Annotated in this window: 52 protein-coding genes, 1 tRNA gene, 1 other RNA gene and 1 riboswitch (2 of these 55 running past the window's edge); of the genes, 12 read left to right on the plus strand and 42 right to left on the minus strand. The window is 47.4% G+C overall.

What is annotated here, in order from left to right:
- Together PFJ30894_RS00820 and PFJ30894_RS00825 are read left to right on the plus strand one after the other, a co-directional pair.
- Positions 1–798: the end of a sensor domain-containing phosphodiesterase gene (locus tag PFJ30894_RS00820; protein ID WP_125668786.1), read on the plus strand. 1,338 nt of this gene lie to the left of the window's left edge; only the last 798 of its 2,136 coding nucleotides appear in the window; its start codon lies beyond the left edge, outside the window; its stop codon occupies positions 796–798.
- 73 nt (positions 799–871) lie between these two features.
- Positions 872–1,657, plus strand: a complete 786-nt coding sequence (locus PFJ30894_RS00825; RefSeq protein ID WP_046431264.1) for a 4Fe-4S binding protein — start codon at positions 872–874, stop codon at positions 1,655–1,657.
- Positions 1,658–1,703: 46 nt separating this feature from the next.
- Here PFJ30894_RS00825 and PFJ30894_RS00830 read toward each other — a convergent pair whose 3' ends face one another.
- From PFJ30894_RS00830 to PFJ30894_RS00900, 15 genes are all read right to left on the minus strand, one after another.
- On the minus strand, positions 1,704–2,306 hold the full coding sequence (locus PFJ30894_RS00830; RefSeq protein WP_021719025.1) for a lysine exporter LysO family protein: 603 nt from the start codon (positions 2,304–2,306) through the stop codon (positions 1,704–1,706).
- Positions 2,306–2,602 carry a LysO family transporter gene (locus tag PFJ30894_RS00835; protein ID WP_021719026.1) on the minus strand — a complete coding sequence of 99 codons (297 nt, stop codon included), beginning with the start codon at positions 2,600–2,602 and terminating at the stop codon, positions 2,306–2,308. The genes PFJ30894_RS00830 and PFJ30894_RS00835 overlap by 1 nt, the downstream gene beginning before the upstream one ends.
- Positions 2,603–2,669: 67 nt before the next feature.
- The gene (locus PFJ30894_RS00840; protein WP_021719027.1) at positions 2,670–4,280 is read right to left on the minus strand and encodes a DAK2 domain-containing protein; all 1,611 of its coding nucleotides are present in this window, start codon (positions 4,278–4,280) and stop codon (positions 2,670–2,672) included.
- Positions 4,281–4,299: 19 nt separating this feature from the next.
- Positions 4,300–5,157 (minus strand): DegV family protein, encoded by an 858-nt coding sequence (locus tag PFJ30894_RS00845; RefSeq protein ID WP_167456993.1) that lies wholly within the window; start codon positions 5,155–5,157, stop codon positions 4,300–4,302.
- Positions 5,158–5,567: 410 nt separating this feature from the next.
- A complete protein-coding gene (locus tag PFJ30894_RS00850) occupies positions 5,568–7,016 on the minus strand; it encodes an LCP family protein (RefSeq protein ID WP_021719029.1) in 1,449 nt (482 codons plus the stop codon).
- Between the two features lie 26 nt (positions 7,017–7,042).
- Complete coding sequence (locus PFJ30894_RS00855) at positions 7,043–7,696, minus strand: NUDIX hydrolase (RefSeq protein WP_021719030.1); 654 nt, start codon at positions 7,694–7,696, stop codon at positions 7,043–7,045.
- Between the two features lie 129 nt (positions 7,697–7,825).
- The gene (locus PFJ30894_RS00860) at positions 7,826–9,037 is read right to left on the minus strand and encodes a dicarboxylate/amino acid:cation symporter (protein WP_172602481.1); all 1,212 of its coding nucleotides are present in this window, start codon (positions 9,035–9,037) and stop codon (positions 7,826–7,828) included.
- A 192-nt stretch (positions 9,038–9,229) separates the two neighbouring features.
- Entirely contained in the window at positions 9,230–10,048 is an 819-nt protein-coding gene (gene thiD, locus PFJ30894_RS00865) for a bifunctional hydroxymethylpyrimidine kinase/phosphomethylpyrimidine kinase (protein ID WP_125668789.1), read from the minus strand.
- 22 nt (positions 10,049–10,070) lie between these two features.
- The gene (locus PFJ30894_RS00870) at positions 10,071–10,406 is read right to left on the minus strand and encodes a pro-sigmaK processing inhibitor BofA family protein (protein ID WP_021719033.1); all 336 of its coding nucleotides are present in this window, start codon (positions 10,404–10,406) and stop codon (positions 10,071–10,073) included.
- A gap of 18 nt (positions 10,407–10,424) precedes the next feature.
- Complete coding sequence (gene recR / locus PFJ30894_RS00875) at positions 10,425–11,024, minus strand: recombination mediator RecR (RefSeq protein ID WP_125668790.1); 600 nt, start codon at positions 11,022–11,024, stop codon at positions 10,425–10,427.
- Between the two features lie 2 nt (positions 11,025–11,026).
- On the minus strand, positions 11,027–11,353 hold the full coding sequence (locus PFJ30894_RS00880; RefSeq protein ID WP_021719035.1) for a YbaB/EbfC family nucleoid-associated protein: 327 nt from the start codon (positions 11,351–11,353) through the stop codon (positions 11,027–11,029).
- A gap of 43 nt (positions 11,354–11,396) precedes the next feature.
- Entirely contained in the window at positions 11,397–13,130 is a 1,734-nt protein-coding gene (gene dnaX, locus PFJ30894_RS00885) for a DNA polymerase III subunit gamma/tau (protein WP_113077478.1), read from the minus strand.
- Between the two features lie 189 nt (positions 13,131–13,319).
- Positions 13,320–13,419: signal recognition particle sRNA small type (gene ffs, locus PFJ30894_RS00890), an RNA gene on the minus strand.
- Between the two features lie 55 nt (positions 13,420–13,474).
- Positions 13,475–13,564 (minus strand) — tRNA-Ser (locus tag PFJ30894_RS00895).
- 152 nt (positions 13,565–13,716) lie between these two features.
- Positions 13,717–14,577, minus strand: coding sequence for a universal stress protein (locus PFJ30894_RS00900; RefSeq protein WP_125668791.1), 861 nt, complete (start codon positions 14,575–14,577; stop codon positions 13,717–13,719).
- A gap of 190 nt (positions 14,578–14,767) precedes the next feature.
- Here PFJ30894_RS00900 and PFJ30894_RS00905 point away from each other — a divergent pair, with 190 nt between their 5' ends.
- Complete coding sequence (locus PFJ30894_RS00905; RefSeq protein ID WP_125668792.1) at positions 14,768–15,796, plus strand: magnesium transporter CorA family protein; 1,029 nt, start codon at positions 14,768–14,770, stop codon at positions 15,794–15,796.
- Positions 15,797–15,870: 74 nt separating this feature from the next.
- Here PFJ30894_RS00905 and PFJ30894_RS00910 read toward each other — a convergent pair whose 3' ends face one another.
- The 5 genes from PFJ30894_RS00910 to PFJ30894_RS00930 form a co-directional block, all read right to left on the minus strand.
- Positions 15,871–17,268, minus strand: a complete 1,398-nt coding sequence (locus tag PFJ30894_RS00910) for an FAD-binding oxidoreductase (RefSeq protein WP_125668793.1) — start codon at positions 17,266–17,268, stop codon at positions 15,871–15,873.
- A gap of 78 nt (positions 17,269–17,346) precedes the next feature.
- The gene (locus PFJ30894_RS00915; RefSeq protein ID WP_125668794.1) at positions 17,347–18,747 is read right to left on the minus strand and encodes an FAD-binding oxidoreductase; all 1,401 of its coding nucleotides are present in this window, start codon (positions 18,745–18,747) and stop codon (positions 17,347–17,349) included.
- Complete coding sequence (locus PFJ30894_RS00920; protein ID WP_113077482.1) at positions 18,744–19,538, minus strand: EFR1 family ferrodoxin; 795 nt, start codon at positions 19,536–19,538, stop codon at positions 18,744–18,746. Before PFJ30894_RS00920 ends, PFJ30894_RS00915 begins: the two co-directional genes overlap by 4 nt.
- Before the next feature lie 218 nt (positions 19,539–19,756).
- Positions 19,757–20,275, minus strand: coding sequence for a hypothetical protein (locus PFJ30894_RS00925; RefSeq protein ID WP_125668795.1), 519 nt, complete (start codon positions 20,273–20,275; stop codon positions 19,757–19,759).
- A gap of 138 nt (positions 20,276–20,413) precedes the next feature.
- Positions 20,414–21,676 carry an OmpP1/FadL family transporter gene (locus PFJ30894_RS00930; RefSeq protein ID WP_167456994.1) on the minus strand — a complete coding sequence of 421 codons (1,263 nt, stop codon included), beginning with the start codon at positions 21,674–21,676 and terminating at the stop codon, positions 20,414–20,416.
- 189 nt (positions 21,677–21,865) lie between these two features.
- Between PFJ30894_RS00930 and PFJ30894_RS00935 the strand changes: the two genes are divergently transcribed.
- Both PFJ30894_RS00935 and PFJ30894_RS00940 read left to right on the plus strand, forming a co-directional pair.
- Positions 21,866–22,336 carry a MarR family winged helix-turn-helix transcriptional regulator gene (locus tag PFJ30894_RS00935; RefSeq protein WP_021719045.1) on the plus strand — a complete coding sequence of 157 codons (471 nt, stop codon included), beginning with the start codon at positions 21,866–21,868 and terminating at the stop codon, positions 22,334–22,336.
- A complete protein-coding gene (locus PFJ30894_RS00940; RefSeq protein WP_197714959.1) occupies positions 22,333–22,830 on the plus strand; it encodes a GNAT family N-acetyltransferase in 498 nt (165 codons plus the stop codon). The genes PFJ30894_RS00935 and PFJ30894_RS00940 overlap by 4 nt, the downstream gene beginning before the upstream one ends.
- Positions 22,831–22,867: 37 nt before the next feature.
- On the opposite strand, the gene queC is transcribed toward PFJ30894_RS00940, so the two are convergent.
- The 11 genes from queC to PFJ30894_RS00995 form a co-directional block, all read right to left on the minus strand.
- The gene (queC, locus tag PFJ30894_RS00945; RefSeq protein ID WP_021719047.1) at positions 22,868–23,545 is read right to left on the minus strand and encodes a 7-cyano-7-deazaguanine synthase QueC; all 678 of its coding nucleotides are present in this window, start codon (positions 23,543–23,545) and stop codon (positions 22,868–22,870) included.
- Between the two features lie 13 nt (positions 23,546–23,558).
- On the minus strand, positions 23,559–24,296 hold the full coding sequence (locus PFJ30894_RS00950) for a hypothetical protein (RefSeq protein WP_125668797.1): 738 nt from the start codon (positions 24,294–24,296) through the stop codon (positions 23,559–23,561).
- A 168-nt stretch (positions 24,297–24,464) separates the two neighbouring features.
- Complete coding sequence (gene alr, locus PFJ30894_RS00955; RefSeq protein WP_021719049.1) at positions 24,465–25,589, minus strand: alanine racemase; 1,125 nt, start codon at positions 25,587–25,589, stop codon at positions 24,465–24,467.
- A gap of 164 nt (positions 25,590–25,753) precedes the next feature.
- On the minus strand, positions 25,754–25,915 hold the full coding sequence (locus PFJ30894_RS00960) for a FeoB-associated Cys-rich membrane protein (RefSeq protein ID WP_021719050.1): 162 nt from the start codon (positions 25,913–25,915) through the stop codon (positions 25,754–25,756).
- Between the two features lie 219 nt (positions 25,916–26,134).
- The gene (locus PFJ30894_RS00965; RefSeq protein ID WP_125668798.1) at positions 26,135–26,791 is read right to left on the minus strand and encodes a YczE/YyaS/YitT family protein; all 657 of its coding nucleotides are present in this window, start codon (positions 26,789–26,791) and stop codon (positions 26,135–26,137) included.
- 256 nt (positions 26,792–27,047) lie between these two features.
- A complete protein-coding gene (locus tag PFJ30894_RS00970) occupies positions 27,048–32,018 on the minus strand; it encodes an autotransporter domain-containing protein (RefSeq protein ID WP_125668799.1) in 4,971 nt (1,656 codons plus the stop codon).
- Positions 32,019–32,135: 117 nt separating this feature from the next.
- Positions 32,136–32,221, minus strand: a riboswitch (cyclic di-GMP riboswitch).
- 175 nt (positions 32,222–32,396) lie between these two features.
- Positions 32,397–32,705: a DUF898 family protein gene (locus PFJ30894_RS00975; RefSeq protein ID WP_021719053.1), complete on the minus strand. Its 309-nt coding sequence runs from the start codon at positions 32,703–32,705 to the stop codon at positions 32,397–32,399.
- Positions 32,706–32,744: 39 nt separating this feature from the next.
- Positions 32,745–34,187: an Asp-tRNA(Asn)/Glu-tRNA(Gln) amidotransferase subunit GatB gene (gene gatB / locus PFJ30894_RS00980; RefSeq protein ID WP_021719056.1), complete on the minus strand. Its 1,443-nt coding sequence runs from the start codon at positions 34,185–34,187 to the stop codon at positions 32,745–32,747.
- The gene (gatA, locus tag PFJ30894_RS00985; RefSeq protein WP_125668800.1) at positions 34,187–35,653 is read right to left on the minus strand and encodes an Asp-tRNA(Asn)/Glu-tRNA(Gln) amidotransferase subunit GatA; all 1,467 of its coding nucleotides are present in this window, start codon (positions 35,651–35,653) and stop codon (positions 34,187–34,189) included. The genes gatB and gatA overlap by 1 nt, the downstream gene beginning before the upstream one ends.
- A 17-nt stretch (positions 35,654–35,670) precedes the next feature.
- Positions 35,671–35,958 (minus strand): Asp-tRNA(Asn)/Glu-tRNA(Gln) amidotransferase subunit GatC, encoded by a 288-nt coding sequence (gatC, locus tag PFJ30894_RS00990; RefSeq protein ID WP_021719058.1) that lies wholly within the window; start codon positions 35,956–35,958, stop codon positions 35,671–35,673.
- A 165-nt stretch (positions 35,959–36,123) separates the two neighbouring features.
- Positions 36,124–36,699, minus strand: a complete 576-nt coding sequence (locus tag PFJ30894_RS00995; protein WP_113077490.1) for a hypothetical protein — start codon at positions 36,697–36,699, stop codon at positions 36,124–36,126.
- A gap of 174 nt (positions 36,700–36,873) precedes the next feature.
- On the opposite strand from PFJ30894_RS00995, the gene PFJ30894_RS01000 reads away from it, so the two are divergent.
- Complete coding sequence (locus PFJ30894_RS01000; protein ID WP_113077491.1) at positions 36,874–37,377, plus strand: flavin reductase family protein; 504 nt, start codon at positions 36,874–36,876, stop codon at positions 37,375–37,377.
- Between the two features lie 74 nt (positions 37,378–37,451).
- On the opposite strand, the gene ligA is transcribed toward PFJ30894_RS01000, so the two are convergent.
- The 5 genes from ligA to PFJ30894_RS01025 all read right to left on the minus strand — a co-directional run bounded on the left by ligA (position 37,452) and on the right by PFJ30894_RS01025 (position 47,011).
- Positions 37,452–39,512, minus strand: coding sequence for an NAD-dependent DNA ligase LigA (ligA, locus tag PFJ30894_RS01005; protein ID WP_197714961.1), 2,061 nt, complete (start codon positions 39,510–39,512; stop codon positions 37,452–37,454).
- A gap of 140 nt (positions 39,513–39,652) precedes the next feature.
- A complete protein-coding gene (gene pcrA, locus PFJ30894_RS01010; protein WP_125668802.1) occupies positions 39,653–41,881 on the minus strand; it encodes a DNA helicase PcrA in 2,229 nt (742 codons plus the stop codon).
- 154 nt (positions 41,882–42,035) lie between these two features.
- Entirely contained in the window at positions 42,036–42,422 is a 387-nt protein-coding gene (mutT, locus tag PFJ30894_RS01015; RefSeq protein ID WP_113077494.1) for an 8-oxo-dGTP diphosphatase MutT, read from the minus strand.
- Positions 42,419–44,374: a DUF2075 domain-containing protein gene (locus PFJ30894_RS01020; protein ID WP_125668803.1), complete on the minus strand. Its 1,956-nt coding sequence runs from the start codon at positions 44,372–44,374 to the stop codon at positions 42,419–42,421. The genes mutT and PFJ30894_RS01020 overlap by 4 nt, the downstream gene beginning before the upstream one ends.
- A gap of 147 nt (positions 44,375–44,521) precedes the next feature.
- Positions 44,522–47,011, minus strand: a complete 2,490-nt coding sequence (locus PFJ30894_RS01025; protein WP_125668804.1) for a helix-turn-helix transcriptional regulator — start codon at positions 47,009–47,011, stop codon at positions 44,522–44,524.
- A 436-nt stretch (positions 47,012–47,447) separates the two neighbouring features.
- Between PFJ30894_RS01025 and PFJ30894_RS01030 the strand changes: the two genes are divergently transcribed.
- The 3 genes from PFJ30894_RS01030 (at position 47,448) to PFJ30894_RS01040 (ending at position 49,114) form a co-directional block, all read left to right on the plus strand.
- Positions 47,448–47,660, plus strand: coding sequence for a cold-shock protein (locus tag PFJ30894_RS01030; RefSeq protein ID WP_021719065.1), 213 nt, complete (start codon positions 47,448–47,450; stop codon positions 47,658–47,660).
- Positions 47,661–47,857: 197 nt separating this feature from the next.
- Entirely contained in the window at positions 47,858–48,649 is a 792-nt protein-coding gene (locus PFJ30894_RS01035; protein ID WP_125668805.1) for a tRNA lysidine(34) synthetase, read from the plus strand.
- A 93-nt stretch (positions 48,650–48,742) separates the two neighbouring features.
- Entirely contained in the window at positions 48,743–49,114 is a 372-nt protein-coding gene (locus PFJ30894_RS01040) for a DUF805 domain-containing protein (protein WP_113077498.1), read from the plus strand.
- Between the two features lie 45 nt (positions 49,115–49,159).
- On the opposite strand, the gene PFJ30894_RS01045 is transcribed toward PFJ30894_RS01040, so the two are convergent.
- From PFJ30894_RS01045 to PFJ30894_RS01060, 4 genes are read right to left on the minus strand one after another with little or no spacing between them, the layout of a single operon-like run.
- A complete protein-coding gene (locus tag PFJ30894_RS01045; protein ID WP_197714962.1) occupies positions 49,160–49,315 on the minus strand; it encodes a YvrJ family protein in 156 nt (51 codons plus the stop codon).
- Between the two features lies 1 nt (position 49,316).
- Positions 49,317–49,529: a DUF2922 domain-containing protein gene (locus PFJ30894_RS01050; RefSeq protein ID WP_021719070.1), complete on the minus strand. Its 213-nt coding sequence runs from the start codon at positions 49,527–49,529 to the stop codon at positions 49,317–49,319.
- Positions 49,530–49,579: 50 nt separating this feature from the next.
- Positions 49,580–49,801, minus strand: a complete 222-nt coding sequence (locus tag PFJ30894_RS01055; RefSeq protein ID WP_113077499.1) for a DUF1659 domain-containing protein — start codon at positions 49,799–49,801, stop codon at positions 49,580–49,582.
- A 5-nt stretch (positions 49,802–49,806) separates the two neighbouring features.
- Positions 49,807–50,436 carry a peptidoglycan recognition protein family protein gene (locus PFJ30894_RS01060; protein ID WP_197714963.1) on the minus strand — a complete coding sequence of 210 codons (630 nt, stop codon included), beginning with the start codon at positions 50,434–50,436 and terminating at the stop codon, positions 49,807–49,809.
- Between the two features lie 296 nt (positions 50,437–50,732).
- Between PFJ30894_RS01060 and PFJ30894_RS01065 the strand changes: the two genes are divergently transcribed.
- Positions 50,733–53,558, plus strand: coding sequence for an ATP-binding protein (locus PFJ30894_RS01065; protein ID WP_125668806.1), 2,826 nt, complete (start codon positions 50,733–50,735; stop codon positions 53,556–53,558).
- A 56-nt stretch (positions 53,559–53,614) separates the two neighbouring features.
- Here the strand turns inward: PFJ30894_RS01065 and PFJ30894_RS01070 are convergent, their stop codons facing one another.
- Entirely contained in the window at positions 53,615–54,475 is an 861-nt protein-coding gene (locus PFJ30894_RS01070) for a methionyl aminopeptidase (protein ID WP_046430300.1), read from the minus strand.
- 259 nt (positions 54,476–54,734) lie between these two features.
- Between PFJ30894_RS01070 and PFJ30894_RS01075 the strand changes: the two genes are divergently transcribed.
- Both PFJ30894_RS01075 and PFJ30894_RS01080 read left to right on the plus strand, forming a co-directional pair.
- Positions 54,735–55,391: a DedA family protein gene (locus tag PFJ30894_RS01075; protein WP_021719075.1), complete on the plus strand. Its 657-nt coding sequence runs from the start codon at positions 54,735–54,737 to the stop codon at positions 55,389–55,391.
- 15 nt (positions 55,392–55,406) lie between these two features.
- Positions 55,407–56,441 carry a threonine aldolase family protein gene (locus PFJ30894_RS01080; RefSeq protein ID WP_125668807.1) on the plus strand — a complete coding sequence of 345 codons (1,035 nt, stop codon included), beginning with the start codon at positions 55,407–55,409 and terminating at the stop codon, positions 56,439–56,441.
- Positions 56,442–56,494: 53 nt separating this feature from the next.
- Here PFJ30894_RS01080 and PFJ30894_RS01085 read toward each other — a convergent pair whose 3' ends face one another.
- Positions 56,495–57,671, minus strand: partial view of a diguanylate cyclase gene (locus PFJ30894_RS01085; protein ID WP_021719077.1) — the 3' portion only. Its footprint extends 953 nt past the window's final position; the window shows 1,177 of its 2,130 coding nt (coding positions 954–2,130); its start codon lies beyond the right edge, outside the window; it ends in the stop codon at positions 56,495–56,497.

Consider the following 57,671-nt stretch of genomic DNA (forward strand, 5'->3'; position numbering starts at 1 on the left):
TATCGGCATAATTTAGATGATATCCTCAATCTGGCCAATTACAGCGCTCTGCAGGAAGCACTGACAGCCGGACAGTTCTGCATTTATTTCCAGCCTAAAATTTCTTTGGATACCGAGGAATTTATCGGTTCTGAAGCTTTGATCCGTTATATAAATCAGGCCGGAGAAATCATTGCCCCCAATAATTTTATTCCGATCCTGGAAGAAGCAAGACTGATAAAAATGCTGGATCTTTATGTTTTTGAAGAAGTCTGTAAGCAGATCAATATCTGGAAAGAAAGAAAACTGCGGGTCAAACCCGTTTCTATCAATCTTTCACGCAGCACTCTGTCTTACCATTTCCTGGCCGATCAGCTATTAGCTCTTATCACCAAGCATAATATCGACATCAGCCTGCTGGAACTGGAAGTCACCGAAACTGCCGAAGTCGATAATCAGCTTGTTTTCAGCCAGGCTTTGGAAAAACTGAAGGAATATGGTTTCTCTATTTCCATTGATGACTTCGGCGTTCGCAACGCCAGTCTTTCGCTGTTCACTACTATCAATTTCGATATTTTAAAATTAGACCGCAGTTTGGTAAAAACACTGGCACAAAACCAAAAGGCACGTATCCTTATCCGTTCTCTGGCTGTCATTTGTTCTGATCTCGGTATCAAATTGATTGCCGAAGGCGTGGAAACACTGGAACAGTTGGATATTTTAAAGGAATTGCGCTGCAATGAGGTGCAGGGTTATTTATTCAGTAAACCTCTGCCTTTAAATGACTTTGAAAACAAATATCTCCAGATCCTGCGGTAAGACGGCTTGTTGACAGCCCAGACTGTAAGCCTCATAATAAAATCAGAAGCATAACCCTGAAGGAGGCGGTCTTATGACAGCAATAACCGGCAAACCAGCAAAAATATATACAGCTTATTTCAGTCCTACAGGCGGTACCAAAAAAGCAGCCCTGGCACTTACCAGTGCTCTGGCTGATACAGACGGATTTACAGAAATAGATTTGTCTTTACCTGCTTTGGCACAGTATACTTTCGCTGCTGATGATATCATCGTTATCGCCGTACCGGTTTTCGGCGGCAGAGTTCCAGCTTTTGCACTGCAGCAGCTGACCGCTCTGCACGGTCAGAATACCAGCGCCATTGCTGTAGCAGCTTATGGCAACCGCGCCTACGAAGATGCCTTGCTGGAGCTGAGCGATAGTCTGACCAGTCAATCCTTCCGTGTGATCGCCGCAGCAGCCGTACTGTCCGAACATTCGATGCTGCGCAGTGTCGCCGCCGGCCGGCCTGATGCTGACGATCTGGCACAATTAACTGACTTTGCCAAAAAAATCTCCGCTAAGCCGTTAACAGAGGCGCCAGCGCTGACAAATATCCCCGGCAATCGTCCTTATAAAGACTGGCAGCCTATGCCCGTCGTACCTCAGGTCAGCGATTCCTGTATCCGCTGTGGTATTTGCTCGGCCACCTGCCCAACTCAGGCTATCCCCAGCGGGCAGCCGCACACAACTGACCCCCAAAAATGTATCCTGTGCCTGCGCTGCACTACTATCTGCCCTCAGCAGGCCCGCTCACTGCCTCAGCAGGCTCAGGCCCTGATCGCCCAGAAGCTGGCGCCGATAAAAGACATTTACAAAAACAACGAATTTTTCTGCTAAAAACAATAATCCCGCGCTTGTTTTAAACAAGCGCGGGATTTCTTTTTTACTGACCAGGCATGAGTACCGAAAGCAGCACCGGTACCAGCAGCGTCAGCAGCAGGCCGTTGATAAAGGCGAATAGCCCGACATGGATATTGGTATATTTGATAACCACCGGCAGACCGGAATCCATAGTCGCAGCTCCTGATGGCGCCAAAGCCAGGAATTTATTGATTTTTACCAACAGCGGTATGGCTAAAAATGCCAGGACTTCACGCAGCATATTAGCTAAAAAGGCGATCGTCCCGATCTCAACACTATACAGCGTACTGATAACTACAGAGGAAAGGCTGTACCAGCCTAAAGCACTGCCGACAAGCAGCGCGTCCCGCATTTCCATCCCGGTCACGAAGGCTGAAAGAGCCGCACCGCCTAAACTGCCGATAGTTACAGCCGTTGGAATGGCAACTGCCAGCAGAATACTCTGCGGATTGCAGATTTTTTTTATAATATGCCTGTTTCCGCCGATTTCGATACCGGCAACAAAAACCATAAAATACAAAGCCGACATCAAAATCTCGTCCAGCAGGTCTTTATGTTCCAATCCCAAAAAGAAATATCCGCCGGCGATTCCTAAAGCGATAAATGTAAAAATAGCATAAACCATTATTCATCGCTCCCTTCCGCCCGGGCTGCCGTTTTTGCAAAAAGCTTCAGCACCAGCCACAGCATCAGCACGCTGCCGCCAATGATAAAAACTGCCATGACCAGAGATTTGCCGCCCAACTGGTCCAGTTTGCCCAAAAGCTCTGCATCACAGCCGATCTTAGCACCCAGACACAACAGCATGATAAACAGACTGACTGTAGAAAACCGGCTGAGCCATTTTTTCACATTATAATTTAAAAGGTCACTGCAACCTACGGCGATCCCCAAAACGATCGCGATCATGATCTCCTGCATTGCTTCCCCTCATTCCCATAATATAAAACAAGCCCCGCGCACGGCAGGGCCTGCTGATCACTATTTTTTATTCTAACGACAGCAGCAGCGGATAAAGCGGCTGACCTCCGTCAAAAACTGTAACTTCCCAACCGCCGTCCAGAGCTTCAAGCTCTGCGGCGATTTTATCAGCTTCAGACTGTGTCAGATCACTGCCATAATAAAGGCTGATCAATTCCCAGTCGCTGCCGGCCAGCTTGACAGTTTCCGCCGTGACTTCTTCCAGAGTTGCTCCGGCATAAACGATCTTATCTTCCAGCAAACCAATATACTGCCCTTTTTTTACAGTTATCCCGTTAACAACGCTGTCACGCACAGCAATACTGACAGCAGCACTGTGGGCTTCCTTAGCCTCACGTCGCATCACAGCGCTGTTTTCCTGCAGTGTTTTAGCTGCGTCAAAATGCAGCAGTGCCGCCAGACCCTGCGCCAGATTTGTTGTCGGCACATAATCTACCTGCGCTGCTCCCAATAATTTTTTGACCTGCTCCGCCGCCAGAATAATATTTTTATTGTTCGGTAAAATAATGTACTGCTCCGCCGAGCCCTTTTCAATAACTTTAATAAACGCCTCTACCGGCGGATTCATGCTCTGCCCGCCGCTGATGATCTCAGCTGCACCGAGCTGATGCATGATGCTGGCAATACCGTTCCCGGCCGCCACCGACAGTACAGCCAGACCGTGCTTCTCCGTCTGCGCACCGACAACGCGATGCTGATGCTGCTCGGCCATATTGTCGATCTTGATATCGTGCAGGGAGCCCCAGCTCAAGCCGTGCTGCAGAACCAGCCCTGGAGCTTTGGTATGGATATGCACTTTGACTATATCGCCGACAACAGCTACAATCAACGAATTACCCAAAGGCTGAAGAGTACTGCGTACAACGTCCTCTTTGACTTCAGCTTCCTTAACGATAAATTCTGTACAATAAGGATTTTCCAAATCTACTTCCATCTCGATAAAATTGGCGAAGGATGGCTTTGACGGCGGCAGATGCAGCTCACCTGCATCTTCGCCTCGGAAACCCGCCAGACAGCCTTCCAGGAAAACGATCAAGCCCTGACCGCCGGCATCAACTACTCCAGCCGCTTTCAGCGCCGGCAGCAGTTCCGGCGTACGAGCCAGTTCTTTTTTTCCGCTCTCCAACGCCTCGCATAAAACATCTTCAAAATCTTCACCCTGACGCACAGCATGATACGCACCTTTGGCAATAGCACGCGCCACAGTAAGGATCGTTCCTTCAACAGGCTTTGATACCGCCCGGTAAGCATACAAAATACCAAACTGAAAAGCTTTGCCCACCTCGTTGCTGGTAGCTCGTTTTTTGCCGGCCAGGCCTTTTCCCAGGCCACGCAGCAACTGCGACAGGATCACGCCGGAATTACCGCGCGCCCCCATGATCGCACTGCGGGCTGCCATAGTCCCTACTTCGGAAACAGTCGCATTCTGCAGCTGACTGATCTCACGGGCCACTGCTGCCATCGTATGCATCATATTAGTGCCGGTATCGCCGTCCGGCACCGGGAAAACATTCAAATCATTAATATATTGATAGTTTTTTTCAAAACTTTTATAAGCGCCCAACAGCATATTTTTTATTTGTTCGCCGCTGATAATCGCCTCTTGTTTACTTGTCATATCAAGTCTGCACCTTTCTTCAGCGCTGCCGCCGCACAAAAAGGCCAATAACACCGGGTCCTAAATGTGCTGCCAGAACAGTTCCGATCCCGGTTACCAGAACAGGCAGTCCGGGAAACAATTCAAGCATTGCCCTGCGCAAAGTTTCAGCGTCTTCCTCAGCTTCAGCATTCGCCACATACACAGCTTCTATAGGAGCATTCGCAGCGGCAAGCTCGACCATGCGCTGCAATACTTTCTTGCGGGTACGGCATTTATCGACAACAACCAGTTCGCCGTCGGTATCGATGTGCACGATCGGACGTATGCCCAGAATATTACCTACTAAAGCGCCTACGGCGCCTATACGGCCGCCTTTCTGCAGATAATCTAAAGTATTGACGGAAAAATACGTTTCCGTTCGCTCGATCAGGCCCTTCAGATACTCCTCCAGCTCGTCCATCGTTGCGCCGGTTTCAGCATAAGCGAGTACTTCCATTGCCATTCCGCTGATCGGACAGGCCGCTGTAAGACTGTCAAAGACACGGATATCAGACCCGGGAATTTCACTCATGACCTGCCGGGCTGCTAAGCGTGCTGTCTGAACAGTACCGCTCAAAACACCGTCTAACATGATCGCAATCACTTTTTTACCGTCTGCGGCTAATTCTGTAAATACATCAAGAAATCTGCCGATGGCCGGCTGCGAAGTTTTAGGCAGCTGCCCGCTTGCTTCCACCATGGCAAACATTTCCTGCAAGCTTTTTTCTCCGTCCACCCATTCGGTATCTCCATGTCTTACCAGCAGGGGGACCACATGGCAACGGGGATCGTCCCGCAAGGGTGTTTCTTCTGCAACAGCAATACTGTCCAAAACGATATGGATATCATTTCTCACTGCGCATCCTCCCTTAATCAAATTAACGTACATGCTCTTATTTCAGGCAGACGCCTTTAGAATATGTATATATTTTATCATATTTCCAGCTCTATTTCCACTTATAGCACAATTAGCAGGCCTTTTTAGCCATTTTTGTAAAAAAATAAAGTATAATCCTGCTTTTTCCACCACTGTCTGCACTTTTGTTGAAGCTCAACTTCAAAACAGCATTGCAAATACTGTAAACGACTTCAATTTTTTAGCAGACTTAAAAAAGGGTAAAAAAAAAAAGCCCTTACGAGAAGGGCCAAATGAGGGGCTGTTTTGATACTCCTAGTATAGCATTTTTGTATACAATATGCAATAGCAGTTTTCTGCCTTTTTCAGAAAATTTGTGCAAAGAGAATTTATCTGCATTGGACAAAGGTTTATTGATAATCTTTACCGATAAAAATCACCGCGTCATAAGACGCATCATCAGCCCGCAGAATCCTCAGAGTGTACGGGAACGGTACAGCCGACAGCCTGCTGACCACACGTCCGTTGCTGGTCGTAGATACTACCGTAGTCTGATCACGTTCAGGATCACTGCCGCCGTCGATAACCTCAAAGCCCATTGCTGCCAGTCTTGCTGCGGCATCACTGCCTGCTCCTTTGCCGCTGCAGTCAACGACCTTGACAGATACCGTATTGCGGCTGCTTTCCTTAGCAGGCGGTTTCACAGCCTTAGGCGGCTCTGTTAACTGCTGCCCGTCTTTCTCTGCCGGTCCCAGTTCTTCGCCTGACTTAGATTTTTTAGCCTTAGCTTTCTTTTCGGCATCAGCTTTTTCTTTATTCTTCTCTTTCGTATCCTCTTTTATTTTCTTTTCTGTTTGTTCATCTGCTTTGATTTTCTCTTCTGCAGCTTTCTGTTTTTCTTTTTCCTGCGCTGTAATCAGGTTGCGTTTATACTCTGCTTCCATTTTTTCAGCACCCTGACGATAACGTTCCGTCATCTGCGCGCCCTGCATATCTACCATCTGCTCGCGCAGGTCAGTAATATCGGGAATCCAGTAGCTGATCTCATCAATATATTCAGGCGTACCTGGAACTGTAGCCATCTGCAGACCGCCCTGTTCTTTCATCATTCCGTGTAAAGCGCCGCCCATCGCCAGCATATCTGAAACGGGCAGGTCAGTTTTGACCATTTTCATAATTTCCGAAACCAGCCCCGGCATCTTAGTTAAAATCTGTGCCGAAGCAATCTTTTCGTAAACCGCCATCATAAACTTCTGCTGACGCTTAATACGGCCAATATCGCCTTCCTCATCACGATAGCGCACATACTGGATCGCTTTTTTGCCATCCAGATGCTGTTGCCCTGCCGGAAGATCGATCAGAAAATCATCCCAGTCATCATAATAATACATATCCTTTTCCACATCAATATCAATGCCGCCGATCGCATCGACCAAACTTTCAAAACCACTGAAATCGACCATTACATAATTATTGACCTGAATGCCCAAAAGCTCTTCCGTTGTCTGCTGCGTCAGCTTGTGTCCGCCGAACGCATAAGCATGGTTGATTTTATCCCAGCCATGCCCGGGGATCCGCACCCTGGTATCACGCGGAATCGACAGCAGCGAAACATTTTTACTTTTAGGGTCGAACATTACGACAAATAACGTGTCGCTGCGACCAGGATCATCGTCCTTTTCCCTGCCGTCTACGCCTAATACTACGATATTGCGTTTAGAGCCCAGCCGTTCATTGCGCGGCAGGTCATCCATAGTTTTAGCCAGCGTCCCAAACATCGGATCGCCGTTCATATAAGCATATACCAAATAACTGGCGGCAGCGATTGCCGCTACGATCAGCAAAATTAATTTTTTCAATCCTTTTCTTCCTTTCCCACACCCAATTACAAAATATTAGCCTGCAGTTCTTTATGAAACCGTTTAATAAATCCATGCAGTATCCGAGCTGTAAGCCCCCAGATAACATGCCCCTGATATTCGTAAAAATAGATATTATACCCCTTCCGCTTATACCAGTCGTGCGGATGGCGCGGCAGCAAATCAAAAGGAAAATCTGCAGTTGCGCGGTTTGCCAGTTCCATATGAGCAACGCGCGGCTCAGAAACCAATAAAAAATTCAGCGGCACCGTAAAAATCTCAGCTACCTCATCGCTGTTGCAGTCCAGCTTTACTTCGTTGGCCAGCCTGCCAACAAAAGGATGAATAATAGGTCCCATATGTGTCACCAAGTAATCCAGTTCACCGCACAATTCTATTTTGTCTTCAGTAATACCCAGCTCTTCACAGGTTTCGCGCACAGCAGTTTTGGCAAAGCTATCATCGCCGCACTCATAGCGTCCGCCCGGAAAACATACATCGCCCGGCTGCCAGCCCAAACCGGCGGCCCGTACTTCAAAAAGAACTGCCGGACCCTGCTTGGTGTCTATCAACGGCACTAAAACGGCAGCATCCCACAAACGGTCAGCTTTATCGATCCGGGCAGGACGACGGTTGAGTCGTTCTGTGATCTGTTTTATAAGTTCAGCTGTTTTTTCCATACAATAACCCCATTTCTCCTATATCCCTTCTGCGTCCACAGCAAATTTCCTGCCGCCTGTTGTGAATTATTCTTGAAATATAAAAGACGGACGGGTCTAAACCCATCCGTCAAAGAGTCTTGTCTTATTTTAATAAAGCGGTTCTTCGATGTTCGACTTTTCGCTTTTATCAACCAGATAAGCAACGGTAGCGTCACCAGTAACATTAACGCAGGTCCGCGGCATATCAAGGATACGGTCGATACCTGCGATCAGAGCGGAACCCTCAAGCGGCAAGCCGATCGCCGTCAATATCATCGTCAGCATGATAAAGCCTGCCCCCGGAACACCGGCAGTGCCGATCGAAGCCAGCGTACCAGTAAGAACAATAGTCAGATACTGCCCGGTCGTAAGATCGACCCCATAGATCTGCGCAATGAAGAGTGCGCAGACTCCCTGATAAACAGCAGTGCCATCCATATTGATCGTAGCGCCCAAAGGCAGTACAAAACTGGAAATGTCTTTCGAAACACCCAGCTTTTGGATGCATTGCATGCTGACAGGCAATGTGCCGCCGGAGGAACAGCTGGTAAACGAAAGCACCTGTGCCGGTAAAATTGCTTTGAAGAACTTGATCGGGCTGATCTTGCCGACGAATTTAAGCAGACCGCCATAAACGATGACCGCATGCAAGAAGCAGCCGAGATAAACAGCGATAACAACCTTCAAAAGCGGCAGCAGTACAGCCGGGCCGTTAGCTGCAACGACCGGAGTGATCAAACCGAAAACACCGATCGGCGCCACATTCATGATAAACCCGACGATTTTATAGCTGACCTCTGCCAGACCGTCAAAAACATTGTACAGAGCCTTGGCCCGATCACCGACTGCAGTGATGCCGATACCCATGAACAGACTGAAAACGATGATCTGCAGCATGTTGGCTTTAAGCATCGCTTCCATCGCATTAGTCGGGAAAATGTCAATAATTACCTGCATGATAGGCGGCGCGGCTTTAGCCGCAGCTTTAACGCCTTCACCAGGCATATTCACGCCGGCGCCCGGTTCTAAAACCGTACCTAAAAATATACCAAGTACAATCGCAAATGCCGTAGTTCCCAAATAATAAGCCATAGTTTTGCCGCCGATACGGCCTATCTTTTTGATATCCCCCAAACTGCAGACACCAATGACGAGAGACGAGAAAACCAAAGGAACGATGATCATTTTGATCATATTCATAAAGATAGTACCAAAAGGTCCGATCCATGTTTTGGCGAAATCTACACCTTCCGCACCCAGTTCCAGACCGGCAATGATACCAAGACCAAGACCGATCAGAATTTTTGTTGACAAATTCATCAAAATATCCCCCTTGCGCATAATAAAATATTAAAATTACGTCTACAATAATTAGGCAAAAATAATAAAAATCCTGCCTTCTTTCTTCATGTATACAGTATTTCTGCAAAATCGTTGCCCAAACCGCAGTTTTTTCAAAAAAAATATGCTAAAGTTTTTAGTTTTATCCAAAAACTTTAGCATATCCTGAAATTATTTATTATTCTCCAAACGGTATGCACAATGGTTTGTCGCACCTGAATATTCATTCAGCTTGAAAGAACCGCGCAGTGCGGCCGCTACAAATTTTTTCGCCAGTTCCACAGCTTCGCGCACGCTCAGTCCATTGGCCAGTCCCGCTGTAATCGCTGCCGAATAAGTACAGCCAGCTCCATGATTATAGCAGGGCTCGATTTTAGGAGCACTGGCAATCGTAAATTCCCTGCCGTCATAAAGCACGTCAACAGCTTCCCTGCTGTCATTGCGGGAACCGCTTTTGATTACGACATAGCCTGCTCCCAGCTCCTTGATCCGTCCGGCAGCTTCCTTGATCTCGTCCAGCGTTTCCACCTTTTCCATATCGGCAAGATAGGCTGCTTCGATCGTATTAGGCGTTACTACGTCAGCCCGCTGCATCAAAACAGTTTTGATAGCGGCGGCTGCTTCCGGTACCATGATCACATCCACACCCTTGCAGACCATGACCGGATCAATAACGACATTGCGCAACTTGAAACGGTCTATAGTACGGGCCACTAGCTCAACCAGCTCGGAACTGCCCAGCATCCCCGTTTTCATAGCATCGATACCGATACCGGCGACAATCGTTTCGATTTGTTTTTCCACAACGTCCAAACCGATCGGGAAAATTTCGTGATCCCAGTCTTTATGAGGATTTTGGGCTACGATAACGGTCAGCGCCGTCATTCCGTAAACATCCAGCTCCTGGAATGTTTTTAAATCAGCCTCCATACCTGCACCGCCGCTGGCGTCGCTGCCAGCAATGGTCATGGCTTTATGCAGCATATTCATAACTTACCTCCTGCCTGAAGCTTTACCTGGCGTAAAGCTCCCATAAAATAACCGCCAAACAGCCAGGTATTCCAAAGAACCCCGCAATCAGCGCTTTGATAACGGTGATTTTGAGTCCGAAACCCAAAAATCCACCTATAAGATTTATAAACCACAAAGCTACCGCACCACAGATACCATTCCAGATGAGACGAAACGGCAGTGAAAAACATTTTACAACGACGACTAAAATCAGTACGCCGATAATAAACGGCAGCGTTCCTTCCAGAGTACCCGAATTGAGCCCTTTTACAGCATGGTCAATGCCCTGCATGGCCGAACCGCCCAGATCGCGGACAGCACTTTCTATTTCCTGCATGCTATAGCTCCTTCTTTCTTACATTCTATGCCTGTTTTCCAAAGCACGTGATAAAGTCAGCTCGTCAGCATATTCCAAATCACCGCCAACAGGCAGGCCATGGGCAATACGGCTGATAACGATACCGACAGGCTTCAGCAGCTGCGCCAGATAGGCAGCAGTAGCCTCGCCTTCCACGTCAGAATTGGTAGCGATGATAACTTCCCTGACCGTATCACCCTGCAGACGCCGCAGCAGCTCTTTTACACGCAGATTATCAGGACCGATACCGTCAAGCGGTGACAAAACGCCGTGCAGCACATGGTAAACACCGTTATAACCGCGGCTGCGTTCCATCGCCATTACATCCTGCGGCTGTTCCACAACGCAGACTACACTGTGGTCGCGTCCTGCATTGCCGCAAACCTCACAGGTCTCGGTATCAGTAAGATTATAACAAATATCACACAAACGGATCTGCCGCTTGGCCTCCAGCAGTGTTTCTGCCAGACGGCGCACCTCTTCTTCCGGCATATCGATAATATGATACGCCAGGCGCAGAGCGGTTTTGGAACCAATACCGGGCAGGCGCCGCAGCTGTTCATGCACATTGGCCAGCGGCCGGATCATTCTGGCCATTTTCAGAACATGCCCGGCATTTTCATCCCGCCGGTCAGTTTGCCCATTTCAGCTTCAGTCATTTCGTCGATCTTGCGCATACCTTCGTTAACTGCCGCTACCAAAAGGTCTTCCAGCATTTCTACATCTTCCGGATCTACTGCGCTGGGATCGATCTTAACGCTGACAACTTCTTTTTTACCGCTGACAACTACGGTGACAGCACCGCCGCCTACTGTAGTTTCGATTGTACGCAGCTTTAATTCTTCCTGCATTTTTGCCATATCAGCCTGTAATTTCTGTACTTTTTTCATCATGCCCTGCATATTTCCCATACCACCGTTAAACATTATTGTTCCTCCTCGTAATGATGCCTTGCGGCAGAAATTTGATTTATAATTTTTGCAGTGTGCCGCCAAAAGCGTCCAGCGCAGCCTTCACAGCAGGTTCAACATCTTCCGCCGGAGGCTGTTTTGGAGCAGCTTTAGGTTTGGCAGCGGCAGGCTTGGCGGCAGTGATGCATTCCAACCGTACACTTTGCCGTGCCAGCCTCAGCAGCACTTCTTCAAAAGCTTTCTTATAATCAGGATCGTTCATCCTGACGCACATGAATTTATTTTTGAAACCAACGGTCAAAACGCCGTTTTCATACCCTGTAACATAACCGCCGGCGGCACAGGCCACCATAGACTGTTTTTTCTCATTCTTAAGGATCTCCAAAGCCTGGTTCCACAGATCTTCGCCTTCGGTCCAGTCACCGCTGTATTCCAGTGTCGTCGCAGCAGCTGCTTCCTCAGAAACAGGTTTCGGCTCTGTTTCAGCTTTTACCGCAGCAGCAGGCTCGGGTTCCGCCGCTGGTGCCTGAACGGCACTTACTGCCGGCGCTTTTTTTACCCGGGACGCTGCAGGAGCAGCAACCGCCGCTGCCTGTTTTTCTTCGGGTTCAGGCTTAATCTGAGTCCTGCTGTTTGCAGCACCCAAAGGCACACCGCTGCGTACCTGATGCTCCAGCTGCTCTACGCGGGCCATCAGTGCGGCAATAGTACTGCCCTCAATACGGCACAGATCAAACAGACATAATTCCGCAGTAATCCTGCCCCGCGCACTGAACCGCAATTCACCCATGGCCTGATGCAGACGTTCTTCAGCCGCCATCAGGCGATCACTGCCAAATAACGGAGCCAGCTCAGAAATAGCTTCTTCCGTATCCGTCAAATAAATTTCGTGGTATCCGGGCGATGCTTTATAGAGCAGCACCGCCCGCAGATACTCGGCCAGCTCTGTCAGGATCTGACGCACATCCTTGCCCTGCTCAGCCAAACGGTTCAGCAGCTGCAAAGCAGCTGACAAGTCCTGCCTGCCGATCGCACGCACCAGCTCACGCAGCGCTTCACGCCCCACGATACCTAAAACGTTCCGTACCGTTTCGGCAGTTACAGTATCGGCCATCACGCCGCACTGATCCAACAGGCTCAGCGCATCACGCATACCTCCGTCCGACTGAATCGCAATCAGTTTCAAGGCTTCGTCATCCGCTCTGATTTCGCTGCCGTCAGCAACCTCGCGCAGACGTTTGGCAATATCCTCATTAGTCACACGTTTAAAATCAAAACGCTGACAGCGGGAATGGATCGTTGCCGGTATCTTATGCGGCTCTGTCGTCGCCAAAATAAACACGATATGCGCCGGCGGCTCTTCCAACGTTTTCAGCAGCGCGTTAAAAGCTTCTGTCGTCAGCATATGCACTTCATCGATAATATATACTTTATAACGCCCGTTGACAGGCGCAAACATGACTTTTTCACGCAGGTCACGGATCTCATCGATACCGCGGTTAGAGGCAGCGTCGATCTCAAACACATCCATACTGCTGCCGTCATTGATCCGCTGGCAGTTGGCGCACTCGTTACAGGGATTAGCAGTAGGCCCCTGCTCGCAATTCAGAGCTTTCGCCAGAATCTTCGCCGTACTGGTCTTGCCTGTACCTCTTGGACCGGCAAATAAATACGCATGCGCAATCCGTCCTGTCGTCAAAGCATTGCTCAATGCGATCCTCACTGCGTCCTGACCTACAAGGGCATCGAAGCCCTGCGGCCGCCAGCGCCGGTATAGTGCTACATAAGCCATTTTCTGCCTCCTTTCCCATCATTAAGCCTCTGAGTTTCTTATCTATTTATTATATAAAATTTACGGATATAAGTACATATCCAATTTTGTGAAAAATTAAGGGACACTTTTGCATCAATAATATAAAAATACAAAAAACCGGCTGTCATAAACAGCCGGTTTAATCTCAGTTGTTTCCCTGTAGGGCCACAGACGCAGGCACCCCTGCGGCACATAAGAGGATCCGCTTAGTGCTGCTTCCTTCCGGACCTGACACGGTTCACAGACTCCTATTGCGCAGGACCCGCCGCCTGCGGTCCTACAGAAAAACAAAAAGCCGCTGACCGCGGCAAACTTTTTTTAAGTGGCGGAGAGAGAGGGATTCGAACCCTCGGTACGGTTTCCCGTACACACGCTTTCCAGGCGTGCACCTTCAACCGCTCGGTCATCTCTCCAGGTTGAAAAAATCAGGGATTATGCTATTGTTTACCGCTTAAAAATAAACTTGCGGCTGGCTTAATCCAGCCGCAAGTAACAGTATACTGATTTCCGGAAGATATGTCAAGAGTTTCCATCAAGATTATGTAAAATTTTTTTCACTTCTCTATTAATCATTACTTACTTCATCAGCAGGCAGCAGCAGCAGTGAGCGCTCGGAATTAAGCGTAACGTTCTGAGCTGTTGCCCCCATTACCAGGCCTTTGACCAGGCCGGCACCGGTTTTAGTCATCGCGATCATCGACACATTTTCTTCTTCCGCCCAGCGGCAGATTTTTTTAGACGCCGCCCCTTTATCGACCAGATAAGAAGCCTTGATCCCAAAAAGTTTCATCTCGGCCACCAGTTCTTCCATCCGCGATTCGGCATTCAGCAGCTTGCTCTCAAGATCGCTCTGATTGCGGCTGCGTTCCACTACATGTACGAACACCACTTCCGCTACATGCTCACGCAGGCTGCGGATCAAATTGAGCGCCACTAAAGATTTCTTAGAAAAATCGGTCGGTATCATCAATTTACGCAACATATCATCATCGGCAATATTGTCGCTGTCACCGTCGGTTTTGGCAACAAACAATGGCCGCTTCGAAGATCTGGCAAGATCAAAGGTCGTACTGCCCAGCAAGGCACTTCTAAAAAAGCCCTTTCCATGCGAAGCCACTAAAGTCAGATCTACTTCTTTATCGTCGCCGACGCGGGTTATTTCTTCAAATACCTCGCCCCAGGGCATTTCGATACTTACTGCTTCATAACCGTTGCGCATCAGCTCGTTGGCATACCCCTGCAGCTTGCTGTAAACCTTTTTATAACTGCTACTGTAAGGATCTGCGTCCTCTTCTTCATCGAATACATAAGCTAGAATAATTTCTGTATTTGTATCGGGGCACAGACTGTACAGGCACGGCAGCAGTATTTCTGACTTAGGCGTAAGATCCATTGCTAACAAAACTCTTGTAAACATGTCGTTCATTGCTCCTCTTTATCTAAAAATAGCTTGCGTCGACAACGCCGGCAGTTCCTGCCGACAATCTTTTTTCATCCTATTTAAATAGTTATATTTCGCCATTTATAAAAAAAATCCTGCCTTATTATTGTAAGTTGACTTTGAACAGGTTAAAATATATACAGAAATTTGAATTTATACAAAAGGAGCTAATGCGATGTTAAAGCAAAAAATCGACACAGCCGCACTCTTTGCTCAGAAAAAAACAGAAGTTCAAAGCAGCGCGCGCACTTTGCTGATACTTGACGGCCAGGAAAACGCCTATATTTCTGCCGATGAACTTACAGAAGAGCTTTTAGCAATTCCGGAAGAAGGTGCTATCTGGCTTGATATGTCATTATTCGGTTCGCACGATCAGGTAATGACCGTCGCCCGCTCCTTCAAACTGAGTCCCGCTACTCAAAACATTTTAGAAAATAAAAAACAGCAGCCGCGTTTATTCCGCGACGGCAACAACAGAATTCTCATCTGCCGCCACCTGCAGCTAAACGAAAGCGGCAATGCCGTTTATAATAATATTTGTTTCGCCGCCAGCGCCAACAGACTGCTTTCTCTGCAGCATGGCCGCTGTGACCGTTTAAAAAATGCGCGTACGCTGGTAACAACCCTGCAGAAGCCTAATAATACGATCCCGCAGGCTTTGACCCTGATTTTAGGCAAGATCCTTGACGACAACTGCGAGGTCATCAATTATCTGGAAGAACGGCTGCAGCTTCTGTCTGCAGCTTACAGCGAACAGGATGAACATCCAGATCCCAAAGAACTGCTGCGTCTGCGCCGCAGCCTGGTCACTGCCAAACAGGCGGTCTATCCGATGCGCCGCATCGTCAGCCGCGCCTTGCGTCAGGACCCGCCTTTAGTTATCGGCAGCGATAATGCCCCCGAACTTTTGACGATCAAACTGGAAGGTGCCGTACTTACCTTATCGGTCGCCGAAGAATTACTGACTTCTCTGGAGCGGCTCTGCGTCAATGCCGCTGCTGAACGCAGCGCTGATATTCAGGCTACGCTGACTACAGTGGCAGTCATTTTCCTGCCGCTGATTTGTATCAGCAGTATTTTTGCCATGAATTTCCAGTATATGCCGGAACTGAAATCCCAATGGGGCTATCCGCTCTGCCTTGGCGTTATGGCATTGATTGCTATCTTTACGCTTAAAAAATTACAACGTAAAAAATGGTATTAATATTTCAAAATTATATTGAACCTCAAATACGCAAAAACCATCTGTACTTAAAGTACAGATGGTTTTATTAGTTTTCAGGCGTTGAATACCTTACCCGGGTTAAGAATATTTTTAGGATCAAGCGCACGCTTGATTTCTTTCATCATTTTCATTTCTACCGGCTCCGTATATTTTTCCATGGCTTCGACCTTCTTAGCTCCGATGCCATGCTCGCCGGAAAGACGACCGCCCAGACTGTAAACATAAGGATAAGCTTCAGCATGGAAACGGCTTACTTCATCTTCCCACTGCTCGTCGCTCATCTCGCCTTTCAAAATCTGGAAATGCAGATTGCCGTCTCCGGCATGAGCCAGCGTAAAGAGTTTAAAGTTGTAATTTTCCGCAACCTTGGTCAGATGGCGGATACAGTTAGCGATTTGATCGACTGGTACGACAAGATCATCAGAAGTGCTGACCAGACTCAAAACGCGCGTAGATTCCAGACAGTTGCGACGGAGCTTCCACACACGGTCATCAGCCTCTAAAACATCAGTAGCGCCGCTGGCACTGCAGATCTCGTCCAGCTGTTCCATTTTGCTTTCCAGCTCATCTTCATTAAAGGTCTCTACCGTCACAATAACATAAAAACCGTCTTCATAATGAGGCAGCTTCAATTCACAGTAATCGCTGGAGCTGCGTACAAACGCATTATCCATAAACTCCACGCTCGTCGGATTCAACCCCGCTTTGATCAGGTTCGGCACCAAACCGACAGCTTTATCCAAATCGGTAAAGATCGCCAGCAGATCCAGTTTATACGGACACAGAGGCAGCAGCTTTAAAGTGGCTTTAGTAATAATGCCTAAAGTACCTTCACTGCCCATGATCAGCTGTTCCAGGCAATAGCCCGTCGATTTTTTCTTCAGCCGTGCACCCACATTAACGATATCGCCGGTAGGCGTAACTGCTTCAATCGCATAGACCTGATCGCGGGTAGTGCCGTAACGTACAGCCTTATTACCGCCTGCATTAGTGGCAATATTACCGCCGATCAGACAGCTGTCGGCGCTGCAGGGGTCGCCTGCATAGAGGAAGCCGGCCGCATTGGCTTTTTCCTGAATTTCTACTGTACGCGCACCAGCCTCGACAACCATATACATACCTTCAGTATTCAGATCTTCGATTTTGTCCATTCGTTCCAACAGCAGAACGATACCGCCATAAACAGGGATCGCCCCGCAGGAAACACTGGTCCCTGCACTGCGGGGTGTTACCGGCACATTATATTGATTGGCGATTTTCATGACCGCCGCAACTTCTTCTGTGCTGCCAGGCCAAACTACGACCTCCGGCAGATGATGATAACGGGGATCAGTTTCCTCGTCAGTTTTGTACTTTTCAAGGGTTTCGGCATCGGTCCTTACATACTCCGCGCCCAAAGCCGTTTGCAGAGCTGCTACCACTTCTGCGCTGACCGGTTCGTATTTACTCATAACTTCCATTCCTTTCTACTGTCCTACAAAATAAGATTTTATCTTTTCCGCAGCATACTGCCGCTGCAGTTCAATAACTTACAGATCAAAGATCTTGCCCGGGTTCAAAATCAGCTGCGGGTCCATCGCCGCCTTGATCGTGCGCATGATCGCCAGCTCACCGGCCGGGGTATATGTTTCCATTTCTCTGAGTTTTTTTGCGCCGATACCATGCTCGCCGGCCAGACGCCCGCCGATGCTGTAAGCATAAGTATAAACCTCTTTATGGAAAGCTTCCACTTTGTTTTCCCATTCTTCATCGCTCAATTCGCATTTGCATAAAACGATATGCAGATTCCCGTCGCCGATATGCGCGTTGATTTTGACCGGGAAAGGATATTTTTCGCCTATTTTCATAATAAACTTGATCGTACCGGCGATCTCATTAACAGGAACTACCACGTCGTCCGTCAGGGAAACCAGACTGATCAGACGTACAGACTCCTGACAGTTGCGGCGCATATCCCAAATACGTTCATCGGCTTCCAGCACATCGACAGCGCCGGCAGCACTGCACAACTCATCCAGCTGCTCCATTTTCAGATCCAGCTCGTCCTCGCTGAAAGTCTCCACTGTGATGATAACATAAATGCCGTTCTCATAATGAGGGGCTCCCTTAAACTCCAGATAGTCGGCCGTACCGCGCACATAGGAATTATCCATATACTCCACACTGGTCGGATTAATGCCGGCCTGCATGATTTTCGGCACTACGTCCAAGGCCTGCTCCGGATCGCCGAACACAGCCAGCAGATCAAATCTGTAAGGCGGGATCGGCTGCAGCTTAAGCGTCGCCTTAGTGATAATGCCCAGCGTACCCTCACTGCCCATGATCAGCTGTTCCATGCAGTACCCGGTCGATTTTTTCTTTAAACGTGCTCCCAGCTCTACAATCTCACCGGTCGGTGTTACGACCTCGACAGCGTAAACCTGGTCACGGGTCACACCGTAACGCACCGCTTTATTGCCGCCGGCATTAGTGGCGATGTTACCGCCGATCAGACAGCTTTCAGCGCTGCAGGGGTCGCCTGCATACAGAAAACCAGCCTCATTGGCATATTTTTGAATATCGACAGTACGCACACCGGCTTCAACCTCCATATACATGCCTTCGGCATTCAGCTCGATGATCTTGTTCAACCGTTCCATTAAAAGGACAATCCCGCCGCATACAGGAATAGCGCCGCCAGCCAGACTGGTGCCGCCGCTGCGGACAGTGACCGGCACATCATATGTATTGGCCAGCTTGATAACAGCCGCGATCTCCTGCGCGTCCTTCGGCAGAACAACCGCCTCCGGCAGATGGAACTTGCGCGGATCAGTTTCTTCGTCAGTCTGATACTGCTCTAATTTTTCAGGCTCGGTCAAAACGTATTCAGCGCCGACGATAGTCTTTAAAGCGTCCAGCACTGCTTCCGTTACGGGAGCGTAAGTTTTCATATTTCATCTTTCCTTTCCTTCTGTACTGCCAGCTCGGCAGGCGTAATCTCCGGGTGCTTATACCGAGTTTTCTGATCGGGTTTTAAACGTCCCAGGCTGATGGCATTCTGCGGACACCAGTGCGCACAGCCGAAGCAATGCACACACTCGCTGCCAAAAGCAGGCTTACCAGCTGCCATAGTTATATTGCCCGCGGGGCAGACCTCGGCACAAATGCCGCAGCCGACACATTTATCATCAGCGCAGCTCAGCTTACCGAACTGCTTGATCTTATCCAGCACCCACATACCGGCAGCTGTACCGCCATACTTCCACAAAAAACCACGATCCAGATGCTGATAATTATCATACTTATTTTTGATATTACGGGCGATCAGTCCCAATTCAGCCGGAGCGTTACGCAGCAGCTTCTCCTGACGTGCCTGCGGCGAAGGAAAGACGATACTGTTATCAGGCAGCGCCACCTGAGCGCCATATGATAACCGCAGCTCACGCTGCTTTAAAAGCTCTTTCCCCTGACCCAGCGCCTGTCCGGACATCGCGCCCATAGTCACTACTAAAAAGATATACTGAGGCACCATTTTCACCTGCTGCAGAAAAGCCTCCACTACAGGCGGCAGCGCCATACAATAAACAGGGCAGACGATACCGACAACTTCGTCCTGCACCTCATAAGGCGCTTTTAAATAACCGGTAATTCCTTCCAGCCGGCACTGCTCCAGTTCCTGCGCGATACTTTTAGCGGCATACAGGCTGTTACCTGTGCCACTCAAATAAAAAATCACTGCCATGAGGTTCGCCTCGCTTCTTTGATAATCCGTCAAACGGCAGATAAATAACCGCTTCCATTATATACCAAATGAAGTTGGATAGTCAAAAACGACATATGATCCAAATTTATCTGCTAATAAAAAAAGACACCCGTAAGAGCGTCTTTTCATTCCTGCTATTATCATCAACTATCCGTACCAGCTCCATTAGCTATAAAGAGCAAATACACACCTTTATTCTAACGATTTGCAAAAACATCATATTCTGTTATCGTTATTTTATCAATCATAAATCTTTTTTCAGTATCTCTGTAAAATTCAACTTTTGTTTTCTCCCATTTACCCTTCTGATAGCCATAGTAAAAGCGCCAGTGCTGCATAGCATTAGAAAGATATGATTTCTCTGCTTTGGAGGCTTCTTCTTTGGTAGGATAACTGCCTGTAAATATTTCAGTGTATCGCTCAACATCAAGTATGCCTATATAAGGGTACATGACAGAATCATTTTTTTTAACATCCAAAGAATAAACAGGTTCCAGATTCCGCACCTTGAACCAATGTCCTGAACCCTGCAGTCCATGTTTAGAGGGATCAAAATAACGTATGTGGACAGCATCTTTTTTATAGGTAGCGAGAACAGGCTGCATAATATCCTGCACATGCACTTTAAAAGAATCCACTACAACCTGTTCATCAGCTAAACAAGAAGCGCAGACCAAAAGCAATGCCATAATTAAAATCAGCAAACGTTTTGTCATTTCTCTCACCCTTTCAGCTTGATTATAAAATGCTGAAATTTTACATTAAATCAAATTTACAATGCAACTTCTTTTATTTTCTGAACTGCTGTTACAAAAAGCTCTGTCAACGCAGAGGTTTTTGCTTAGCTGTTTATATCAGAAATTACGCTGATAGCTGATACCGACAACTTTAGCATAGTTATCATGGCTGCGGGCGGTATCATAAGTATCACCCATATGTCCTTTGATACTCAACCCATCAATATCGATAAAGCCCAAGGTCATGGCAAGCGTCTGTTTTTTATCGTGGTACTGGAAGCCCAGACTGTAGGTGCGGCGCGCACCGGTCGGCACGATAAAATCGGCGCCGTCAAAAGGTATTACCGATTCATCATAAGCATAACCGCCCATGATGGTATATTTGTCACTCAGTTTATGTTCTACGCCCACAGCATAACGCCAGCCGTTGCTCCAGTTTTTCTGACTATAACTGCCAGGAACAACTCCTAAAATAGACTCATCAAAAGTAATATTCAAAGCATCATAGGTACTCCATTTGGTATAAGTGCCGTTCAGTTCTATCCTGGTCCGGTCATCGAATTTATGGTTGTAACCAATAGCCCAGCTGTCCGGCAAAGTAACTTTACCATGTGCTTTAGTAAAATGATCTCCACCTAAAGCAGCTGGTATACCATAAGCCTTAAAATCTGCATCCATAGTATGGGTCACTTTGCTGCGGTAAACCAGTCCGATCTCATTTTTAGAATCAAAAGCATAATTGGCAGCCGCATTCCAGCCCAGGGCCCAGCTTTCTCCTTTGGTTTGTGTAGCAATATCTCCTAAATATGGAGATAAATTTTTGCCATTGATATTTTTTTGCAGTTCCAGACCCACATAATTGACTTCCGCCCCCACGGCCGCACTCCACTTGTTATCAAACTTGCGGGCATAGGTCGGCGTCAGGCTGGCGCCGTTCAAGCGAGAGAAAAAGGCATTAGATGCAACTTTAGAATCCCGTTCAAATTCTGAGATCATGCCGAAACGGCTGAACAACCCTATACCAATCCAGTCTTTGTCGTTGAGCTGTTTGACATAGTAATTGCCGGGAGCCCAACCAGCATGTACGACGTTTTTACCTTCATCAATAGACACTCCCTGATCGTCATAAGCCTTATATTTGCCATGCGGGCTGATATAAACCGCACTCTGTTTAAAAGCTTCGCCCCGCACTTTGGTGATCGACGCCGGATTGTAGGCAATATTGGCGGCGTCATTCTCAGCAAACATTCGCGCTCCGCCCATGGCCACGCCTTCAGCTGACCACTCGTTTATCGCAAAGCCTTCGGCCCCAGCATCGACAGCCGGCACAGACAAAACACAGGCCAACCCTATTATCGTAAAATGTTTCTTTAAAAACAAAACAGACACCTCACAATTAACAAAATTTTCCAATATTAATAACAATATTTTAACAGCTTTTGCTTTTTATTGTGGAGAAAGTTTTAATCCAACAATTAAATTATTTTTTATAATATATTTAGCTTGCATTTTTCAACCTTTTACGTCATAATATTAGTTGAAAGTTCAACTAATATGGCGGTGAATATTATGACAAAACTGCATAATGACCTGCTGCGTGACATCGGCACGCTGGCGCGCACGATCCACTATCTTCACGATCTGCATTTTAAGGAACTGGCGCTGCAGCGGGGACAGTTTATTTTTCTGACCCGGATCTGCGAAAATACGGGTATCAATCAAAACGATTTATCGCTCTTATTAAAAGTCGATAAATCTACGACTGCCAAAGCTGTCCAAAAATTGACCGCTGCCGGTTATATAAACAGGCAGCGCAGCAGCGAAGACCAGCGGCACTGGCAGCTTTTCCCAACAGAAAAAGCTCTCCTGCTCTACGATCAAATCATCACTGAAGAAAACACCAGCCTGCAGTTGTGTTTGCAAAATTTTACAGCGTCAGAACGCAAAGAACTGAACAGGCTGTTCAAAAAAATGTGTGCCAATCTGGAAACACACTGGCAAAAAACAAAGGGTCAAAAACAAAGAATCGAGGTGCAATGATGCTGCGTTTGGCAACTATGCAGGATTTAACACGGATCATGGCTATCGTGCAGGCTACGGTCATGGAAATGCACGCTTACGGCAACTACCAGTGGGACGAGGTTTATCCAACTGAACAGGATTTTGCCTCAGACATCACCCAAGGCGATCTTTTTGTATCAGAAGCTGAAGGACAGATCTGCGGCCTGATCTGCATCAATCAGACCGAACCAGCTGTTTATGCTGATGCCGGCTGGACTTTGGCGGAAAAGGCCCTGGTCCTGCATCGCATGGCAGTTGACCCGGACCTGCGCGGCCGCGGTACCGGCTCCGAATTGCTGCAGCAGGCTGAAACGCTCGCTCTCAGCCTGGGACTGCGTTATTTAAAAACAGATACCTACGCCCTGAACGAAAAAGCTCAGCAGCTGTTTCTAAAGCACGGCTATCATTTCTGCGGTGAAATCCAGTTCCGTAAAATGGAGCACCAGTTTTACTGTTATGAAAAAGTACTGTAAAATAAAAACACACCCTTTAAAAAGGGTGTGTTTTTACTTATAAAGCAGGGTCGTCCACGCCGTTGGCCTTAAAGGCATTGGCCCTGTCGATGCAGGTGCCGCATTCGCCGCACGGCCTGTCGCCGCCTTCATAGCACGACCAGGTATATTGATAAGGAGCACCCAAATTCAGTCCCAGCTCCACTATCTGCGCTTTATTTTTATTCAGCAGCGGTGCTTCCAGATGACACAATTTACCGCTGCCTTCATAAATGGCAGTATCCATAGCCGCATAAAACTCCGGCGTACAATCCGGATAAGCCCGTCCAGCCGCATCGTCAGCATGAGCGCCATAACAGATCGCATCAGCTCCCAATGAAATGGCAATAGCGGCAGCAGCGCTGATCAAAAGGCCATTGCGAAACGGTACATAAGTCGCTACCGTACCTTCGCCATGCTCAGCCAGCTGCTGCGCGTAGCTTTTATGTTCGATGGCTTCACTGCTGGCAGCCAGCAGTGAGCAATTACTATAGGACATGATGCCGGCAATATCCTGCTCCAGTAAACGTACACCATAATAAGCCGCAACCTTACGGGCTGCTGCCATTTCCCTGCTGTGCTTCTGCCCGTAAAAAACACACAGCGCCGTGACATTTTCCGCACCGCAGACCTGCACAGCCTGCGCCAGACAGGTGGTGCTGTCGATACCGCCGCTTAATAACACTACTTTTTTCATACTGCAACCTCCGTCACAGATCGCGCCTGATGATGGCAGGCGGTAATTCTTCCCAGGGCTTGTATTGAATCGTGCTGCAAAATACATAAGCCTTATAACGGTCGGCAGCTGTTTCAGCCGCTGCCGCTTTGGCCAGATCACGCTCACCGGCTTCACTGACCGGATAATACCTGAAAGCCTCCGCAAACAGCTGTGCCGCTTTTTCGTCATCACCATTATTATGTTCATGCTCAGCTAAAAATTTATAGGCAAAATAACGGTAAGGATTGATACCGTCGTTTTCAGCTTCCAGCTCCAGCATCTTTTCCGCTTCCTGTACAGCCTGCTCTTCTTTGCCTACCTCACGCAGGATCGCCAGCCGGCGATAAAACATATCGCCGCGGGAAGCGCTGCGGAAGGGATGTTTATAAGCCCGGCTCAATGCATAGGCCTGATCCAGATAATTCAAAGCGGCATCCTCATTATGGGCCAACTTCCAAACGATTTCAGCTATATCCCGCAGGCACAGCACTTTATGTTCAGCTTCGCTGAGGCCCATTTCCGGTGCATCCTCCATATCAGGCTCCACATCAAGTATCGTTGCCAGGACATGCATCGCGGCTTCTACCTCATCCATCCAATATAAAGCGCGCCCCACCGTCGAGCGGCAGCGCCAGTCGTTATAGTTGCTGATCATACCGCGGGGGACCGGATATTCACCGCCGGCCACATGGTTCACACACGCCTGCCATTCCTGTTCGTTCATCGTCAAGTCACACTCCTTACTGATTCTTATATTATTATTGTAGCATATTGCCGCCGCAGCGGCCTAAATAAAAATAACGCCCTCCTGCTTTTACAGCCTTTGCAAATAAAAAAGCGGCTGCCCGGCCGAAGCCAAAAGCAGCCATAAATAAGGGAAAGCGTTTTTAAAGCAGACTCACTTTTCGTTGCGCACATAACGGCGCGGCATCCGCGGACTGACGCTGCAGACCAGCTCGTAGCAGATAGTACCTGCCCACTGCGCAACCAGTTCCATCGGCAAATCTTTGCCGCCGAAAACGGTGACTTCGTCGCCCACTTTGACCGGAGGCAGGTCGGTAACGTCAAGCATCACCTGATCCATACACACGCGGCCCACGATAGGAGCCCTGCCGCCGCCAACCAGCATATAGCCCACGTTGGAAAGACGTCTGTTGACGCCGTCGGCATAACCGACCGGCACCGTGGCAATAACACTGGGACGGCTCAATGTATAAGTACGCCCATAACCGATAGTCGCACCGGCAGGCAGGCTTTTGACAAAGCTTACCGTCGATTTGACCGTCATGACAGGCTCAAAATCTTTATAACAATCGCTCATATGCGCAGGATGCAAACCATACAAAGTAATACCCTGACGCACCATATCCATCTGATATTCACGCAGTTCTGTCAAAGCGGCACTGTTGGCGATATGTGCCAGCGGTACCCTGATACCCTTCTCCCTGATCAGCTTCAGCGCTTCCTGGAAGCGTTCAAACTGATGCGCGGCATAGGCTTTGTCATCAGCATCTGCCGTTGCAAAATGCGAGAACACTCCTTCGATCTCAATGCCAGGCAGCGCCGCGGCCTTAGCCGCAAATTCACCCGCATCGCGAACATGTACGCCGATCCGATGCATACCGGTATCAATAGCGATATGGATCCTGGCTTTTTTATTCAATTTAACAGCCGCTTCGTTAAGGGCATATAAACGTTCTTCGTCAAAAACGGCGTGACTGATATCAAACTGCACTACAACATTGGCAGCTCCCGGCTGCAGCGAACCCAGCACTAAAATAGGCAGCCTGATACCTGCTTCACGCAGCTCAAGACCTTCCTGCAGCAGCGCTACGGCCAGAAAATCGGCGCCGTTCTTTTCGGCTTCGCGGGCTACCGCTACCGCGCCATGTCCGTAAGCATCAGCCTTGACAACGGCACACAGCTTAGTATGGGGATCAAGATTGCTTTTGGCGATCTGCACATTATGCGCCACGGCATCAAGATTGATCTCGGCCCACGCGCCCCGGTCGATATGATACATAAAACTAAACCCACCTTCACAAAAAAACGCAGGACACGTACGTCTGCGTGCGCCTGCGGCTGATACAAAATCCAATGACCTTATGGTCAAATTATATGCTTTTTAAAATGATTTGTCAATAATCTGCAAGGCTTCGACGCCGCAGGCGTCTGCCATTCCACCGCTTATTTGGAGGCAGTTTCCTGATCCTGTCCGTGACAGCTGGGTCCGCAGCCATTACAGCCGCTGCAGCCGGCACAACCGCCGGAAGATGTTTTTTTGAAGACGCTGCGCAGTGCCAAAATTGCCAGAGCCACTAAAATACCGCCAATAATATAATCAGCCATTTTTACACCTGCTTTCGTTCACGCTGCGCCATTACGGCTTCTGCCGCAGACGCTTTATTGCACCATAAATTTAAATTCGCTTAGGTTAGCTTTCGCTAACCACATTGTACTACGTTCCTGCTTTTTTGGCAAGCACTTAAAATATTTTTTACAGATAAGACAAATATTTTGAAACCAAAAAATTTAAAATATTTTACAGGAAAATCAAGCTGCAGCCACTTAAGCTTCTACTTTCCAGCGATCGAAAAAGATCAGCCTGCTTTCATACAAATGTACAAACCGCCCTACTAAAACTGCGGCCACTACTGTACCGGCTCCAACTCCTTGTAATGTACCGAATTCCACCCAAGAAATAATAATCGCCAAAGTGACCAGCGATATATCGAAACAATTTTTGATCAGGCTGAACTTTTTTTGAGTAACAAACGCCAGTACACTGACCACACCTTCGCCCGCAACTAAAAAGATTTTAGCGCGCACCTCCAGAAAAACACCCAAAGCCAAGACAACAATGCTTAAAAGGCAAGCAAGCCATTGCTCCAGCGCACTGCCCGGTATAAACCAGTCCAACAGACCCATCGAAAAATCAATGCTGCAGCCAAAAGCCAGCGTCGTCAGCAGCTGGCCCACCAGCTCCCTTACATAAAGCGCCCTCAGAATGAGCGGCTGCGCCAGGATCATAACAATGTTCATCATGATCGTAATATCACCCAAACTAAAAGGTAAAAACATACTCATAACCCACGGTACACTGGAAATCGGCGATGTGCCCAAGTCGGCCTTACAGGACAGAGCGATACCAAAAGTCATTAAAAATATCCCCACGGCAAACATCGCCAGCCGCGGCTTAAAATGCTGATTATGGACTGATCCCAATTTACTTTTCCTTCTTTCAAAACATAACAGGCAAGCTCCAAATAAAAAAACGGTTCTCAGCATGCAAGAAACCGTACGCTCAAGCCATTGGATTGTATCTTTATTTTACCATAAATCATACGAATATAAAATATGACCCGGCATCTACAAATAAACGTCCGCAGCAAAAGCAGAAAGCCTGCCGATAAAAGGCAGGCTTTCCACACAGGGACACAAAAGGGTGAACAGGAAAAAGAGATTTTGAAAAAGTTGTTTTTTAGAAGCTGTAAGTTACATTGAGCATAAATTTGCTGTTTTGAGCATGACTGCCTTTCTGGCAGGCATAGCCTAAGCCATAAGTCCAATCACCTTTTTCAGCCTCCAGGCCCAGTTTGCCGACAAAGAAACCGCTGTCCATGATATCATAGCCAAGTCTGTCGGTCGCATTTACACCCGGAACGGTAATATCCATCGCAGTATTTTTATCACCTAAAGTCCAAACATAAGCGATATCGGCTGTCGGACGCACTTTCCAGCCTCCGGCAGTAACGCTTTCATGGCTGATGCTGATGCCTACCGGCAACAACCACAAATCAGCTTTATCGGTACTGTAATGAGCGGCCCTCTTCCCGTCGATACTGCCGTTATAGCTGTCCGTATCAATATTCATATAACGCAGGCCCGCATACGGTACATAGCTCGTTCCATGCCCATTGCTGATAAGTTTTTCACCTTTGACTCCCATACTGATGACCTGCGTGTCAGGTTCGGCCTTGATTACGCCTTTGACGTCACTGCTGGTTTTGCTGTAACCGACATCGAAAATCAGATTGGTATCGCCGTTTTGGATACCGCCATAGTAGCTGAGGCCCCAGAAGTCAAATTCATTTTTAGAGGCGCTGCCGATGCTGTCACCGCTGCCGTAACTGAAAGCTATGCCGCTGCTGTATTTGCCACGGTCTGTAAAGTCGCCGCCTATGATAACACCGTTGTATTGTCCGTCATAGCTGACGCCGCCCATGTTATCGACTTTATCCTTGTTGTGGATATATTGTGCCCAGATACTGCCGTTGTCAGCAGTATCAACAGCAGCTTTGCCGAAGCCGCCGCTCTGTTCTTCAGCCGCCTTGGCTAAGGACAGATGTTCCTGCGCCGCCGTCCCCAGATCCAGGGCTGCTAAAGCACCCGTGCGGGTAGCGCCGCTGTTTTCCGCTCCCTGGGCGAAGGAGTTGACTGCCGCGATAAAACCCTCTTTATCAAGCTTATTGTCATTAGCCAAATCAGTTAGATATTTGATCCCGGCATATTCTGTCCTGCTTTGATCCATAGCCTGCAAAATGTTCGGCAATGCGATGCCATCATATTTCTTTTGGACGTCCGTCTGTCTGACAGTTACTGTAAAATCACCGTCAACAGTATTTTTCTCGATTTTCTCGATTTCAGAAAGCTTATTTACACTGACGTCAACAGCTGCGGCATCGGCTGACCAGGACCAGCCATCAATCGTAGTATTGGCAAAGCCTTTAGTGATCGTATAAGTTCCGGCATTAGTACTGGTCAGGTACAGCTTGGCTCCCTGATTGACTGTAAGCGTGGAACCTGATCCACCTGTCAACGCCGCAGTTCCACTTGTTCCTATACCAGAACCGTTAACGATCAGCAGCGAGCCGTCGGCAAAACTTGCTTTATTAGCTTCCGCTGATGCGGCGGTCTTAGTGCCGTCAAGCAATATGCCGCCCTGAACTTGCAGTTTCTGGGCCTGGTCAATGTATAACGCCGCACTCACACCAGTTTTCCCCCAGGTCAATTCAGATTCTGCAAAAGCCTGCTCGGCTTTACCTGTATCGTCCGTTCCCAGGCTCAAAACCGAATTGCGCCCTACTGTCATCAATCCATTGACATTATTATTTGTAAAAGCTAATGCCGCCTTAGAAGCATTCCCAATCGTATCATTACCCTGCCATACAGGGTCTAAAACTACAGCCGCGCCGTTGAGATCAGCATTACCGGCAACTAAACTGCCCGCGCTGTTACCAGTACCGACGCTAATTATTGCATTGCTGTCATTTACCGTAAGATTCCCTGCTTTAGCCGTACCTGTAACTTCTATCGTTCCTGTACTAACAGTCATACTCTGGGCTTCTAAAGCGCCTGTACCGCTTAGCTTAACCGTACTTCCTGATGAGCCAACAGTCAAACTATCGGTTTTGAGTGCAGCACCTTCGTTTACATTGATCGTGCCTTTATCAGCGCTGATTTCATTAACCTTAAAAGTTCCGGCATCGACATTTACTTTACTGTCATCATTGGCAATGGCAACTGCCGCATTAAGATTGCCGCCGCTGGCCGTTCCCGCGACTCCAAGATTTAAAGTACCTGCATTAGTGCCGTCGCCAACTGCAACGGCAACATTAGTTTTCGCCGTACCACCAGATGTTTTTACCAAGGCATCATTTTCGCTGCCGCCGCCAACCAAAGTCAATTCTTTACCATCACCTACAGTTACTTTGCTTGCATCTGCAGCTGAACCGCCAAGAGCCAAATCTTTGACGCCCAGATTTTCAAGACCGCTACTGCCGATTGTTACATCATTAGTATCTACTTTACCTGTCACACCTGCATGTACCGCACCGGTATCAGCCAAATCACTGGCACTTGCTTCTGTTTGAATTTTTCCGTCAGTAGTGACTAAAGTCCCGGTAACAACTAGTCCCATTGTGCCGCTATCAGCGTTATTGAGTGCCGCTTTAGCTGTCTTTAACCAAGCCAAATTATATTTCTCATCGCTCAGGATCAGTTTACCACTTTCAAATTTAACGGCATTATTCACTACAGACAATACATCACCACTATCAATAGCAGTACCTGCCGCTGTTAAGCCACTGGTAAAAATGTCTTTGGACGCCGCTTTTAAGGAGCCACCATTCACCACAAAAGAATTACTGGCTAAATTTTGATTATTTAACGTACCGAAATCCATCGTACCACCATTCAATTTGACGCTACCATTACTGCCAGTCCCTTGGGTAACGAAGCTGTTGATGTTGATATTATTATAAACAGCGTCACTAGCGCCACTCAGATTAACAGTGCCACCGTCAACCGCTTTGACTATACCGTTAATTGTATTAGTTTTACCAGCAATATTAATCACACCATCATTTTTAGCAACAATGTCCCCCGTCAAGTGAACGGTTTTACCAGTGCTGCCAACGGTGATTTGTCCATCAGCTTCGGCATTCAGTGCGTAAGAAGCAGTTTTACCAGCAGCAACGATAGTAGTATCACCTAATAACTCTACAACAGAAGTAGCTGAAGCCGCATTTACTGCATACGCAGTGCCTACCCCTTCCTGTATAGTAATGTTAGTAACAGTACCTGTACCTACTGTAATATACCCACCATCCGGATCTATACCATAGGCTTCCTCAGTCGTATGATCTCCAGGCGATATATCTTCAACATTATCAGCAACATTCATTTTTATATTAAGGGTTGCAGAATTGATCAGAGCCTTAACATCTTTATCAAGAATGATGCCATAAGTTCCGGTAGAATAACTTGTACCATCATTATCCACACCAGCTCCCGACAAAGTAATATTAAAATCCTTTACTTTATCAGTAACTACTGTCTCTGCCCCGCTGCTCCCCGACTGAATACCCACTACATTAGTCTGAGCAGACTTATTACCAGGAACTATTGTGCCAACAATATCAACATTACCGCTATTATTAAAAGTAATATTACCCTGATTATCAACAGCAGTTACGCCGAAAGGACTTTTAGCCCTAATAAGCACATTGCCAGTATTATTAAAAGTAATCTCCGAACCAGCTTTAGCCGTTACCGTTTGAGATGTATAGTGATCCTGATAGTTTTTAATCGCGACATTTTGCCCATTGAAAACAACTGATCCTCCTACAGTACCATTAAGCAATAACCCAAATCCCCATTTTGAAGAACCGCCTACACCAGTAACATCTATTACAGTTTCTTTAGCGTTGAATTCTACTTTACCACCACTGGTAACCCAAACACCACGTGGATCATTTTCAGACTGTGAATTGATAATTATTTCCGTTTTATCACCATCGAATACTGCCGAACCGTTATTGGCAACATAAACGGCCGTACGGTCGTCAAGAGTAGGCGCAGAATACTTTATACTAATATTGTTGCCATTATATATACCGCCGTCAACTTTTAAAGCACCAATCTGATCAGCATTTTTGACAATTATCTGTCCGCCATTTTCAGCAACGACATTACCAGTAAGGCTGACTTTCGCCATACCCCTGTCACTGATTTTCACCAAAGCGTTAGAACCAGCATAGATAGCATTTTGGACCCCTGTAATATTAATTTCTTTGCCTGCATCAACGCTGACAAAAGCATCGCCTTTATCTCTGCCATTAGCAGCATAAATTCCATTTTTTCCAGCTTTAATATTAACTACATCGTCAGCGTTGAGAATAATGCTTGTTTTTCCTGTTTGAAAATCGTTAGACAGTAATCCTGTAGATTTTTCAGAAATCACATAAATATTTTTCCCCTGCAAATCCACTGTCACTTTGTTATCAGTAACATTACTATCCATATTAGCAGCACCTACTGCCGTAGAAGATGTCGACTGCAATGTTATATCACCAGAAGATTTAATTTTGACATCACTGGGATAATCTCCACTACAATTACTTAACTGTGCCCAAATAGCATTTTCATCTTTTGACTTTATTGAAACTGCATCAGCATCAATATAAATAAGTCCTCCTTGAGCATGTAAACCAATACTTTTTTCTGTTGTAATATTAAAAAGCCCCACTTTATCAAATATAATGGCACCATTAATATTACTATGAAGTAAACTGTCATTTATTACATTGCCTGTAATATCAACTTTTTTCACATTTGAAATCAATACCTTGGCATTGCTACTACTTTGTGCAGCGACAGCAAATTGAAGTCCTTCGCCATTTATAGTTAAATTTTCCATGTCTGTACCAATAATACTCAGCCCGGCATTATCAGCATTTAACATAACATTGCTTATAATATTATGCCCGTTCATCTCTATCGACGTTGGTATTTCACCAATAACATTATAAACAGTATCACTAGTCAGCTTTACCGTATTCTCAGCCCATACGTCCCCCCCAGATATACAAACGGACATTGTACCTGCCATAAGCAATGAAAGCATTACTTTTCTGCTTAAAGCTTTTTCCCTTGCACCATTCCTCAACATGAACCCGCACCTTCCTCTTTCTTTAGCCTCTCCCTGAAATCTGTCTGACAAATAAAAAATACCCGACCGTATAACGGGCAGGCATCAAAATTGTCCAAGTCGAGAATATCTCTGCTTGTGAGCAACTGGCTGTCATTTCGTTATACGAAGTAGACCCTATAGCTTTGCGTCACTGCCTTTCGACAGTTTTGCCGTTTCATATTATTTAATATTCTTTTACTTATTAAAAGAATATCATACTTTTTATATATCTACAAGCATATTTATTTGTATTTTTAAATATTTTTCTAGCAAATATAAATAAATCAGAACGACAAAAAAGCTCCGTCAAAAAGACGGAGCTTTTGTTTATTGTTTTATTACAGCAGGCAGTTGCTTTCAATCATCAAAAACTGTATTACGGGTCTCCCAGCGTTTAAACTGGCAATAGCCCCAGGGAGCATAAATGCCAAAAGTAACAGCAGTCAGAAGCATAATGACCAGCCATTGAAAAAAGAACCCCAGCCCGGTGCCGTCGAAACGCAGCCGCCTGCCTTCAACGTAGGTATTAGCACAGATCCAGCGCTGCTGCGCTGAATAAGCCCATGGGAAAAACAAGCCCACAGTAATAATAGAAACGACAGTCGTCCAAATGAGCAACCACAAATAGCCCAAGCCTGAACCAACAAAAACAAACGGTTTATTCATTGCGACACCCCCATTTACAGGATTTAAAATCAGCAGCCGTTACTGCATTTTTTCTACTAATAATTTATTGACCATACCCGGGTTAGCTTTGCCGCGGGATTTTTTCATGACCTGACCGACCAGGAAGCCGATAGCACGGTCTTTTCCGGCTTTAAAGTCGGCAATAGACTGCGGATTTTCGGCCAGTACTTCATCAACGATAGCGGCAATAGCGCCCTCGTCGCTGACCTGCTCCAAGCCCAGCTCTTTAACGAGGACTTTCGGAGATTTGTCGGCTTTGAGCATTTCGGCAAATACTTTTTTAGCAAGCTTGCTGGACAACACGCCGCCTTTGATCAGGGCAACCATTTCGCCCAGGTTTTCCGGTTTGATCGGGAAAGCATCGATTTCGATGCCTTCGTTGTTGAGATAGGCGGAAACGTCGCCCAAAAGCCAGTTGGCTACAGCTTTGTCATCACCGGCATTTTTGCAGGCAGCATCAAAGTAGTCGGCCATAGCTTTGGTGGCAACGATCAATCCTGCATCATAAGCAGGCAGGCCATTTTCTGTCATCAACCGCTGCTGACGCTGAGCAGGAAGCTCTGGCAGTTCATTTTTAACGCGTTCGATCCAAGCGTCGTCTAATTCTACCGGCACCAGATCAGGTTCCGGGAAATAACGGTAGTCATGCGCTTCTTCTTTGCTGCGCATGGATAAGGTCATACCTTGTGCGTCATCCCAGGTACGGGTCTCCTGCACAACATGGCCGCCGCTTTCAACAAGGTCGATCTGCCGCTCGACTTCGTACTCGATCGCGCGCACCAGAGCGCGGAAAGAGTTAAGGTTTTTGATCTCGGCACGGGTACCGAACTCGGCAGCGCCTTCCGGCATGACAGAGATATTGGCATCACAGCGCAGACTGCCTTCCTGCATTTTGCAGTCGCAGACATCAGTATATTCCAAAATAGCTTTTAATTGTTCCAGGTAGGCGCGGGCTTCTTCGGAGCTGCGCATATCAGGCTCGGAGACAATCTCGATCAGAGGTACGCCGGCACGGTTGTAGTCTACTGCCGACGAGTCGGAGGTACTGATCGTAGCGCCGCTGTGGTTCAGCTTCCCAGCATCTTCTTCCATATGGATACGGGTCACGCCGATACGTTTTTTCCCGCCTTCCACTTCAATGTCGATATGGCCGCCCAGGCAAATAGGCTGATCGAATTGAGAGATCTGATAGTTTTTTGACAGATCGGGATAAAAATAGTTTTTACGGTCGAATTTATTGAATTTCTGGATATCGCAGTTCAGAGCCAGTCCCGCACGGATCGCAAATTCCACCACCTGTTTGTTGAGCACAGGCAAAGCGCCGGGCATCCCCAGGCAGACCGGGCAGACATGGGTGTTAGGCTCGCCGCCGAACTCAGTCGAGCAGGAGCAGAACGCTTTAGAATTTGTTTTGAGCTCGGCATGGACTTCCAGTCCGATAACAGTAGTATATTTTTTCATTATTTGTTACCTCCTAACGGTGCCAGTACCTTGTGGTATTCGTTGGCTTGTTCAAAGGTATAGGCGGCACGCAGCACGGTTTCTTCGTCCAGCGGTTTGCCGATCAGTTGCATGCCCACAGGCATACCGTCCGCGAAGCCGCAGGGTACGGAAATACCCGGCAGGCCCGCCATATTGACCGGAATGGTGTAAACGTCGAGCATATAGATGGACAAAGGGTCCATTTTGCCGTCGATAGGATAAGCAACGACCGGAGAGGTCGGCGCCAGGATAACGTCACATTTTTCAAAAGCGCTGTCAAAGTCGCGGCGGATAAGCGTGCGCACCTGCATGGCTTTTTTATAGTAAGCATCGTAATAGCCGCTGCTCAAAACATAAGTTCCCAGCATGATACGGCGTTTTACTTCCGCGCCGAAGCCTTCTGTACGGCTGAGCGTAGTCATTTCGGGCGCGCTGGTGGCATTAGCCGCACGGAAACCGTACCGGACGCCGTCATAACGGGCCAGATTGGCGGAAGCCTCTGCCGGAGCAATGATGTAATAGGTAATGACCGCATATTCGGTATGAGGCAGGGAAATCTCAACGATCTCAGCGCCCATGGCTTCGTATTGAGCGATTGCTTTTTTCAGTTCGGCATGGACTTTGGGGTCCAGGCCTTCGCCGTAATATTCTTTCGGCAGACCGATACGCAGGCCTTTAACGTCCTGACGCAGAGCTTTGGTAAAGTCAGGCACTTCCACCGGCAGCGAAGTAGAATCATGCTCGTCCTTGCCGCAGATAGTATTGAGCACTGTAGCGGCATCGGTAACGTCGCGGGTGATCGGCCCGATCTGGTCGAGCGAAGACGCAAAAGCCACGCAGCCGTAACGGGAAACACGGCCATAGGTCGGTTTGATACCGACACAGCCGTTAAAAGAAGCAGGCTGACGAATAGAACCACCGGTATCTGAACCCAGAGTCCAGATAGCTTCGCCAGCCGCGATAGCAGCGGCACTGCCGCCGGAGGAGCCGCCAGGTACGCGGTCCAGTTTCCATGGATTATGAGTAGCCTGGAAATAAGACGATTCAGTAGTAGAACCCATCGCAAATTCGTCCATATTTGTTTTGCCGAGGAAAATAGTTTCTTCGGCGCGAAGTTTTTTAATAACATGCGCATCATAAATCGGCACAACATTAGCCAGCATTTTGGACGAACAGGTCGTCAAAAGACCTTTAGTGCAGATATTATCTTTGATCGCGCCGGGGATGCCGGCCAGCGGAGCGATTTTTTCACCGGCGGCGATCATGGCGTCAACCTTGGCCGCCTGTGCCAAAGCATTTTCTTTATCCAGCGTCACATAGGCTTTGACCTGATCCTCGACAGCGTCGATGCGCTCATACAGAGCTTTAGTCAGTTCCACGGAGCTGATTTCTTTATTAACGAGTTTATCATGCAATTCATGAGCAGTGCTCTTGTAAAGATCCACAGTAGTTCCTCCCTCTCTTATTCGATAACGCGGGGCACTTTAAAGCCGCCGTTATGGACTGCCGGAGCATTTTTCAGCGCTTCTTCCTGAGTAACGCCGGGCAGAGCTACGTCCTCACGGAACGCGTTGCTGATCGGCAGCACGTACGGAGTCGGCTCGATGCCTGCGGTATCAAGCTTCTGCAAAATATCGGCATAATTGAGGATCTGATTGAACTGTTCCGTGAATTTTTCCATTTCACCCTCAGGAATAGTCAAACGGGAAAGCTGGGCGATGTATTCTACATCTTTGGTCGTGACCTTCATTTTTTCACCTTCCTATGATAAATGTTCTTCATTATATGCAATAAATCGGATATATTATATCACAAATTGTCCTATACTTCTATAATATCCATCATATACCGCTTTGCTTCAGCAACTGCCGCGGCAAAAAAATAAACCCGCCTTTAACGGCAGGTTTATTTTTTATTATTTCACTCTGAAATTAGTAACTTTACCTGTCTGGACATCGCCGGTAGAATAAGCATCTTTACGTTCACCTTTTACCGTAGCCGAAAAACTGAGAGTCTGCTTCCTGACATTGAAATTGATCATAATGCTGCTGCCCAGTGAAGCCTTTTCGATACCGTTTTCTTTTGCCAGTTTCTCTGTTTCAGCAATAAAAACAGGTATCGCATCCCAGTTGACGTCGTCAATATTGAATAAATTATCTTCAAGTTTACCGCCGCCGCTCAATTTTACGATTTTAGGTCCCTGCCAGCCTGTATTAGGCGTCCAGACAAAATTATCGACGTTTTCTTTATTCTTAGGGTCCTGTCGGGAAAAATTAATAAATTCCGGTCCGAAATGCATACTTTGAAAAATCATCAGCGGCGTACCGCCGCCTTTGGCTTTTATTTCAGTAACCGCCTTATTAATAGCTGCTTTGTCGCGGAAAAGATCCCCATACCCCTTGCTCATGACACCGTCACTACCGCCGCAGCCTGCCAGTGCCAGGGCAAACACCATGACCATAACTACTGCCGCCATACTTTTCTTCAACATAAAATGCCTCCTAAAGATATATTTTTACTTGCACCTAGTTTAATTTATTTCCTTTGCACTGTCAATCGATCTCTATTTGAATATTTTCACCTGGCTTCAATGCCTGTTTTCGCCAAATTTACAGCATTGTCACACAAAAGCGATTATAATAATAGTAGAAGGAGTGTGACAGCTATGCAAAATATCAACGCTTTCGACCATGCGGAAACTATTTTAAAGGTTTTGGCGAAGGGTGCTTTTCTTACTACTGCCGCAGGCGGCAGACACAATACGATGACGATTGGCTGGGGAGCGCTGGGCAATATTTGGGGCAAACCTGTTTTTACCGTAATGGTACGTCACTCACGCTATACGCACGAGCTGATCGAAGCCCATAACGAATTTACCGTCAGTTTTCCGCTGACAGCCGCTTTCAGTAAAGCACTGGGACTATGCGGCAGCAAATCAGGACGTGACATGGATAAATTCGCCGCGGCAGAAATCACCCCTGCTGAAGGGCAGACCGTTAAAGTGCCCGTCATCAAAGGCGCCGGGCTGCATCTGGAATGCCGCATCGTGGAAAAACGCGAAATGGCACCGGAAAATTTTGATAAGGCCCTGGCCGACAGATGGTATGCCGATAAGGATTGGCACACCTACTACACCGGCGAGATCACAGCCGCTTATCTGGACAAATAAAAATTTTAGCTTCATAAACGCCAAACGACTGCATAATTTTTATTATGCAGTCGTTTGTTTTTCTATATATTTTTTTAAAAAAGCTTCTGTTCCTTTGTCGCTGTCCCCGATACTTCAGCTGCACCGCTTAGCAAGCGCAAAAATTCGGCTTCGTCGATAACAGTCACACCCAGCTGTTCCGCCTTCGTCAGCTTACTGCCTGCTTCGGCACCGGCAACGACATAGTCCGTTTTTTTACTGACGCTGCCGCTGACCTTAGCGCCCACGTCCTGCGCCATAGTCTGTGCTTCAGCACGTCCCAAAGTCGGCATCGTACCTGTAAAGACCATAGTTTTGCCATAAAAGGGATGCTCTTCGCTGACAGCCTGAACCTGCATTTCCATATTCAGACCCAGCTCTTTCAGACGGGTGAGCAAGTCGCGGTTCGACGGCGACGCCAAATAAGTAACGACACTTTCAGCTATCTTCGGTCCGATATCGTCGATAGCGGCGATCTGCTCTGCATCGGCAGCCAGCAAATTCTCGACCGTACCAAAATGCACTGCCAGCAGCCTAGCCACCTTGGCCCCGACGTGACGGATGCCCAGGCCGAAAAGCAGCCGGTCGAAGCTCTGCTCCTTGCTGGCGGCAATAGCTTTCACTAAATTTTCCGCCGATTTTTCACCCATTCTATCCAGCACTACCAGCTGTTCTTTAGTCAGCAGATACAGGTCGCTGACGTCGCGGATCAGTTCCGCCTCCAGCAGCTGATTGATCACCGCCGGTCCACAGCCTTCGATATACATTGCTCCTTTAGAAGCAAAATGGATCAGCCCTTCGCGTCCCAAAGCCGGGCAATGCGGATTAGTGCAGCGCAAAGCTGCCTCACCGTCTTTACGTTCAACAGCCCAGCCGCACTCCGGACATTCCTGCGGCATCGCATAAGGCTTCGTATCTTCCGGCCGTTTGCCCAGCACGACATGCAGAACCTCCGGGATGATCTCACCGGCTTTATTGATGACCACCGTATCGCCGATCCTGATATCCTTCGCTTTAATAAAATCTTCATTGTGCAGCGTGGCCCTGCTTACCGTACTGCCCGACAGCCTTACCGGCGTCAGTACCGCCGTCGGCGTCAGCACGCCTGTGCGCCCAACCTGGATCACGATATCCTCCAGCCTGGTTTCAGCCTGCTCAGGCGGAAATTTAAAAGCGATCGCCCAGCGTGGGTCCTTGCCTGTCGCACCTAAAATATCCTGCTGATAAACAGCGTTGACTTTAAGTACTGCGCCGTCAGTATCATAAGCCAGACTTTTACGCCGGGAGTCAAAGTCCCTGATATATTCTATTGCCGCATCGATACTTTTTACGATACGGTAATTTTCACTGACCTTAAAGCCATAATCAGCCAGCATCGCCAAAGAATCGGCATGCTTGTCCCTGGCTCCTTCGCCTACGGCATAAGCAAAAAAGCTTAACGACCGCTGCGCCGTTACGTTAGGGTCCAGCTGACGCAGACTGCCGGCAGCCGCATTACGCGGATTGGCAAATTCGCTCTCGCCGGCCTCCAGGCGCTGTTCGTTCAGCTGCATAAAAGCATGCCTTGGCATATAGATTTCACCGCGCACATCTAAAAGCTCCGGCGGCGCGGCGCCGTTTTTCATATTCAGCACCAAAGGGATCGACCGGATCGTGCGTACATTGGCTGTTACATTTTCGCCGGTCACACCGTCACCGCGCGTTGCCGCCCTTACCAAACGTCCATTTTCATAAATCAGGCTGCAGGCCAGTCCGTCGATTTTCGGCTCCATAACATATTCTACAGCGCTGCCTTCCGGCAGACCGCTGCGCACACGCTGATCAAAAGCTACCAGCTCTGCATCCGAAAAAGCATTGCCCAGACTCAAAAGCGGCGTCAGATGTCTGACCTCAGTAAATTCGGGATTCACCTTCCCGCCTACACGGCGCGTCGGCGAATCGGCAGGCACATCGTCAGGCCAGGCCGCTTCCAGCTCACGCAGGCGCACCAGCATCCGGTCATATTCTGCATCGGTGATCTCAGGTGCATCCAGCACATAATATAAAAATTCGTGATGGCGGATCTCTGCCCGCAAATGTTCGGCCTCGTTTTTAGCCTGTGCGCGTTCCAGTTCCATGACTGCCTCCTTTATTGTGCTGCCCTTCGGCGGCTTCTGTTTTTCAGGCTTTAGTCTCATTGTTTCAAAAATCAGAGTGTCAAATTTAATTTTACTATTCTATATATGGTACGGCACTTTGCCACCCAAACACTATTTAATTACAGCTTCTTCAATACTGCATACTTGGTCAGCAGGCTGCGGATACCGGCACCGGCAAACGCGATTTTCACTTCCTGCCCATCCTGCGAAGATGTCACACTGACGACTGTACCCACGCCCCATTTAGCATGGCTCACCTTATCGCCGGCCTTAAAACTGCCGCCGGCAGCAGCTCCCGCAGTGCTCATTGCCTGCTTGGGAATAAAGCTTTCCTGCCCGCCCAGGAACCAGTTCGTATCACGGCTGCGTTTCTGCGGTTTTGCTTCCACCATATTGATCGTCCTGCGTTCTAAAGCCGGACGTTTGAAGACCGTAACCAGATTACGTGGCACTTCCTGTAAAAACCGTGACGGCGGGTAGGACACCGTATGCCCATAAATAGTCCGCATCTTTGCATTGCTCAAAAAGAGCTGTTTCTCTGCACGGGTAATGCCAACATAACACAAGCGGCGTTCTTCTTCCACTTCTTCCTCATTCATCAGCGTCCGCGCATGTGGGAAAATACCTTCCTCCATGCCGGCCAAAAAGACGATTGGGAATTCCAGACCCTTCGAAGAATGCAGTGTCATCAGCGTAATAGCGTCCTCACCCAGCTCGGCATCGTCAATATCCGACACCAGCGCCACATGCCCCAGGAAATTTTCCAGATTATTCTCTTCTTCCGTCTTGGCAAATTCCTGCCCGACCGACATCAATTCCATCAGGTTGTCAATGCGGCTCTGCGCCTGCGCTGTATGCTCATTCCGCAGTTCTTCCATATAACCGGTCTTATTCAGCACCTGTTCGATCAGTTCCTCTACCGGCAGGTTATCAGCCTGATTCATCAAATCAAAAATGATAGCCGCCAGTTCATCCAGCTTGCTGACGAAACGGATGCTCAGTCCTTCGACCTGCGCGGCATTCGATACCACGTCAAACAACGACATCCCATTTTCAGCGGCATGGGCCTGCAGCTTGGCCAGCGTTGCATCGCCGATACCGCGGCGCGGCACATTGATGATCCGCAGCAGACTCAGCGAATCTGCCGGGTTAAAAATAACTCGCAGATAAGCGATGATATCCTTGATCTCCTTACGGTCGTAGAATTTAAGTCCTCCGACCATATTATAGGTGATCCCGCTTTTGATAAGCATTTCCTCAAAAATACGCGACTGCGTATTCGTGCGGTACAAGACTGCCATCTCGCCCAGCTTCATATTCTGCTGGCCCTGCAGCTCCTGCAGTTTTTCGATCACAAAACGGGCCTCGTCGCGTTCGTCGATAGCCTGAAAATAAGTAATCGCCACACCATTATCATTATCCGTCCACAAATTTTTAGGTTTGCGGCCTGTATTATTTTCAATAACAGCATTCGCGGCATCCAAAATAACCTGCGTACTGCGGTAGTTCTGTTCCAGCTTGATGATTTTGGCTTCGGGATAATCCTTTTCAAAATCCAGAATGTTCTGGATATCAGCACCGCGCCAGCCGTAAATGCTCTGGTCGGCATCGCCCACGACACAGATATTACGATGTCTGGCAGCCAGAAGCTTGGTTAAAAGATATTGGGCATGGTTGGTATCCTGATATTCGTCTACCAGCAGATAATCAAAACGCTCCTGATACTTGGCGCGCACTTCTTCGCTTTCCTGCAGCAGCCGTATCGACAGTACTAGCAGATCGTCAAAATCCACCGCGTTATTGACCAGCAGTTTATTCTGATAACGTTCATAGATCTCCGCAACTTTCTGATTGTAAAAATCCGAAGCAGCTTTACTGAAATCACTAACGCTCTGCAGCTGGTTTTTGGCATTGGAAATGCGCGACGCAATACCGGCCGTCTGAAAACGCTTTTCATCCAAATTCAGTTCTTTTAAAATCTGTTTAATCAGGTTCTGGCTGTCGCTGCTGTCATAGATAGCAAAATTACTGCCATAACCGCCTAATTTAGTTATTTCCATCCGCAAAAAACGGGCACAGAAAGCATGGAAGGTAAACAGCCAGACATCTTTAGCCGCAGCTCCCGCCATTTTATCGACGCGCTCGCGCATTTCGGCGGCCGCTTTATTGGTAAACGTAATTGCTAAAATACGGTAAGGACGTACGCCCTGCTGCAGCAAATGTGCGATCCGGCAAGTAAGCACCTTGGTCTTGCCGCTGCCGGCACCTGCCATGATCAGCATGGGTCCGTTGGTTGTCTGTACTGCTTCGGCCTGTTCTGGATTAAGGCCTGCTAAGGTCTCTGTCATTGGTTCCTCCGTCTATTCGGCACTGCCTGTGCCGCATCTTTTTATTTTATCGTAACTTTAATATTATTCGCTTCTGATTCACTTTTTCCTGCTATTTTATTCGCAGCAGCCAAGAAAATAAATAAGCACTGAAAATAAATCCAGTGCTTTTACTTTATTCTCCTTGTGCCAGCCTGCTGACTATTTCTGTATCGGCAGGACAAAACTGATACTGCAGCAGTTCTGCCGGCCGTACCCATAAAATTTTCTGATGTACGCTTTTTTGCGGCACACCGCCGGTTATTTTGGCGGCAAAAAAAGAAAGCCCTATTTTATTATCCGGATAAGTGTAACTGGTTTGCTCAAGCAGAGCCACAATATCTATCTCTATCCCCAGCTCTTCCCGGCATTCACGTACTAAGCAGTCTGCAGCTGTTTCACCCGCTTCCTGCTTACCGCCCGGAAACTCCCATAAAAAGGCGCAGCTGCCGCCTGCACCGCGCTGGCAAATCAGTATTTCTCCTGCTGTATTGCGAATAATCGCCGCCGATACCAAAATCATAACTCATTCAATCCTATCTTTTGTAAATATTTGTATGTTTCATCATAATAGTCATTCTTCCTAGTTTCATCATACGCATCACCCTCAGGAATAAAAATAATAAAACCCTGACGCGAACGTGTTAGTAGAACACGATAAGTATTTTTTAAATATTGCTGATTCTCTATTTTATTTATTCTTTGCCAACCAGCACCAATGAACTTAAAATATTCAAAATGGTCTTTGACAAACCTCAAATCAGCATCCCAAGCAACAATACTCCAATCTACTTCTAGCCCTTGAATATCAAATTCTGTCGCTACTTCTTCTAAGGCATACGACGACCGAACGTCATACTTATCATCTAAAAACCAATGCTTAGCATCTATTTTACTCTGTACCCAAATTCCACAGCTACGTAATCTTTTAGCCCCTGAACTAGCTATTAAACCATAGCGTTCTGTGCCTTCTGACCTACTTCGCACCCATTCTTTAGCTTTTTGCAAATTTCTTGTTAAAAATATAGGATATTTTTCGCTTATTTCTGCATAAAGCATTTGAGCACATTTAACATCAATATCCAATAATGCTTTTACAAAACCTGCAACATTCTCTGATCGAAACGAGCGTAGTGGAACTGCCAAATGTAAAGCTGTAACAATATGATAATTTAGTGTTGCCAATCTCTCTACCAATGGTTTATTTTGCACATACTCGCTATCAGTAATTTTATCAGACACATAAACTTCCCATTCAGGAAACTTTGTTGATAATGCATCAAACCACGCAGACAAACCAGCTTCACCAGTATTAATTTCTTGCCCTCCACCAACAAGGCAAACAATAACAGCCCAATCCTCATGTCTATCCATAACATCAACTAAAAATTCTGGCTCAGACATTGTAAAGTCAGCTACACCTTTTTTTCGCTTCATAAACTCAGCTAACTTTTCTTGAGTCCAAGCTCGCTGCGCTTCGTCAAAAATAACAACTTTTTCATTTGGTGGATCTTGAGTCATTATCTCAGCATCACGAAAATGATGAATCATTTGAATAAAAGGTAACACCTTTTTTGTTGCCTCTTGCTTAGAAATATTTTTTCTAGAACTTTCATCACGTATTAAAGCTTCACGCAAAACATCCACTAATGGTTTATTTCCTGAAAGAAATACCGCATGTTCTTCTTCAGCAAAATTATGACGTTCATTGGCAATATTAAGCCCAGCTAAAGTTTTACCGGCTCCTGGAACTCCAGTTATAAAACAAATAGCTTTAGTATGGTTCTGCTTACTCACTTCAATAATTTCATTAACGGCTTCAGCTGTCTGCTGTAGGTTAACCGCCTTTGCATCATTTCGCGCAATATCCTCAATGCTGTGGTTACGATATAGCGCCTGTGCCGCTTCTATAATAGTTGGTGTTGGCATATATGCAGATTCTATCCACTCATTAGAATTTAATTCTATGTCGTTGTACTGTTGCAAAACAGCTGTAATTACTGCTGCTATATTGCTTTTATTGCAAAATAACACATTAAGAATCCCCAACCTTAGCTCCCGAAAATTATTAGTTCTTTCCATTGCTTCGGTAGAAACTAAAATTGGTACGAGAATCCTATTGTGACTTGCTTTATGAAAATTTTTTAAATCTAAAACATAATCTGTCACTTGATCAATAGCATATCGAGAATAATTTTTCTCTCCCACCTTAAATTCTAATGAAAATACCAATCCATCTTTTAAATATACTACATCTATTCTTTCACCAATTCTTGGTATTGTATATTCAAAAATTATATGGCCTGTTTTCAAAACTGCTAATTGACTTTTCAGAATTCTGATTTCTGCTAACCAAGCATTACGTTGTAAATCTTCTAGTGTGTATTCATTATTACGAGCTAAAATACCTAATATTAAATTTTCATCTTGTTGTAAAAAATCTTGTAAAGAACTTTCATAATAAGCACGTTGCATAACCTTTACCCCGATCCTTATTGTTATAACAGCATTTTATCACAAAACAGGTTCTTCTTTCATAAAAAATACTCCGCTGCAGCGGAGTATTTTTTTACTGCCGATCTTAATGGTCAAATAAACGTCTTACATCACGAAATAAAATCCTCAGCTATCGGCATTCAGGGCCATTACCAGCTCCAGACGCGTATCGACGCCTAATTTGCGGTAGATCCCCTGCAAAGCCTTTTTCACTGTTATCTCGGCAATAAACATTTCCGCGGCAATTTCCGCATTAGTCCTGCCCTGCACAACAAAGTTTGCGATCTCGGCCTCCCTGGCAGTCAAAGTTTTGCCGCCCATGATATACGAAGCTTTGTGCTTGATATTTTTTAAATTTTCCTGATATACTGCACCCAGCTCCAATATCTTTGCCAGCAGCTCCGGTTCACCGCTGTTTTGCTGTGCTGCTTTTTTAAGCAGCGGTTCCAGCACGTCAAAATTTTCCACAAAAGGCATCACGATCCCGTCTGCAGCCGCCAGCACCAGTGCCCGGTTCAATTCGCTCAAAGCTTCGTTTTCATGCTGCAGACCGTCCTGTGCCGCAGCACTGTAGACCGCAGCATAAATACTCAGTAAAAAATTATTAAAACTCCGCGCCGCCGCTTCAAATTCACGCAGCTGCCCCAAAAGCGGCAGATAGTCCTTCTGCAGCAGTAAATAGCGTCCATAAACGATATATAAACAGCCCCAGGCTGAATAAAGCAGACCCGATTTCTGAAAATCACCCTTCTGCAGCCAGCTAACGAGCAGTTTGCCCTTGTCCCCCAGCTGCAGATCGATCCAGGCGCGGCTGGCTTCGATAGTTTTGCGGTATAAATGCTCCTGCACTGCCGTCTGCAGAGCATCCAGCCGTCTGCTGATCTCACGGACACGTTTTTTATTACCTAAAGCTATACTGATACGCAGAGCAATAAATTCAGCACACAGCTCTACGCTGACCTGTTCGTTGCGCCGTGAAACATTCAGTGCTTCCGTTGCCAAAATAAACGCTTTTTCCCAATAACCGCGCTGAAAATACGCTTCCGATGCCAGTACATATTCAGAACCGGCGCCGTGATTCTGCACCAGACGGTAATAATATGCCATAGCCTGCGGAAAAACATCCAGGGTTTTCTGCAGCGTACCGGCCTGACGGTAAAACATAAACAAAATAGAATTGGCACCGCCGCCCCAGATAGTCTGCGGCGAGAAAAAGCGTACCGGCTGCCGCAGCAGCTGCAGCGACTTTTTAAAATAAGCCGCCATGGCTTCCACATCATTATACTGGGTCTCACCCAGCAAAAACTCCAGCTCGCCCAGACACTGCTCCCGTTCCTGTCTGTCCTCCAGCTGCCCAATATATTTCCGCAGCTTCCTGATTTCCTGCTGCAGCCGTTCGTTTTCCCCGCTCAAAAACAGCCACAGCGCATAAATCAAGCCCGCTTTGATATGCTTTTGCCTGATCGTTTCAGGCGCTTCGCCAAAATAAGCCATAATTTTATTTTTATAATTGTTCTCAAAGCTGCAGCCGCGGTCTTTTTCAAAAACGGTCAGCATCTTGTCATAATCGCCGGCTGTATGATAGTAGCAAAAGGCTGTCAGAAAATCGTTCTGCAGCTCATACCACTGACCACTGCGCCGGCACAAACGACGCCGTTCTGTATCCGGCAGTTCTGCTCCCAGACGCTGCAGATAAACTTTGAATGCATTATGGATATGGTATTGTCCTCTCAGCAGCTCATAACTGATAAAGCCATGTCTGAGCGCCAGATTTTCCAGCAGAGCTGGCGCCGCATCATTTTCCGTTATATAAGCAGCCTGGCGGCCACTAAAATCCTCATTTAAAATAGACAGCTCTGTTAAAAGTGTTTTTTCCGCTTCGCTGCAGGAATTATAAGCCACGGCCTGTACCAGCCGCAGCAGTTCTTCGCCTGTTTGCGGGCTCTGCCCGTTGTGGTACTGCCGCAGATACAGATATAGGGCGCTGACCCAGCCTTCTGTAGCAGCCAACAGATTTTCGGCGGCACGACGTTCTAAAACTATCCCGTTTTTACGATAATAAACAATAATATCACTCACTTCAAAAGCAAAATCCTTCGGCTGCAGATACAGACACTCACCTTTCAGGACCAGCTCATCCAAAGTGAAATCCGGCGGCCGCTGTGTCAGCAGCACAAAATGCCAGTTGGGCAGATCAGCTTTCGCCAGCGCCAGCAGCAGCTTATCACAGTCCTCGCTGCCCAGCAGATGATAATTGTTCCAGACGAAAACAACTGTTTTTTTCAATTTCGATGCCTGCAGCACTTCGATAACCCGCTGACGGGTCGCCGCATTACGCGGCAGTTCCTGCCAGGTCAGCGAAGCAGTATCTACACCAGCAGTCTGCAGCGATTTGACAAAGCAACGCCAAAAAGCCGCTTCCGCTCCTGTATAACAGGTCTCCCACAGCATATCTACAGAAAGAGAAAGCAGCACTTTTTTCACAGCAGTCGTTTTACCATAACCGAAAGGGGCAGCCGCAACTGTCAGCGGCACTGCCAAAATCTGAGCCAGACGTTCTTCCAAAGCCGGCTTCAAATATATTTTTTTAGGAAAAGCTTCGGATTTTTTCTGCATCGCTTCTACCCCTTTAAAGATTACGATTATTCGTCAGCACAATTATTTATTATAGTTATATTGTACCGTAAATGCCAATTTAAATACAGGGTTTTCAATATTCAAAAACATATTTTTAAATAATTTATCCTCTTTTTTGAATAATTACATTATTTTTTTCTTTTTTTACAAAATCAGGGCAGAGTTTCTGCTTCCTTATGTTTCAGACATTCAGACACATCAGCGCTGCCTGAAAACAGCACTGTAAATTTTCAAAAATATATTTTAACAAAAGCTTGACTTCCTGTTTCTGCCATGATAATATATAGAAGTATTCCGAATATACAAATTGTGCTCACATATTTTTGTAAGTCATTTGCTATTGAATGAGTTACAAAAATATGTGAGTTTTTTGCGTGTGGTCTGTGAATATAATAAAAATTAGGAGGTACTCGTTATGATGAACGGTACTGTAAAATGGTTTAACTCTGATAAAGGCTTTGGTTTCATTACTCCTGCTGACGGCAGCGAAGATGTATTTGTACATTTTTCCGCTATCGTAAGCGACGGCTTCAAAACTCTTGAAGAAGGTCAACCTGTAACATTTGATACAGAAGCTGATCCGAAAAACAGCCGCAGAATGCGCGCTGCTAACGTTCGCGTAGCTTAATCTAAACCATAAAAGCCTGCTCTTTTTGAGCAGGCTTTTTTTATTTGCACTACTAAACACCCTTATCGAACCTGGTGAGGGCACATACCATTGTGGTATCGTTTGAATGCTTAATAAGGTTTTTACGAATTTAGCACTCATACATACCCTTGTGGTATAATAACAACATCATATACCAGCACTGAAGGAGAATCTCCATGAGCCGTACACCCTTCGTTCCTGCTGAGCTTTTAAGCAAGCTCTGGCGGGCTGTAATCGAATTTGATATGCTGCAGGCAGGTGACAGGATCCTGATCGGACTTTCCGGCGGGAAGGACAGTATGTTTCTGACTGCCGCACTGGCCGAGATCCAAAAGTATGCCCCTGTGCCGTTTGAATTGGCCTGTTATACTGTTGACGCAATGTTCTCACCTGCTTTTCCCAAAGCAGAGCTGGAAGCTTTCTGCGGATACTATGGTCTGAAACATTACAGCGAAAAGGTCGATGTCAACTCTGCCTGGCAGAATAAAGGCAATACGCCCTGCTTCACCTGTGCTTATTTCCGCCGTGCCGCTACCAACCGTACGGCACTGGAGCTTGGTTTTAACAAAGTGGCCCTGGCCCACCACCACGATGATGCCGTAGAGACCTTTTTGATGAACGTGCTCACCTCCGGTCAGCTGCGTACCTTTTTACCGGTCACACCACTGTCCAGAACAGGTCTGACCGTACTGAGGCCGCTGCTGTATTACCGCGAAGCAGAAATCATCGACATGGTCAGGCAGCTTGACCTGCAGCCTCTGCGTAATCCCTGCCCTTACGACGGTCATACCAAACGCCAGGATATCAAAGAGCATATACGCGAACTGGAAAAGCTCAGCCCTGAAGTCTACGACCATCTGGCCGCCGCTATGCGCAATGCTCCCAATCAGGAGCTGTGGCCGGAACAGCTGAGTCAAAAACAGCTGGCCGATAAATTCCATAACTTTTGGCGTCAGAAAAGTAATTAAAATAATCCGACTTAAGCTGCTGTCTGTGTTATCATTAAGACAGCAACAGTGATATTTGTATTTATCTGACGTTATATAAAAGGAGGAATCTTTATGGATTTCCAGGAAATGTTTTTCAGTTTTGACGGCCGCCTGAACCGTAAGCCCTATATCCTGCGCTTTTTACTGCGTAATGCCATCATCTGGTGTCTGGGCTATCTGATCGGCAGTCTGTTTGCGCCAGACGGAACGATGTTCCAGATACTGGCCTTTGCTTTGACCTTTATCGCCGCGCTCAGCTGCCTGTCGCTTTACGTCAGACGTCTGCATGACCTTGACCACGGCTCGCTCATGGTATTGCTGGCCTTCATTCCGCTGATCAGCTTTTTCTTTGCTGTCTACCTGATGTTCTTTCGCGGCACGATCGGTCCTAACAGCTACGGACCCGATCCGCTGGCTGACGGGCGTGGTATCGACGCTTGGTAAACAATGATATAAAATAAAAAGACGCAGCCTGAGCTGCGTCTTTTTTTATGCTGTTTTTCCGGCCGCAATAGTGCGGGCCAGGCTGTTGATACTGTCCGTCAGTCTGTCCAGTCTGCCTTCCATGCGCACCAGCAGATACCACGACAGGACCATTGGAAAACCATAATTAGCGACCTGTGGCAGCAGCGTTTCCATATCCATCTTATGCTAAAACATTGACTTCCGTAGTGCGCACACGGGCTTCAACAGCTTCAGTCAGACCGATACCGTCCGCTGCAAAAATATCGGCAGCAATGACTGTCTCCATCGCTGTTTTTGCTTCGTCAGCAGTAACATCATCGCGGGGATCGGTCACGCTGAAGACTTTTTTGCTGCCATCGGCTTTTTTAAATACCAATTGTAAAACTTTTTCCATTCATTCCAGCTCCTTTCTAATAAATATACGTTCTGTACCTGTGCCCGCTTTTATTGAGCAAGCTCGGCTTTTTCAGTCACAACAACGCCCATCAGTTCATGACTGATAAGAGTGCCAAGAGCAGCAGCAGCCTGCATGATAGCAGCAGGTTCTGCTTCCGGACGTACGCCGGCATAATTATGACCTTTAGTTTTTGCAGCCCCCTGACTGTTAACGCCGTCTTCGACATTCAGCGTCAGGGTCTGTTTGGTAACAGTTTTAGTGATCGCCATTTCTTTCACCTCCTTTGTCTTAAAATTTCGCTGAGATACCACAGGGCTTTACCACGGATAACATACCCTCCCGGTTTCAGAACGCTGTCCAGCGGCAGGTCAGGCAGATACCACAGATCCCAGCGCAGCTGCGGATCGCCGCTGTGCGGTCCGTAACCGTCAAACAAGGCCGCTTCGCAATGAGTCGTCACTGTCAGGACATTGATCTCCAACTCCAGACAGGCCGTCAATACCGCAACGGCTTTGGCCAGTGTTTCTATCTGCACTACTGTCGGCGGCTCGCCGCCAAAATCAGTATCCCGGCCGCTGCAGGCCTGCGCCTCGGAAGCGCAGCACAGCGCAATGCCGATACTGCCCGTATTACGGTGCCAGGTATGCTCCTTCACTTCTGTAAATGTTTTGCAAGTCAGATACATCTCACCGCCGGGGCCGATGTTCAGGTGATAATCATCATAAACATCTTCGTAGTGACCTGCCGTCCAGTGCAGATAAATCCTGCTGATCCTGCCCTTAGCCTGCATGGCCAAAGCAGCCAGCTCACGGTTTGTAACAGTTTGCGGATTGACAACGATCATTTTTTCACGACCTTTCAGCCCTGTAGTCGCAGCCGCTGCAAAAAAACGGAACCGTGCCAAAGATCCCGGCCTCAGTTCCGCTTTCAAGTGCCGTCGCTGACTAAAGGTGTGACGATTCTTTTCTTGCTCTCTCTTTTTCTTGTTTTTCTCTCTCCTTCTTTTCTGGCGCTCTTAAAAACCTCCTTTGATTTGGGTTTTATCCTTTTATACAACACCTTATTTATACCGCTTTTATCATTTGACTTTGTTGGTATTTGTTTTATTAAAATTAATATTATATAATAAATATATATAATGTTTTACTCTTTAAAACAACAGGTATCAACAAACCATAACCTGGGAAAGCTGGTTTCTTAATGGATCACCTGCGCTCAATTTTCCAAAAGAACAAAAATCTGCTCGTTTTCTGCTGCTGCCTGTTCTTGCTGCTTTACCCTTTCAGCGCCGCTGCCACTGGCATGCGCCCTCATCCCATCAGGGTCGGCTACACCGACAGCCCCGGTTTTATCGAAAAAACCGCAGCCGGAACCGTCGACGGATACGGCGTTGCATATCTCAACGAAATCTCGCACTATACAGGCTGGCGTTATGAATATGTTTATGCCACCTGGCAGGAATGTCTGGAGCTTTTAGCCAAAGGCGAGCTTGATCTTTTAGGCATGGCCCAGTACACGCCTGAGCGTGCCGCCAGCTACGAATTTGCCTCGCTGCCCAGCGGCGTCGAATACATGGTCATGTACGTGCGCAATGACGATAACGAAGTTTACTATAACGATTATCAGAGCTTCAACGGTCTGCGGATCGGCGTTCTCAAGGGTAACTTCCAGACAGAAATTTTAAGCGATGTTGCCCGTAAAAATACATTTACCTATCAGCCTGTACTTTTTGATTCCAGCAAAGCTATGGTCGAAGCGCTGCAAAATAAACAGATCGATGCCGTAGTTACCGGCAGCATGCCCTTATATAAAGATCTGCGGTTAGTGGCCCGCTTTCAGGCCGACCCGATCTATTTTATTACGACTAAAGGCAATAAAGCCGTCCTGCAGCGCCTAAACGATGCTTTAATGAACATTCACGCCAATACGCCTGAATTTGAAAATACGACTTATGCCACCTATTACGAACAAAGCTCCCTGCTGACGCAGCCGCTGCTTACCAAAAAAGAACGAGACTTCCTGGCGCACCGCGGGCCGATCACCATCGGTTTTCTCCCTAACGACGAACCGCTTTCAGCATTCAGTTCCGAAACTAATCTGCCGGCAGGTATCCTGCCCGGAATAGCCAAAGAGCTGGGACGCTTATCCGGTGCCCAGGTCATTTTAAAGCTGCTGCCGGCAGGTGCCCGCCTGGACCAGAGCCTGCAGAAAGAAGGTTTTGACCTGATCGCCGGGATCACGGATTACGAGCCTTACCGAAACAACATTTCGATCCGGCTTTCCAAGCCCTTCTTTCAGGGGCGCGTTATGGCTGTCGCCAATAAAAATAATTTTATCGACATCACCAAACCGCAGAAGGTAGCTTTGCCCTTTAATTATATTGCCTATAAAAATCTCATTTTAAATACCTATCCCCATTTTTCCATTATAAATAAAGTCAATACCAGAGACTGCCTGATGGCAGTAGCGGACGGAGAGGCCGACATTGCTCTGCAGAACAGCCATATCATCAGCTATCATCTGCAAAATCCCCGCTTTACCGATTTAAAGATTTTATCTTTATTTAATTTCCCCGATAATCTCTGTCTGGCAGCAGCTAATAATGCCGACGGCAACCAGCTGCTGACTATTTTCAACAAATGTATCGACACGCTGAATCCTAAAACGCTGGATAACATAGTGATGTACGAGACCGTACAATCGCCTTACCAGCCTTTACTGTCTGATCTGGCTTATAAATATAACTATCTGATCGCTGCTTTGCTGGCCGTGCTGATCATTCTTTTTACCGCCTGGCTTTATTTCACTTTGCAGCGTCAAAAATATCTGGAACTGCTGGAAGCTAAAAATCTGGAGCTGGAAACTGCTGCCAAACAGGCGCTGGCCGCCAGTGAAGCTAAAAGCAGCTTTCTGTCGCGAATGAGCCACGAAATCCGCACGCCGCTCAACGCCATCCTGGGCTTTACCAGACTGGCCCTGCAGCCGGAAAAACAAAGCCGCAGCACTGAATATCTGCAGAAAATCAGCTATTCGTCCGAGCTGCTTTTAGGTATCGTCAACGATGTTCTCGATATGTCCGCGATCGAAAACCAAAAACTCAAGCTGGACAATTCTCCCTTTAAACTTTCTCAAGTACTGCGTGAACTCCAGAGCCTTTACAGCATCCAATGCCGCAAAAAAAATATCAGTTTCATACTGAACAGCGAAGCCTTCAAACACGATATCCTGCTCGGCGACAGCCTGCGCCTGCAGCAGATTTTAAGCAATCTGCTGTCAAATGCCGTCAAATTCACTGCCGCAGGCGGACAGATCACGCTTGACATCACTCAGCATCAGGCCGACAGCGCTGATCAGACTGTCCTGACAATGGTCGTTACAGATACCGGCTGCGGTATGTCGGAACAAATGCTCGCTCAGGTCTTCCAGCCCTTTGAGCAGGAAGACGGCAGCACCGCCAGAAAATACGGCGGCAGCGGCCTTGGACTTTCTATCGTCAAATATTTAGTTGAATTGATGGGCGGCAGCATCAGCGTCAACAGTGCCAAAGGGAAAGGCAGTACGTTCACCGTACAGCTGACACTGCCTTACGCCGAAGAACTTGCTGAAAAAGACAGCACAACGGCTGAACAAAACCTGCATGATCTGCATCTGCTGCTGGCTGAAGATAATCCTCTCAATCAGGAGCTGTGTCTGGAGCTTTTAAAAAGCCGCGGCATCAGCAGCGACTGCGCCGTCAACGGCAAAGAAGCACTGGAACTGTTTACAAACAGCGCCCACGGCACCTATGCTCTGATCCTGATGGATATTCAGATGCCGGTCCTGGACGGTTATCAGACAACGCAGGCGATCCGCAGCAGTATGCACCCGCAGGCACAGACGATCCCGATCATCTCGCTTTCGGCAGATGCTTTTACAGAAGATATCAGGCGCGCTTACGCCAGCGGCATGAACGACCATGTCAGTAAACCCATCGTTCCTGAAGAGTTATTTGCTGCGATCACCCGCGTCCTTAAAACACTTAACTAAAAAGAAAACGCTCAGAGCCTAAGCCCTGAGCGTTTTTATTTTTAAACAGCACTACCTCAATAAGTCAGCACTTCGTTGCCGGTTTCCGTAATCAGCACCGTATATTCCCACTGAGCACTCATGCCGCCGTCCTGAGTATAAACAGTCCAGTCATTGCCGGCATCAACATAAACCTCGCGCTTCCCGGTATTGATCATAGGCTCGATCGTAAAGATCATGCCCGGCACCAGCAGCATTCCTGTCTTGCGTTTGCCAACATGGCAGATGAAAGGTTCCTCATGGAAATCGATACCCACACCATGACCGCCGAATTCGGTGACGACAGAATAACCATGCTTATGAGCAAAACCGGACACGGCTGCGCCGATATCGCCGACAAAGCTCCACGGCTGTGCTGCCTCAAGCCCGCGGCGCAGGCACTCTTTAGTGATCGCTACCAGATCCTGTTTCTTTTTATCGACTTTGCCGATCATAAACATTCTGGAAGCATCGGCATAGTAGCCGTTATAAATAGTTGAAACATCGACATTAACGATATCGCCGCTTTTCAAAACGTCCTGTGCCGACGGTATTCCGTGGCAAACCTGATCGTTGATCGAGGTACAGACACTTTTAGGAAATCCGCAGAAATTGAGCGGTGCCGGGATCGCACCATGACTAACGGTATATTCGTGTACGATAGTATTGATCTCTTCCGTTGTCATGCCTGTTTTGATATTTTTTTCTACTTCGTCCAAAACTGCCGTATTGATCTTACAAGCCTCTCGAATACCTGCGATCTGTTCCGGCGTTTTGATCATCTCCCGGTCAGGCACTTCGTGACCGGCCTTGCGGTACAATTCGATTTTAGCGTCTATTTCGCTGTGACAGTCGGCATAAGCTTTGCCGCTGCCGCACCAGCATAAATCAGTTGTCATAACTTCACTCCTCTTCCATAAAGAACTATAACCATTATCACAGACGTGCCCTGCTTCCTGCCTGCTGTAAAATGTAAGAGCAGGCTGTTTGTGACTGCAGGTCAGCATCAGGCGAGATCATTGCCGCACCTGCAGCTTAAATTCCCGTCGCTTTACGATATTGTCATTATACCATATCCATCTAATTTTCTCATATCAAATTCAGGTATTTTATGATAAAATAAACTTAGTTTTTTGCGAAAGGAAGTAACCTCTGACAATGGAAGCACTTTATTCTAATTTTTTCGATTACATCCTGCACTTTGACCGCTACCTGCCTCTTGTCATGGAGCAATACGGTCACTGGATCTACGCGATCCTCTTTACGATCGTTTTCTGCGAGACCGGACTTGTTGTGACTCCCTTTCTGCCCGGCGATTCACTGCTTTTTGCCTGCGGCGCCCTGGCAGCTACAGCAGGCGGCCTTGACCTGACGACGCTCGTGATCATCTTTCTGGTTTCCGCAATTTTAGGTGACGCCTGCAATTACATGATCGGCGAAGAATTCGGGCACCGGATCCTGCGGAATTATCCGAAACTCATCAAACCACAGCATATCCAGAAGGCTGAAGCCTTTTATGCCAAACATGGCCATAAAGCGATCTTCCTGGCCCGCTTTGCCCCTATCGTCCGTACGCTGGCGCCTTTCGTAGCCGGCATCGGCAGTATGCATTACCGTACTTTTGCTATCTATAATGTGACCGGTGCTGTGACCTGGGTCTTTTTATTCGTCGGCGGCGGTTATCTGTTCGGCAATATGCCCTGGGTCAAAAACAATTTTTCCCATGTTACGCTGGGCATCATTATTTTCTCCCTGCTGCCGATTTTTTACGAAACACACCTTAAAGGCTGGCTGGCCAAACGGAAAAACAAGTAAAGGAAGTGGCGCGTTATGTATTATTTTACCAGCGACTACACAGAAGGCTGCACTCCTGAAATACTGGAAGCACTGGCAGCAACTAATTTTGAACAGACCGGCGGTTACGGGATCGACCCATACTGTGAAACAGCAGCCCTGCTGATCAAAAAAGAATGCGGCCGCAGCGATATCGACGTACATTTTATGACAGGCGGCACGCAAACCAACCTGACGATCATCTGCGCAGCACTGCGCCCCTTCCACGGCGTTTACGGTACTGTACAGAGCCATATCAACACGCACGAAGCCGGCGCGATCGAACGAACCGGCCATAAGGTAATCGACCTGCCGACATCTGACGGCAAAATCACAGCTGCCATGATCAGACAGCAGCACGAGCTGTATTTAGGCGACCCCAGCCGCGAACATCTGGTCCAGCCCAAAATGGTCTATATCTCACAGCCGACAGAGATCGGTTCCCTGTACCACAAAGAAGAGCTGGAAGAGCTGTATGCCGTCTGCCGGCATTACGGACTTTATCTTTTTATCGACGGAGCCCGTCTGGGCTACGGCCTGACAGCTCCTGACAATGACCTGACACTGGCGGATATCACAAACAACTGCGATGTCTTCTGCATCGGCGGCACCAAATGCGGCGCGCTTTTCGGCGAAGCGGCAGTTATCATCAATCCGGCTCTAAAAGACGATTTCCGCACGATCATGAAGCAGGGCGGCGCCGTACTGGCCAAAGGACGCCTGCTGGGCCTGCAATTTGAAACTCTTTTTACAGACGGACTTTATTATAAGATATGCCGTCATGGCGTTGAACTGGCTCTGCAGATCAAAGCAGCTGTCCAGGAATGCGGCCTGGGCTTTGTGACCGATTCCACAACAAACCAGCAGTTCATCATTTTCCCGCAGGCAATGTACGACGAACTGAGTAAACAGTTTGCCCTTGCACCCTGGGAATACATGGACGACGGCAGGATCGCCGCCCGTATCTGCACCAGCTGGGCCACAGACCCAACTCAGGTCGACAGACTCTGCAACATGATCAAAGCACTTTAAGACAAGCTTATAAACAAAATGACCCGTACGGATTTTATCGTACGGGTCATTTTTTATTCGCTTTCCGCAGCGGTTATCTGCGACATGAACGGTTCATTTTCCAGCTCTTTACTGTAAATGACACAATTATTTTTGCCACGCTTTTTCGCCTCATACAAAGCCTTATCTGCTTTATATAAAAGCACTGCATCATCTGTACCATCTACGGGATAAAACGATACGCCTACGGATATCGACAGCGGCACCCGGACATCAGCTTCAAGTCCCAGTTTTTCGATGCCTGCTCTCAGCTCATCCGCTTTCATCAGCGGCAGACGGCTATCCTTAATGTTACGCATAATGATCAGAAACTCATCGCCGCCGATGCGGCAGACGATGTCGTCGATCCGGAACTGCTTGCTGATCTCATTGGCGATCCGGCAGAGAACCTCGTCACCGAACAAATGCCCATGCCTGTCGTTGACCATCTTAAAATTATCAACATCCAGGAACATGACCGCAGCCTTCTCCTTCTGCGGTTCGCAGAGCATCTGCTGCAGCAGGCGCTCGCCATAAGCCCTGTTGCCAAGCTTGGTCAAAGCATCACTCTCAGCCTGCCTTTTCCAAAGTCCGATCTCACGTTTCATTTTATCGATACTGACCATCCTGCCCACGATACTGAGCATGACGCCATAATTTTCTTTATCCCAGATCGAATTTATATGGATCCTGTACCATTTTTCTTCGCCGAACTTATTGATCAGCCGGACATCTTTAACATAACCGCTGTTCTCTTCTGTCAATGCCTTGGTCAGCTCCGCCAGCTGCTGCAGATCCTCCTGTAAAATAGGCATACTGCTGTAAATGGCCTCTTTTGCGTTTGTGACAACACATTCACCGCCAAAAATATTTTTATATTCATCCGAGAAAATGATCAGGTCTTTTTCAAGATCATAGTCAAAAATTATATCGCCGCTCATGGCAAACAGCGCCTTCTGTTTTTCGCGTTCTATTTCCAGCAAACGCGCAACGCGGCTGTTTTTATCCATATCACAGCTATAGCATTTTTTACCGCTGAATTTCTCGGTATTGGGATGCTGATAGTGATACACTACCGCCGGCAGCCCGTCGTCTGACTGTAAAATTTCCGGCAGCCCCGGAGCGATTTTCAGAAAGCACTGCAGAAGATCGGGGCTGAATGCGCCGCATTCGCCTTTTTCAATCATTTGCACCGATTCTTCATGGGTAAAA

Origin of the sequence: Phascolarctobacterium faecium (assembly GCF_003945365.1) — a bacterium.
GTDB classification, from domain to species: domain Bacteria; phylum Bacillota; class Negativicutes; order Acidaminococcales; family Acidaminococcaceae; genus Phascolarctobacterium; species Phascolarctobacterium faecium.

Excerpts from the sequence above, each read along its gene's own strand:
- PFJ30894_RS00825 (WP_046431264.1), top strand. The coding sequence starts at position 872 with ATGACAGCAATAACCGGCAAACCAGCAAAAATATATACAGCTTATTTC.
- PFJ30894_RS00830 (WP_021719025.1), bottom strand. The coding sequence starts at position 2,306 with ATGGTTTATGCTATTTTTACATTTATCGCTTTAGGAATCGCCGGCGGA.
- PFJ30894_RS00835 (WP_021719026.1), bottom strand. The coding sequence starts at position 2,602 with ATGCAGGAGATCATGATCGCGATCGTTTTGGGGATCGCCGTAGGTTGC.
- PFJ30894_RS00840 (WP_021719027.1), bottom strand. The coding sequence starts at position 4,280 with ATGACAAGTAAACAAGAGGCGATTATCAGCGGCGAACAAATAAAAAAT.
- PFJ30894_RS00855 (WP_021719030.1), bottom strand. The coding sequence starts at position 7,696 with ATGGAAAAAACAGCTGAACTTATAAAACAGATCACAGAACGACTCAAC.
- PFJ30894_RS00860 (WP_172602481.1), bottom strand. The coding sequence starts at position 9,037 with ATGAATTTGTCAACAAAAATTCTGATCGGTCTTGGTCTTGGTATCATT.
- thiD (WP_125668789.1), bottom strand. The coding sequence starts at position 10,048 with ATGAATATGCTGCATAAAGCCATGACCATTGCTGGCAGCGACGCCAGC.
- PFJ30894_RS00870 (WP_021719033.1), bottom strand. The coding sequence starts at position 10,406 with ATGCAGGAAATAGAAAGTGCTGTCCGCGATCTGGGCGGTTCGGCCATG.
- recR (WP_125668790.1), bottom strand. The coding sequence starts at position 11,024 with ATGGCCAGAATGATCCGGCCGCTGGCCAATGTGCATGAACAGCTGCGG.
- PFJ30894_RS00880 (WP_021719035.1), bottom strand. The coding sequence starts at position 11,353 with ATGTTTAACGGTGGTATGGGAAATATGCAGGGCATGATGAAAAAAGTA.
- dnaX (WP_113077478.1), bottom strand. The coding sequence starts at position 13,130 with ATGGCTTATGTAGCACTATACCGGCGCTGGCGGCCGCAGGGCTTCGAT.
- PFJ30894_RS00900 (WP_125668791.1), bottom strand. The coding sequence starts at position 14,577 with ATGAACGACATGTTTACAAGAGTTTTGTTAGCAATGGATCTTACGCCT.
- PFJ30894_RS00905 (WP_125668792.1), top strand. The coding sequence starts at position 14,768 with ATGTTAAAGCAAAAAATCGACACAGCCGCACTCTTTGCTCAGAAAAAA.
- PFJ30894_RS00910 (WP_125668793.1), bottom strand. The coding sequence starts at position 17,268 with ATGAGTAAATACGAACCGGTCAGCGCAGAAGTGGTAGCAGCTCTGCAA.
- PFJ30894_RS00915 (WP_125668794.1), bottom strand. The coding sequence starts at position 18,747 with ATGAAAACTTACGCTCCCGTAACGGAAGCAGTGCTGGACGCTTTAAAG.
- PFJ30894_RS00920 (WP_113077482.1), bottom strand. The coding sequence starts at position 19,538 with ATGGCAGTGATTTTTTATTTGAGTGGCACAGGTAACAGCCTGTATGCC.
- PFJ30894_RS00925 (WP_125668795.1), bottom strand. The coding sequence starts at position 20,275 with ATGACAAAACGTTTGCTGATTTTAATTATGGCATTGCTTTTGGTCTGC.
- PFJ30894_RS00935 (WP_021719045.1), top strand. The coding sequence starts at position 21,866 with ATGACAAAACTGCATAATGACCTGCTGCGTGACATCGGCACGCTGGCG.
- PFJ30894_RS00940 (WP_197714959.1), top strand. The coding sequence starts at position 22,333 with ATGATGCTGCGTTTGGCAACTATGCAGGATTTAACACGGATCATGGCT.
- queC (WP_021719047.1), bottom strand. The coding sequence starts at position 23,545 with ATGAAAAAAGTAGTGTTATTAAGCGGCGGTATCGACAGCACCACCTGT.
- alr (WP_021719049.1), bottom strand. The coding sequence starts at position 25,589 with ATGTATCATATCGACCGGGGCGCGTGGGCCGAGATCAATCTTGATGCC.
- PFJ30894_RS00960 (WP_021719050.1), bottom strand. The coding sequence starts at position 25,915 with ATGGCTGATTATATTATTGGCGGTATTTTAGTGGCTCTGGCAATTTTG.
- PFJ30894_RS00970 (WP_125668799.1), bottom strand. The coding sequence starts at position 32,018 with ATGTTGAGGAATGGTGCAAGGGAAAAAGCTTTAAGCAGAAAAGTAATG.
- PFJ30894_RS00975 (WP_021719053.1), bottom strand. The coding sequence starts at position 32,705 with ATGAATAAACCGTTTGTTTTTGTTGGTTCAGGCTTGGGCTATTTGTGG.
- gatB (WP_021719056.1), bottom strand. The coding sequence starts at position 34,187 with ATGAAAAAATATACTACTGTTATCGGACTGGAAGTCCATGCCGAGCTC.
- gatC (WP_021719058.1), bottom strand. The coding sequence starts at position 35,958 with ATGAAGGTCACGACCAAAGATGTAGAATACATCGCCCAGCTTTCCCGT.
- PFJ30894_RS00995 (WP_113077490.1), bottom strand. The coding sequence starts at position 36,699 with ATGTTGAAGAAAAGTATGGCGGCAGTAGTTATGGTCATGGTGTTTGCC.
- PFJ30894_RS01000 (WP_113077491.1), top strand. The coding sequence starts at position 36,874 with ATGCAAAATATCAACGCTTTCGACCATGCGGAAACTATTTTAAAGGTT.
- ligA (WP_197714961.1), bottom strand. The coding sequence starts at position 39,512 with ATGGAACTGGAACGCGCACAGGCTAAAAACGAGGCCGAACATTTGCGG.
- pcrA (WP_125668802.1), bottom strand. The coding sequence starts at position 41,881 with ATGACAGAGACCTTAGCAGGCCTTAATCCAGAACAGGCCGAAGCAGTA.
- mutT (WP_113077494.1), bottom strand. The coding sequence starts at position 42,422 with ATGATTTTGGTATCGGCGGCGATTATTCGCAATACAGCAGGAGAAATA.
- PFJ30894_RS01020 (WP_125668803.1), bottom strand. The coding sequence starts at position 44,374 with ATGCAACGTGCTTATTATGAAAGTTCTTTACAAGATTTTTTACAACAA.
- PFJ30894_RS01025 (WP_125668804.1), bottom strand. The coding sequence starts at position 47,011 with ATGCAGAAAAAATCCGAAGCTTTTCCTAAAAAAATATATTTGAAGCCG.
- PFJ30894_RS01030 (WP_021719065.1), top strand. The coding sequence starts at position 47,448 with ATGATGAACGGTACTGTAAAATGGTTTAACTCTGATAAAGGCTTTGGT.
- PFJ30894_RS01035 (WP_125668805.1), top strand. The coding sequence starts at position 47,858 with ATGAGCCGTACACCCTTCGTTCCTGCTGAGCTTTTAAGCAAGCTCTGG.
- PFJ30894_RS01040 (WP_113077498.1), top strand. The coding sequence starts at position 48,743 with ATGGATTTCCAGGAAATGTTTTTCAGTTTTGACGGCCGCCTGAACCGT.
- PFJ30894_RS01045 (WP_197714962.1), bottom strand. The coding sequence starts at position 49,315 with ATGGATATGGAAACGCTGCTGCCACAGGTCGCTAATTATGGTTTTCCA.
- PFJ30894_RS01050 (WP_021719070.1), bottom strand. The coding sequence starts at position 49,529 with ATGGAAAAAGTTTTACAATTGGTATTTAAAAAAGCCGATGGCAGCAAA.
- PFJ30894_RS01055 (WP_113077499.1), bottom strand. The coding sequence starts at position 49,801 with ATGGCGATCACTAAAACTGTTACCAAACAGACCCTGACGCTGAATGTC.
- PFJ30894_RS01065 (WP_125668806.1), top strand. The coding sequence starts at position 50,733 with ATGGATCACCTGCGCTCAATTTTCCAAAAGAACAAAAATCTGCTCGTT.
- PFJ30894_RS01070 (WP_046430300.1), bottom strand. The coding sequence starts at position 54,475 with ATGACAACTGATTTATGCTGGTGCGGCAGCGGCAAAGCTTATGCCGAC.
- PFJ30894_RS01075 (WP_021719075.1), top strand. The coding sequence starts at position 54,735 with ATGGAAGCACTTTATTCTAATTTTTTCGATTACATCCTGCACTTTGAC.
- PFJ30894_RS01080 (WP_125668807.1), top strand. The coding sequence starts at position 55,407 with ATGTATTATTTTACCAGCGACTACACAGAAGGCTGCACTCCTGAAATA.